This is a genomic window from Rheinheimera sp. (assembly GCF_037442525.1).
GTDB lineage: Bacteria > Pseudomonadota > Gammaproteobacteria > Enterobacterales > Alteromonadaceae > Pararheinheimera.
In genome coordinates this window covers 1-57671 of the sequence record NZ_JBBIQD010000008.1, presented here as the reverse complement: position 1 = coordinate 57671, position 57671 = coordinate 1, and the positions used below count along the sequence as shown (strand labels likewise).

Genomic DNA, 57671 nt, shown 5'->3' with positions numbered 1-57671 from the left:
CGAAATATTTGCCCAGCCAACGACCAGAGCTGACGAACAGATAGTGTTGGGGGTGCTGCGGGACGTGACTCAAAAACAACAGGAAGAACTTCAGCTGCGTCAGGCCCATGCCTATTTCAGAACCACTTCGGAAGCTATTCTTATCCTGGATCAGGAATGCAGAATCGTCTCCTGCAATCCGGCTTTTAGTCTGGTCACTGGCTATTCCCCTGCGGAAGTCACAGGAAAAACGCCGGACAGCTTTCTCTATGTGCAGCATCAGTCCTCCCCGATGAATACCCGTCTGGATGAAATCAGTGCCGATCACTGCAGCAGTGAAGTGCAATGCCGCCGCAAAGATGGTCAGATTTTTCCGGCATGGCAACATTTTTGCAAAGTACGGGCCCCCAAACATAGTAACCAACTGAATCAGTTTGTCTTGATGTTCTCTGATATTTCAGCGCTGCGCAGAGCAGAAGAAGATTTACAGACCATGGCATTCCATGATCATCTGACCGAACTTGGCAACAGAGCCAAGCTGGAAAAAGTGCTCAGGGCAGAACTGGAGCGGGCAAAACGCAATCACTCCATGTTGGGTTTACTCTATCTGGATCTTGACGGCTTTAAGTTGGTGAATGACACTCTGGGCCATCATGTTGGCGACATGTTATTGCAGCAGGTTGCCTGCAGGCTCAATAGTCTGATCCGGGCCGGCGATCTGGCCAGCCGCGTTGGCGGAGATGAGTTTGTCCTGTTGTTTCCGGATATCAGCGGGCCTGAAACCTGCCTGCATATTGCCGAAAAACTGTTACAGACTCTGACACAGGACATCCAGCTCAACGACAACATCGTGAATGTCTCGGCCAGTATAGGCATTGCCTGTTACCCGCACGATGCCCAATGCTATGAAGAACTGCTTAAATGTGCTGATCTGGCCATGTTTGAGGCAAAAGACAAAGGCCGCAGTCGCTACTCATTTTTTAACCCGGTCTTGGCCCAGAAGACCGCGATGCGGCTGCAGATCGAACAGAACCTGAAACAGGCCATGCAATCCGGCGGTCAGCTCTATATGGCCTACCAACCCGTGATCCAGCTGCAAACTGGCAAGGTTTTGGGTTATGAGTCGCTGATCCGCTGGCGTCACCCCCAAATGGGCATGGTGGCACCGGATAAATTTATCCGGGTCGCAGAACAAAGCAGCCTGATCCTCGATTTAGGGCACTGGATCCTCGAGCAGGTGTTGACCGACATGGCCACACTCTGGTCAGCCTCAGACGATATCCGCTGGTTATCCATTAATCTGTCCGTCAAACAACTTGAAATCCCGGGGTTGGCAGAAACTATTGCCAGTCTGTGTCTGCAAAAAAACGTGAACCCGGCCTTTTTGTTATTTGAAATTACCGAAACTGCGCTCAGCCAGTCAGATGAAATACTGCAGAATCTGGACAGCCTGCGCGCTTTGGGTTCTCGTGTGGCGGTGGATGACTTTGGGACTGGTTATTCATCGTTAAGCCGCTTACGGACTTTGCCGATCGATTGCCTGAAAATCGACCGTTCCTTTGTTGCGACACTGGAACAGGACCATTTCAGTAAAGAAATTGTCAGAGCCATTATTCAGTTGGCTCAGTCTTTGGGACTCAAAGTTGTTGCCGAAGGTGTTGAACAGGCAGAACAAGCCATTCAGCTCAAAGCTTTGGGCTGCGACAAAGCGCAGGGTTATTTTTTCGGTAAACCAGAGCCCCTGCCAAAAAGAAAATAAAAAAGCAGCCGAAGCTGCTTTTTTAGTCGGGGCTTACCCGTCTTATTTATCGCTGTGACGCATATGAGGGAACAGGATCACGTCACGGATGCTTGGCGCGTCGGCCAGTAACATCACCAGACGGTCGATACCAATACCCTGACCTGCTGTGGGCGGTAAACCGTGTTCCAGCGCTGTGACGAAATCCTCGTCGTAGAACATGGCTTCATCATCACCGGCTTCTTTCTGCGCCACCTGCTCACGGAAACGCTCGGCCTGATCTTCAGCATCGTTCAGCTCGCTAAAGCCGTTACCCAGCTCACGGCCACCGATAAAGAACTCAAAACGGTCGGTGATTTCCGGATTGTCGTCATTCCGACGCGCCAGCGGCGAAATTTCAGCCGGGTATTCAGTGATAAAAGTCGGTTGTTGCAGCTTGGTTTCCACCAGCTCATCAAAGACTTCCATCAGGATCCGGCCGTGGCCATAGTTGTCTTTCACCTGAATGCCCAAAGATTTGGCCAGTTCTGCCACAGCTTCACGGGTGGTGAGCTGCTCTAACTTGACCTCTGGGTTGTAGTGCAGAATGGATTCGGTCACTGACATCCGGGCGAAGGGTTTGCCGAAATCAAAGGTTTTGCCCTGGTACGGCACTTCCGTACTGCCAAGCACCGACTGTGCCAGGCCACGGAACAACTCTTCGGTTAAATCCATCAGGTCGCGGTAATCGGCATAAGCCCAGTAGAATTCCAGCATGGTGAATTCCGGGTTATGGCGGGTCGACACCCCTTCGTTACGGAAGTTACGGTTCAGCTCGAACACTTTTTCAAAGCCACCCACCACCAGGCGTTTTAAATACAGCTCTGGCGCGATACGCAGGTACATCGCCATATCCAGCGCATTATGGTGCGTCACGAAAGGACGGGCAGAAGCACCACCTGGGATCACCTGCAGCATAGGGGTTTCCACTTCCAGGAAACCTTTGCTGTTAAAAAACTGGCGGATATAAGCCACAGTTTTTGAACGAATCAGGAAAGTACGGCGGGATTGCTCATTGACAATCAGGTCCAGGTACCGCTGACGGTAACGGGCTTCATGGTCAGTCAGGCCGTGGAATTTATCCGGCAACGGGCGCAGCGCTTTGGTCAGCAAACGGATGTCGTCGACCCAAACGGTCAGCTCACCGGTCTGAGTTTTAAACAGGGTGCCGCTGGCGCCAACGATGTCGCCCAAGTCCCACTTTTTAAAACCTTCGTTGTAGACGTCACCCTGCAGGCTGTCGCGGGCCACATAGAGCTGAATTTTGCCGCCCACATCCTGAATAGTGGTGAAGCTGGCTTTGCCCATAATGCGGCGCAGCATCATCCGGCCAGCCACCACCACCCGGATTTTCTGTGCTTCCAGCTCTTCCTTCGTTAAGTGATCGTACTGAGCAATCACTTCATCACTGACATGCTCACGGCGAAAATCATTCGGAAACGGGTTGCCCTGCTCACGCAAAGCCGCCAGCTTGTGTTTTCGCTCAGCCATCAGTTTGTTAACGTCTTGATGTTCTTCAATGGGGTTGTTCTGTTCAGACATTTTCAGTTCCTGACTGTTAAGCTCAAATTACAAACCGGCCTTGAGGCTGGCTTCAATAAAACGGTCCAGATCGCCGTCCAGCACCTGCTGGGTATTGCGGTTCTCTACACCGGTACGTAAATCTTTAATGCGTGAATCGTCCAGCACGTAAGAGCGGATCTGACTGCCCCAGCCAATGTCCGACTTGGTGTCTTCCAACGCTTGTTTCTCCGCGTTTTGCTTTTGCAATTCCAGCTCATACAACTTGGCACGTAACTGTTTAAAGGCGTTATCACGGTTTTTGTGCTGTGAACGGTCGTTCTGGCACTGCACTACGGTATTGGTTGGTAAGTGCGTAATACGAACCGCAGAGTCAGTCCGGTTCACGTGCTGACCACCAGCGCCCGAGGCGCGATAGGTGTCAATCCGTAAATCAGCCGGGTTGATTTCAATTTCGATGTCGTCATCAATTTCCGGCGCCACAAAGACCGAGGCAAACGAGGTATGACGACGGTTGCCTGAGTCAAAGGGACTTTTGCGCACTAAACGGTGCACACCGGTTTCAGTGCGTAACCAGCCGTACGCGTATTCACCGGTGAATTTGATGGTACAACCTTTAATACCAGCCACATCACCGTCCGTCACTTCATAGAGCTCCGGGCTAAAGCCTTTGGCTTCGCCCCAACGCAGGTACATCCGCATCAGCATGCTGGCCCAGTCCTGTGCTTCGGTGCCTCCAGAACCGGCCTGAATATCCAGATAACAATCGCTTGGGTCGTGTTTACCAGAAAACATCCGGCGGAACTCCAGCAGTTCCAGCTGGCTTTGCAGGTCCGCCAGTTCCTGTTGCGCTTCGATAAAGGTGTCTTCATCTTCGGCTTCCACCGCCAGCTCGACCAGGCCAGCGACGTCTTCCAGGCCCTGTTCCAGCTTTTCGATGGTGCCGACAATCTGCTCCAGTGCCGAGCGCTCTTTGCCCAGCGCCTGTGCTTTTTCAGGGTTATTCCAGACGGCGGCGTCTTCTAATTCACGACTGACTTCTTCCAGCTTTTCTTTTTTGCTGTCGAAGTCAAAGATACCCCCTAAGCACAGCAGTGCGCTCAGTCAGGTCTTTGATTGCATTGTTTACCGGATTGACTTCAAACATGATTCTTCAGGCTTCAGAAAAAATTGGGCGCGATTGTAGCAATTTTTCACTGGCCATGCAGCCATCTGCGAGAATTAAACCGCTGAGGCCGGTCCCCTTTTATGTTTTTTCGAATCCCCGTTGGGCTTTTTGCCTGTGTATCCTCTTCAGATTGTTTTGTATTACTATAAGATGTATAAAAACCACGCAGCACAGACTGACAAAACAATGAAAACTCCCGCCAAATCAACAGGAGAAGACGATGCCATTACTAAAACCCATGCTGGTGGTTTGGGGCCTGAGCCTGAATGCCACTGCCTTTGCCGCCGCTCAAATTCAGCTGGACAGCTCCAGCCAGGGTGCCGTGATCAATAAAAACATTTATGGACAGTTCGCCGAACATTTGGGGCGTGGTATTTATGAAGGTCTGTGGGTCGGGCCTGACTCATCCATCCCCAATACCAAAGGCTGGCGCAATGATGTACTGGGGGCGTTAAAAGCCTTGCATGTGCCACTGATCCGCTGGCCGGGAGGCTGCTTTGCCGACGAATACCATTGGCGCGATGGCATTGGTCCGCGTGACAAACGCCCAGTGAAAGTGAACACCAACTGGGGTGGCGTGGAAGAAGATAACGCTGTGGGAACCCATGAGTTTTTTGATTTGGTCGAACTGCTGGGAGCCGAAGCTTATGTGAATGGCAACCTGGGCACAGGAACTCCGCAGGAAATGGCGGAATGGCTGGAATATATGACAGCCGAAGGCAAATCAACTTTGGCCGAACTGCGGCGCAAAAATGGCCGTGAGCAGCCCTTTAAGGTGCACTATTTTGCAGTGGGCAATGAAGCCTGGGGCTGCGGTGGCAATATGACCCCAGAGTTCTATACCCACCTCTACAAGCAGTACACCACCTTTCTGAAAACCCCGACGCACAATACACCCAAATGGATTGCCAGCGGCGGTCACAGTGAAGATACGTCCTGGGCAGAGTATTTAACGACCAACGTCAAACAAAAAATGGACGCGGTCAGTTTTCACTACTACACACTGCCTACCGGCAAATGGGAACAAAAAGGGGCGGCTTTGCAGTTTCCGGAAGCTGAATGGGCCAGCACCATGCAGCGCACTCTGGCAATGGATGGTTTTATCCGCAATAACAAAGCGGTGATGGATAAACTGGACCCGCAAAAGAAAGTGGGTTTTTATGTGGATGAATGGGGCACCTGGTATGACGTGGAAAAAGGTGAAAACCCGGGCTTTTTGTACCAACAAAACTCCCTGCGGGATGCGGTAGTGGCTGCGCTCAATTTCCATATTTTCCACCAGCATGCCGACCGGGTCCGGATGACCAACATAGCCCAGATGGTCAATGTATTGCAGGCGATGATCCTGACCGACAAAGAAAAAATGCTGCTGACGCCGACTTATCATACGTACAGGATGTACGTGCCATTTCAGGATGCCACTGCAGTGCCGCTGAAGTTAAGCGGGGTACCAGAGTACAGAGTAGCGGGTATCTCAGTACCTGCGATCAGCGCTACGGCCGCAAGAACTAAAAACGGCGAGCTTTACCTTGGGTTGGTGAACCTGAACCCAAATCAAAGCGAAACCACTGAAATCAGTTTGGCTGGTATTGCGATTGAGAGTGTTTCAGGACAACTCCTGACGGCAAACCAGATGGATGCGCACAATACCTTTGAAAAACCACATGCCATTGAGCCAACAGCATTCAGGGCAGAAGGCAAAAATGGCAGGCTGACTATCGAGCTGCCCGCCAAGTCTGTCCTGGTTGTGAAAGTTCAGTAATCACGCCCTGATAAAAAAGCGGGCAATCCCGCTTTTTTATCAGCCCAGTTTTTCAATGTGCCTGATCAACAGTTGCACCGATTGCTGGTCGCGGTAATCGTTGATATCCAGCTGATACGCCAGCCGGACCATTTTGACATTGGCATCCGGCCAGGCTTTGTTGTCGGCGTTAAACCAAATGGCATCCACCAGCTGGCCCTGCGCAGTTTCCAGCATCAGTTTTAAATGCTTATCGGCCAACAGGCGTTGCTGACGGATCAGAAAATCCCCTTCAAACAGCGGCTCTGGAAAGGCCTGACCCCAGGGCCCAGCCTGTTGCAGCAACTGGGCAAAAGACACGGACAGACAATCGGCAGGTAAGTCGCCATCTGTATAAAGTACAGCGGTCAACAGCTCAGGCGTGATGTATTTTTTTGCGACAAAACCCAGCGCCAGTTTAAAGGTATCGAATCTGTCTTCCGCAATGGTCAAGCCTGCAGCCATGGCGTGACCGCCAAACTTTTTGATCAGGCCTGGGTATTGAGTAGAGACTTCGTCCAGCAAATCGCGGATATGCAAACCGGGAATGGAGCGGGCAGAGCCTTTCAGTTCGCCTTGGTCCCCTTGAGCAAACACCAGCACAGGGCGATGAAACTGCTCTTTGATCCGGCCAGCCAGAATACCAATCACGCCCTGATGCCAGTCACTCTGGTACAAACAAAGCACATCGGGCAATTGTTCCCTGGCAAAGCTCAAACGCTGCAAAGACGCCAGGGCTTCCTGCTGCATACCGGCTTCAATTTCACGGCGTTCCTGATTCAGCCCATCCAACTCTGCGGCATACATACGGGCCCTGGGCAAATCCGGTGCCAGCAGACAGCTGATCCCCAGACTCATATCATCCAGCCTGCCCGCCGCATTTAAGCGCGGCGCCAGCGCAAAACCAAAATCCTGCGCCGTCAGCTTTTCCGCTTTGCGGTTGGCCACATCAATCAGTGCAGTAATGCCGGGCCTGGCCTTACCACTTCGGATACGTTGCAGGCCCTGGTGCACCAGAATACGGTTATTGGTGTCCAGCGGCACCACATCGGCCACAGTGCCCAATGCGACCAGGTCGAGCAAATCAGCCAGATTGGGTTCCGGGTTTTGCCCGGTAAAATGCCCCTGCTCACGCAGTGATGCACGAAACGCCAGCAGTAAATAAAAGGCGACACCGACACCAGCCAGTTGTTTGCTGGGAAAATCACAGCCGGGCTGGTTGGGGTTGACGATCGCGTCGGCGTCTGGCAGCTCAGCACCAGGTAAATGGTGGTCTGTGACCAGCACTTTGACCCCCATGCGTTTGGCCAGCGCAATTCCTTCCAGCGCAGAAATGCCGTTATCGACTGTGATAATCAGTTCAGCGCCCTGAGCAACCGCCAGTTCAGCCATTTCCACCGACAGGCCATACCCATACTCAAAGCGGTTTGGTACCAGGTATTCCACGTACTTAAAACCAAAGGCCTTCAACCCGGACAATAAGGTGGCGGTACTGGTGGCGCCATCAGCGTCAAAATCCCCAACAATCACAATACGCTGTTGCGCATCCAGAGCCTGTTGCAACAACGCCACGGCGGCATCAATGCCTTTGAGCTTTGAAAATGGCACCAACTGGGCAGCACTGCGCGCCAGCTGCAGTTGCTGCGCAATACCACGGCTGGCATAAATACGCTGCAACACAGGGTGAAACTGCTGCAGATCAGGACTGATGAACGGAACCTCGCGGCGCTGAATAGTTTTACTGCTCAAACCGCCTCCGTTATGCGCCAGGTTGACTCAGAGTATTCAGCAGCGCCTGGGCCGGTTGGTAGCCCGGAATTAACCGGCCATCCGGCAGGATAATAGCTGGCGTGCCGTTAATACCAAAACTTTGCCCCAGCTCGTAGTGCTGCGCTACTTTGTTCTTGCAGCTGGCCTGCGGAATGGCTTTGCCTGCTTTGGCGTCGGTCAGCGCCTGTTTGGGATCTTTGGCGCACCAAATGGATTGCAGCTCATCGGCCGTCGGTGACTGAATACCACCACGGGGAAACGCCAGATAACGCACTGTGATCCTCAGTTTGTTCAGTTCCGCCATTTCGTTGTGCAGCTTGCGGCAATAACCGCAGCTGGTGTCGGTAAACACATGCACCACGTATTTTTCGTCTGGCGCTTTAAACTCAATCACCGACTTATCAAATTCTTTCACCCCGGTCTGGCGGATGCTTTTCATCACCTGCTCATTCACCAGCTGCTTGTTTTTTAAATCGTAGATATTGCCTTCAAGCAAAAACTGTTTGTTTTCAGAGATAAAAAACAAACCTTTATCGGTTTGCACCTGCAGCAACCCCGGCACCGCTGAATTGGCCACTGCCTTGGCGTTTAAGCCTACCTCAGAAAAAGCCTGGCTGATCTCCGGCGCCACCTGGGCCACCACCGACGCAGACACCCATAAAGACAAACCTAAGACGGAAACTAATTTCTTCATATCTGTAATCCTTGTTACTGCTATCCACGCGGATGATGATGTTGATGCAGTGTTTTTAATCGGGCCTGCGCCACATGGGTGTAAATTTGGGTGGTCGATAAACCACTGTGCCCCAACAGCAGCTGCACCACCCGCAAGTCTGCGCCGTGGTTCAGCAGATGGGTGGCAAACGCATGACGTAAGGTATGAGGTGACAACTCCACCTGAATACCTGCTTGTTTTGCATAGAATTTAATGCGGTGCCAGAAGGTTTGTCTGGTCATCGGCTGCCCCCGTAAACTGGGGAATACTATGCTGCTTTGGCTGGTCAATAACAAGCCCCGGCCTTGATGCAGAAACTTATCTAACCAATCCACCGCACTTTCCCCCAAGGGCACCAGACGTTCTTTTTGGCCTTTGCCGGTAATTCGCACCAGGCCCTGACGCAAATTGACCTGCTGCAAGGTCAAGCCGACCAGCTCCGATACCCTCAGACCAGCTGCATACAGAACTTCTAACATCACTTTGTCGCGAAACTGAATCAAATCGTCGATTTGTGGTGCGTCAAGCAAAGCCTCAACGTCCCGCTCAGACAAAGTCTTGGGTAAGGCCCGGCCTAGTTTGGGGTTTAGCACCGACGACAGCGGGTTTTCCGCAACCTGACCACTTTTATGCAAATGCCGGTAAAAACGCCTCAGGCTGCTCAGGGTACGGGAGGTGCTGCGGGGGCTGAACCCCTGATCCACACGCCAGGCCAGGTAATGGTTCAGCTGTGTCGCATCCAGCGCCTTTAAACTCAGTTGCTGCTTCTGCAGAAAATCGGCCAACTTATGCAAGTCGGTACCGTACGCATTCAGGGTATGGACACTGACGCCTTTATCCAGCCAGAACTGATCAAGAAACTGCTGGATCAGCCCCTGCTCTGCGTCAGGCAATTCAGTTTTAGTATGGCGTTTGTCCTTTTTCAGGCTCTGGTTGGTCCGGCTCATCGCTTCTGCTACACTGCCCGCCCGCAACGCTCTGGGTCGGGTTTCTGATGAATATTGGTATTTTTTACGGTTCTACCACCTGCTACACCGAAATGGTGGCAGAAAAAATTCAGGCCATGCTGGCGCTGGAGCCCAGCCTGCCGGATGGCAGCAGTGTAACACTTCACAATATTAAACAGCAGCCTTTGTCGTTGGTCAGCCAGTATGACCTGTTGATTTTTGGCATCTCCACCTGGGATTTTGGTGAGCTGCAGGAAGACTGGGAAGCGCATTGGGACCAGGTCAGTACGCTGGACTTGTCAGGCAAACTGGTGGCGCTTTATGGCATGGGCGATCAACTGGGCTACGCCGAATGGTTTCTGGATGCACTGGGTATGCTGCATCAGGCCATTGCAGCACAAGACTGTATCCGGCTTGGTTTCTGGCCCAATCAAGGCTATGAATTCACCGCCTCCAAGGCGCTGACGGACGACGGCAGCCACTTTGTTGGCCTGGCGCTGGATGAAGAAAACCAGTATGACCAGACCAACGAACGCCTGAGCCGCTGGCTGAATCAGCTGATGGACGAGCTGGTCAGCCTGGCTTAATTCTGCGGACTCAGGTTCGCCAGCATCACCTGCTGATACAGCGGCTGACGCTGCACCTGCTGGTGTGCCTCCAGCAACTTTTGTAGCAGCTCAGGGTCGGTATCTTTACTGGCTGCCAGGTAAGTTTGTTGTTCCAGCTCTTTGATAGGTAATACAAAACGTACTGTGCCTGCTGGCAGCTTTAACTGCTTCTCGGTGTCTGGAATGGCCATCAGATCATCGACCACATAGTCCACTTTCCCATTGAGCAACAAACGCCAGCTTTCCAGAATATCGGCTGCCAGCTGAATTTCCCGGCCACTTTTCAGCCCATAGGACTCCAAGACTTTCACCGAAAAATCATCACGCTGTGCAGCGACTGAACTGTGCAGCAGTTGCTCAGGGCGGGTCGGGTTCAGATCGGTACGCTCCGCCAGCCGGACCAGACCCAGCCGGTAACTGGCAACGGGGCCAATCCAGTGAAAATCGGCTTCCCGTTCCGGTGTGCGGGCCATATTGTAAATCAGTACATTGGGAGTATTGCTCGCAATGTAATAAGCCCGGGCCCATGGGTAAAGCTCAACCCTGGCGTCCAAACCGGCCTGTTGCAATACAGCTTTGACAATAGAGGTGCTGATGCCCGCCACTTCACCATCGACCACCGTCTGGTGCGGCGGTGATAGCTCGGTCACTACGCGTAACGGCGCTGGCTGGCTGGTGGCCTGGCAGGCCACACTGACAAAAAGCATCACCAATACAATCAGATACCTGCACATTTCTAAGGATGTCCTTTTAGTATCACCACTGCCTGAGACTAGCTGAGCCCCGCCCAAAACTCCATTCGTAAAAATAACAAGGGCGACCCGGAAGCCGCCCTTACACCACTGAGGTTGTGTTTTAGCCTTTCAAAACGTCAGCCATAGTCCGAGCGAAATAATCAATATTACTGTGGTTTAAACCTGCAATGCTGACCCGGCTCGAACCCACCATATAAATGCTGTAATCCTTCCGCAATTGTTCGATTTGTTCCTTGTTAATGCCGAGGAAAGAGAACATGCCGTGCTGGCGGGCAATAAAGCTGAAATCCTGCGCTATGCCCTGCGCTTTGAATTTGTCGATAATCAGCTGACGGTAGTTGTTAATGCGGTTACGCATCTCTGCCAGTTCCTGGTGCCATAAGGCCGTCAGCTCAGCACTGTTCAGAATATGGCTGACCAGAATGGCGCCGTGCGCTGGTGGCATTGAATAAATGCTGCGAACCACGGCCAGCAGCACTGATCTGGCAATGTCAGCTGTTTTGCTGTCGGCTGTGACCACGCTGACGGCACCGATACGCTCACGGTACAAACCAAAGTTTTTCGAGCAGCTGCTGCACAGCAGCAGTTCTGGCACCAAATCCGCCAGGTAGCGCAGGCCCTGAGTGTCTTCATCCAAACCTGAACCAAAGCCCTGGTATGCCATATCCACCAAGGGGGTAAAGCCTTTTTCTTTGGCCAACTGGGCAAACTGTTGCCACTGGGCAAAGTTTAAATCCATACCGCTTGGGTTGTGGCAGCAGGCATGCACCAGCACCACGTCCCCAGCAGGAACAGTCGCCAGTTCGGCCATCATGGCGTCAAACTTCAGGCCTTTCGTTTCCCAGTCGTAATAGGAATATTCTTTTACCTTTAGGCCTGCAGCCTGAAACAGCGAGACGTGATTCGCCCAGGTTGGGTTGGTCACCCAAACAGTCGCATCCGGATTGGCTTTTTTAATAAATTCAGCGGCCACCCGCAGCGCTCCTGTGCCGCCTGGCGTGTGAGCCGTAATCACCCGGCCAGCCAACAGCACCTGGTGTGCCGGCCCAAAAGCCAGCTTTTCAATATGGCTGTTAAACGACAAATCACCGGCCATACCAATATAGGTTTTGCTGTCTTCCAGCTTCAGACGTAAGGCTTCCGCTTCTTTCACACACTTCAACACGGCGGTGTGGCCATCTTCGTCTTTATACACACCGACACCCAGATCCACTTTTTGTGGATTAGGGTCTTCTTTGTAAGCGGCCATCAGGCCCAGGATCGGATCAATCGGTGTTGGCTGTAAGTGCGAAAACATAGTATGTACCTGTTAGTCCTGAGTGTAAGTGAAATTCTGTTTTGCTTATGATGCGGGCAGCAGGGCCGGCAACACAAGACAAAGCGCCACAAGCCTGACCAGCGCTGCTGTATGATAGGCCTGACGCTGGAATGCTTCGGCGTCAATAATACCTGCCACGGATCCATCTGCATTCAGCAGTGGCAGGCAGGCCTCTGACAACACCTTTGGGTCACAGGTGTAATATTCACCACCTGCAGTTAAATAGGCTGTCACATCGTTGATGATTTTGGCTTTGCCGGACAAACCCACTGTGCTGTTGTTGCTGATTTGCGCAAATTCAGCAGTCAGCGGAAACTCCGCCCGTGAAGGAGCGCCAAAATACGCCAGCTTCACCAACACCGGCTCACCTGCGCTATTGCTGCGAGCCTGATAAATGCCAAACCAGTCGCTGTGGCCGCTTGTCTGATAATCGCGGACTAAAGCCGTCAGCCGCTGTAAACAAAAGGTGTTGTGTTCGTTCTTGCCAAGAGTGGCCGCTAAGTCATAAGGCTCATCAGCCAGTTGACCAAACAAAGAGCAGGCGCCGCCTTCCCCCAGTTCAGGCACCTGATACTGCCACTGCAATTCTGTGTCTGCGACCGGAGCCAGTTCGGTTAAACGGGCGACTTCAGCCGCAATGGCCTGGTGTTGGTCGTGCAGCAGACCGGCTAAACCCGATTGCTGCAGATAAAGTTCAATAGACAATTCAGCCATCCAGATTTCTAAAAATTAGCGTTAGTTTACCAGATGACCGGCGTTTGCCAACGGCTTTTTTAGCGTCAAATGGGGGCTTTTTTCCGGCGGCAGACACAAGTTGCTTGCAGCACAGCGAGGCCTTGTTTATCGTGCCGTTTTTGAACCGACTGGAGCAGACAATGAGCGGAAAAAAACTGTCCCTGGCCGACTGGCAACAACAGCTGGGCCGGCTGGACCCCAGCCCGGAATCCAGCTCGCAGGAAGGGCTGGTGTATAGCACCAGCCAGGGCCGGATGACAGCAGCGCCACCGCAAACAGCAGAACCACAGGGCTTTGCCGACGGCAAACTGCGGCTGAAACGTGAAACCAAAGGCCGTAACGGCAAAGCTGTGATTACCATTGCAGGCGTTACCGAAGGCTCACAAAGGCTGAACGAAATTGCTGCACTGCTAAAGAAAAAGTGTGGTTGTGGTGGTGCCGTAAAAGACGGCATCATCGAAATACAGGGCGATCAACGTGAAGTGATTGTCGCAGAACTGGAAAAACTGGGGTACAGCTGCAAGTGGGCAGGTGGCTAAATCTTTCTGCAGTATTGCAGCCGTCAGAGGGCGGGGGCAAGCCCCGCCACTACACAAAAATTAATCCGCTTTCGAGACGCCAACCATGGCTGGGCGCAGCAGGCGGCCATTCAGTTCAAAGCCTTTTTGCATCACAAAGACCACCGTATTGGCCGGCACTTCCGGGTTCGGAATCATCGACATCGCCTGGTGCTTCTCAGCACTGAATGGCTCGCCCTGAGGGTCTATTTGCTGCACGCCATTTTTTGCCAGGGTATCGAGCAGACTCTTCAATGTTAAATCCACGCCTTCTGCCAACGCTTTTTGCGCTTCGTCTTCGCGGTTGATAAAGGTCAAAGCGCGCTCCAGGTTGTCCACCACAGGCAATAAATCGGCGGCGAACTTCTCCAGCGCAAATTTATGCGCTTTTTCAACATCCATCGAAGCACGGCGGCGAATATTGTCTGCTTCGGCTTTAATGCGCAGCATTAAATCGTGCTGTTCCGCCAGTTGGGCTTTGCTTTGTTGCAGTTCGTTGTCCAGCCTGGCCACCAGCTCCTGTTCTGGAGTCAGCTCCACATGGTCCTGCTCTGCCACAGTCTCGGCCGTCTGTTGTTGTTCAGTCTGCACTTTTTCTTGCTCGCTCATTCGTTACTACTCCAATCAAAGTCCGCTTATTATGGGGATTGATTCAGATGATTCAAGTTAAAAAACACCCGCTGCGCCACAGCTTCCACCAAAGGCACAAAGCGGCCATAGTTCATGCGGCTCGGGCCCAATAAGGCAATAAAGCCATGGGGTTCAGCGCGGTAACGGGCACAAATCAGGCTGACTTTGGCCAGTTGTTCCATACCACATTCCAACCCCAGCAATAATTTGGTTTGCTGATCCTGAGTGACAGGGCGCAGCAACTGCACCAGGCAAGAGGCATCGGACAGCACTTCGGCCACCTGTTGCAATGCAGGGTCGGTCTGATAGTCGCGGCCCTGCATCAGCTGATGCTGACCATAAATAAAGGGCTGATGCTGAGCCACTTCATCCAGACTCAGCTGTGCCAGCGCATTTTTCACCAGCAGTTGCACCACACCTGACTCCTGCCGGGCCAGCAACGCCAGCCTGGAAATGCCATCCAGCCAGTCTTCTCCGCAAAGTGCCGCATTGAGCAGACAGAGCACCCGGCCAAGCACTGTCTGGTCAATTAAATCGTCGTGGTACAGCACCCGGTGCAGAATATCGCCGTCTTCATCGATCACCACCAGCAATAAACGCTGGGTGGCAAGACGGACCAAATCGACCTGACGGATCACCCGCCCCTGCCCCTTAGGCGCACTGACAATGCTGACCAGACCTGTTAAGTCAGCCAGCAACTGACCGGCCTGCTGGCACAACAACGACACTGGCAGTTGGGGTGTCAGTTGGGTTTGAATGGCATCCTGCCAACGGCTGGACACAGGTTCAAACTGCAGCATTTTGTCAATAAAGAGCCGGATGCCGCTGGTGGTTGGAATCCGGCCCGCCGATGTATGAGGAGAACGGATAAACCCCTGCTGCTCCAGCTGCATCATAGTGTTGCGCACAGTGGCTGAGCTGACTCCCAACTCGTCATGGTCGGCCAGCAGTTTGGACGACACCGGCAAACCGTCGGACAGATACTGTTCAACAATCAGCTTTAAAATTAATTCGGGCCTGCTTAGCTGCACTCTTTATCCACACTGAGGTCATCGGAAATACCGGGCTATTGTGGGGTCAGAATCGAAAATATCAAGCCCTTTGCCGGGCTACAGAACTGCAGCTATACTGGCCCGAACCTTGAAAGTCGCGGATCACAAAGGAAGATGAGCAGCAGTTTCAGACGAATAGGCCTGATTGGAAAACCGAACCACGAAGGAGCCAATGCCACCCTGCTGGCGTTGTATCAGTTTTTGCAGCAACGTCAGCTGGAAGTGCGGATTGAACAGCGGGTAGCCGAATCGCTGCAGCTGGATCCGATGCTGAGCCGCGACCTGGTCGAGTTAGGCAAAGACTGTGATTTAGCCATAGTGGTGGGCGGTGACGGCAATATGCTTGGCGCTGCGCGGATTTTTGCCCGTTTTGGCGTGCCTGTGCTGGGTGTCAACCGTGGTAATCTGGGGTTTCTGACCGACTTATCGCCGGAAAATTTTGCCGAACCTTTAACTCAGGTGCTGGCAGGCAACTTTGTCACCGAGCAGCGTAATTTGCTGCAGGTGGAAGTCCACCGGCATGATACGGTAAAAAGCAGCAATACGGCGGTCAACGAAGCCGTGCTACACGCCGACAAAGTGGCACATATGATTGAGTTTGAAGCTTATATCAACGGCGAGTTTGTATTCAGCCAGCGCTCGGACGGCCTGATTATCAGCACGCCTACCGGATCCACCGCCTATTCACTGTCGGGTGGCGGTCCTATTCTGACGCCTGAACTGGACGCCATGAGCCTGGTGCCCATGTTTCCCCACACCTTAAGCAGCCGCCCCTTGGTGGTGTCGGGTACCAGTGAAATTCTGCTGAAAGTGTCCCCGGCCAATGACGCACATTTACAGGTCAGCTGCGACAGCCATGTCATATTGGCGGTGATGCCGGGTGACGAAATACGTATCCGGAAACACCCAAAACCTCTGACGCTGGTGCACCCGCCTGGTTACAGCTATTACAAAGTACTGCGCAGTAAACTGGGCTGGGGCAGCAAACTTTATTAAATTTTCAGCAGCAGCTTGCGGCCCTCAAAATTACTGTATAAATTAACAGTAATAAATTTTGGGGGCCCGTATGCTGAACCATCTTCACATCAGTAACTTTGCAATAGTCCGTGCGCTGGAATTGGACTGGCGCGCCGGTATGACCACCATCACCGGCGAAACCGGGGCAGGTAAATCCATTGCGCTGGATGCGTTGTCGCTCTGTCTTGGCGAACGCGCAGAGGGCGATGTTGTCAGGCCCGGTGCAGACAAAGCCGATATAGTCGCGACCTTTGATCTGTCCGCACTGGACAGTGCCAGGCAATGGCTGGCTGAGCAGGACCTCGCCATGGGCCAGGAATGCATAGTACGGCGGGTTGTCAGCACTGAAGGCCGCTCCAGGGGGTACATCAATGGCGTCCAGGTTCCGGCTCAGCAACTGAAAGCTTTAGGGCAGCATTTAATCTGTATTCATGGCCAGCATGCCCATCAGTTATTGCTGAAAAACGACTATCAGCGTCAGCTGCTGGATGCCTTTGCGCATAGCCAGACAGCTCTGGCGCAGTGTCGTCAGTTGCACAAGTTATGGCAGCAACTGAAAGCAAATTACCGGGAACTGCAACAGAACCAGCAGCAACGTGAAGCCCAGCGCCAGTTGCTCGAATACCAGGTGGCAGAACTCGACCAATTTGCACCAGCCGAAGATGAATTTCCTCAGTTAGAACTGGAGCAGCAGAAACTCAGCAACAGCCACAGCCTGATCCAGGCCAGCCAGCAAACGCTGCAACTACTGTATGACCAGGACGATGGCAACAGCTATCAGCTGCTACGTCAGGCCAGCGCGCAGCTGGAAGATTATCTGGAAGTCGACGCTGAACTGCAGCCAATGTATCAGCTGTTGCAGGATGCCTTGGTACAGGTGGAAGAAGCCAGTCGCGAGCTGCGCCGCTACAGTGAAAAAGTCGATGTAGACCCGGAACGGTTGCAGGAGGTCGACAACAGACTCAGCCAGTGGCTGCAGCTGAGCCGTAAGCATCAGATAGCACCGGAGCAACTGGCAGATCATCATCAGCAACTGCAACAACAGCTGACGGAGCTGGCCGATGATGATGAACGTCTGCAGCAATTGGACAGCGAAATTCAGCACGCCCAGCAGCAGTATGCGCTGGCGGCCCAGCAACTGACCGAACTGCGTCAGGGAGCGGCACTGGAATTATCAGAACGTATTGCCCACAGCATGACGGAGCTGTCGATGGCCAACGCCCGCTTTCATATTGCCGTTGAAGCTATGGGTATCGACAAAGCAGGCAAAGAAGGCTGGGATCAGGTGGAGTTTTTAGTCTCTACCAACCCGGGCCAACCGCTGCAGGCTTTGCATAAAGTGGCCTCAGGGGGCGAGCTGTCCCGCATCAGCCTGGCGATTCAGGTGATACTGGCAGGCAAAGTCACCACACCCACACTTATTTTCGACGAAGTGGATGTAGGCATCAGTGGCCCGGTTGCCGCTGGTGTCGGCCGCTTACTGCGTCAGTTAGGTGACAATACCCAGGTGATTTGTGTGACTCACCTGCCGCAAGTGGCCAGCCAGGGGCATCATCAGCTGTTTGTCGAAAAATACACAGATGGCATCGCCACTGAAACCCGGATCCGCAGCTTAAGTGATGAAGAGCGGGTGCAGGAAATAGCCAGGTTACTGGCAGGAGAAAATGTCAGTGCCAATGCGATCGCCAATGCGAGAGAGCTGTTATGCGCACCTTAGCTTTGTGACGCAAACCATTGTTCTGGAGGCGAATAATCTCTGATGAACTTCTGCTGACCGCTGCAGTCAGAGAAGGACTTTAATTTCAGCCTTTGCTTGCGGTATGATGCTGCCAGACTTTTTTAAATGAAGATAACCATGAATTCTGTAGTAACCCGTGCCCTGATAGTGGCCGCAGCGTTGAGCCTGACTGCGTGCAGCAGCTGGATTTACCGTATCGACATTCCGCAAGGAAATTTTCTGGAACAGAAAGACATCAATAAATTACGGGTGCATATGACCAAAGAGCAGGTACGCTTTGTGTTGGGCAATCCTGTTGCTGAAAACGCTTTTGATGATCAGATTTGGCATTACTTTTATTCGCTCAAAGGCGGGCGCGGTAACAATTTCGAGAAGCAACTTGTTGCCCGTTTTGATCAGGAAGGTAAATTACTGGATATCTCCGGTGATTTTGACAAACCAGCAGAATTTAATACTCCGCTGGATATCTGACCCCGGCGGCCCCCCCTTCAATACACAACAAAAAGCCTGCGAATGCAGGCTTTTTGTTGCTGTTATTCTGTCGACGGTTCGGCCGATGTATGAGGCCGGCCTCCCGTCACTTTATCAGCCCGGCCTTCTTCTTTGGCTTTCTCCGCCCGGCGACGGCGCATGTCTTTCGGGTCGGCAATTAACGGACGGTAGATTTCAATACGGTCACCCGCTTTGACCCTATCCGTCAGTTTGCAGGTCCGGCTCCAGACCCCGACTTTGTTCTGCCCCAGATCAATTTCAGGATGCAAACGCAACATACCGGATGATTCAATCACCTGCTGTACTGTCGCATCCGCAGCGACTGAAACACTTAATAAGCTTTGTTTTTCCGGTGTTGCAAAAGCCACTTCCACCGCTATCTGTTCACGCATTGGGTGCCCCGTACACTTGTTTGGCTCTTTGGGTAAAAGCGCCAACCATAGCTGCAGTCAGCTCGTTAAACACTTTGCCAAAAGCAAACTCGATGAGTTTGCTGGAAAATTCAAATTCCAGCTTCAGTATGACTTTACAGGCCTGCTCATTCAGCGGCACAAAATGCCAGCCACCGCTTAATGCTTTAAAAGGGCCTGATTCGAGCTGCATCCGGATTTCGCTGTTTGGCACCAAGGTGTTGCGGGTGGTGAACTGCTGGCTGATACCGGCTTTTTTCACTTCCAGACAGGCCAGCATCTGCTGAGCACTCTGCGACAATACATCCGCTTTGCTGCAACCAGGTAAAAACTCAGGATAGCTGGGTACATCGTTTACCAGATTGTACATTTGCTCGGCGCTGTAAAAAACCAGTGCGCTGCGCTCAATTTGTGGCATACTCTCTCCCCTTAATGCAGGCCGCGATTGTAACAGATCTGCGCCCTGCCTCAACGCCTCTGACTGGCAACAGCCATTGCGATGGACTCTTCAGCTTCTTTTTATTTCTGAGCATGAGCAAAAAACAGAATCCGAAAAATCAGGGTGGCACCATAGCCCTGAACCGAAAAGCCCGGCACGAGTATTTCCTTGAAGACAAATACGAAGCAGGCATCAGCCTGCAAGGCTGGGAACTTAAAAGCATCCGCCAGGGCAAGGTCAACCTGTCCGACAGTTATGTCATTCTCAAAGATGGCGAAGCCTACTTATTTGGTGCCCAAATTCAACCCTTGAACAGCGCGTCCAGCCACGTGATTTGTGACCCGGAGCGTTCTCGCAAATTGCTGTTAAACAAAAGGGAAATCAGCAGACTGATTGGTGCCAAAGAACGCGACGGTTACACCATGGTCGCGACGGCCATGTACTGGAAAGCCTGTTGGGTGAAACTGGAGTTTTACCTGGCCAAGGGTAAAAAGTCTTTTGATAAACGCGACGATATCAAAGACCGTGACTGGTCCCGTGAAAAAGAACGCATGATGAAGCACACAACCCGTTAAGGTGTTGGGCTTGAAACTGGCGATTTCATCGCCATATAGACTTTAACTGCAGGTTCAGGCCAATTATTGGTTGTGACAACTGCGGTGGCGGCGTAAAATGCCGCTGTTACTTTAGTGTTTTATGAACACCTGAATTCGGGGCTGATTCTGGATTCGACGGGATTCACGAACTCTGAGGTGCATGCCGAGGTGCGGTAGGCCTCGTAAAAAAGCCGCAAACTAGTAGTCGCAAACGACGAAACTTACGCAATCGCTGCCTAATAAGCAGTAGATGCTCTCCCCCCCGCGCATGCCTGTAAGCCGGGACTTTGGGAGATCACCCCTAACAGGATCGCATGGCGGCTTTGTCCGGAGCCAAGATGCTAAAACCAATCGGACTCGCCCGACGAAAGCCTGCCAGCTGGCGCTCATAGGGTTAACCAAATAACTGGCTAAGCATGTAGTACCAATGGGCTAGGTTTTTCGGACGGGGGTTCAAATCCCCCCAGCTCCACCAATAAGCCGAGAGGCACAAAAAACCCTAAGGAATCAAACACTTAGGGTTTTTTATTATCTACTAATTTGGAGACCCTTTTTGGAGACCCTCTGATTTGGTAGCATATTTCTCAAGTTAGTCCCGTTTCGTTCATTCATAAGGTATGTCAAAAGCTGGAACCCCTACCGGTAAACGAGGTATTTACCGTCGCAATAACACTCTGTACGCCCGTATCGTTATCCCCTCAGATCTCCGTGAGTTTTATGGCACAAGAGAAGTCTGGCGTACCCTTCAGACTAACGACCTCTCAATTGCACAGTACCGTGCTTCGATATTCTTCCACCAAATAAAGTCCGAATTTGCGGTTCATCGTGGCGAACAGTCCCACGTTAAAGACGCCCTTATGTGGAAGAAAACTATTGCAAAAGGCGAACAAGCCGATGCGGAAAAAATTGCGACGTATCGCAGGCAAAACCCAGACAAGGAGTTACCGCCTTCATTTGTCGAAGCACTTGGTCTGGAAGATCCCAGAACTAGTTTTTCGTACTACCTTGATGACCTGCGGGAACAGAAAGGTGATGAAGTAGCCGGACTTGTCGCTGATATTGTCTATGGCACTTCATTGCCGACTCTGCTGTATCTGGACGAATGGAAAGCCACTCTGATGGTAATCCCAAGGACTCTGCAGCAGGCTGACGCAAAGGTTAAGCTGCTGGCGGACAAATTCCCTTCGTTACCGATTAAGAAAAGCCAAGTGGCAAAATGGATTATCGAACAGGAACAAGCTGGAAAAGCCGAGGAGACCATCAAGGGACTGATCGGTACTTGTCGGTCTTACTATGGCTACCTACAGCGGGTTGGTCACCTGTCCGAAGATGAACAAAACCCATTCGAAGGCCACCGCTACACCAAAAAGAAAAAAGCCAGCCGCATGGATGAACGCCAAGCATGGGAACTATCGGATTATCCCAAACTGGCGCAAGCCGCCAAGCAAAAACGCAAGGACAAGAACCTGTTTTCATTGATTATTCTAGGCGCTTACACAGGGGCGAGGATTGAAGAACTTGCCAGACTGAAAACGTCAGACGTGAAAGAAAAAGAAGGTATCCGCTACTTTGAAATTGGGGTAGCAAAGTCTAAGGCTGGTCTTAGGGATATACCAATACACAACGACATACTGCCGTTTATCGATCAGTTAATCGCAGAATCAACTGACGGCTACCTGCTACCGGATGAACCAGAAACAGGACTTGGCGAGCGTTCCTCTGCGATTGGCAAACGGTTTGGTAGGTTAAAAACCCAACTTGGTTACGATGGCCGATATGTCTTTCATTCTTTCAGGAAAACCATGGCGACCCAGCTGGAACGCCTTGGCTTGCATCACAACGAAGCAGCGGAGATTATTGGGCATGAAAAACTTGGGGAAACCTATGGGCGTTATTCCAAGGGGCTACCGATAACCAAAAAGGCAGAAATAGTCTACTCGCTTTCGTTTCCTAGACTCTTAACTTAATGCTATGGTTTCGAATGCCTGAATATTCTTATGCTTAGCTGATTATAAGTAGCTGTCCATTTCTCACGTTTTAATTAGTTCTATTCCTGAGCTGCTAGTTTTGCTCTTATTTCACGAGTGGGGATGTTTACCATTGGTTTATCCAGAATTTCCTTTAAAAGCTTTACAATCATAGTGGAATCAGCAAAAAAGTTGGGATAAGCCTGAACCAAAGTTCCAGCACCTTGAGCACCAACTAGGACGGTTTGATAGACATCTGAATCCAGTTCAAGGTAGTTGTATTGAATTATCGCTGTTTCCTTAAGATCGTTTGAATAGTGAGTTACATTCACCTGATAGTGGTCGTCGCGAATGTAAATGGCTATCAGGTATAGCCCATCTTTTTCGTTAAGGTCGACCAACGAATCTTGTGCCATCGTATAGCCAATCAACTTCTGAATAAAATTTAGTTTGGATTCGAGTGCAGATAGTTCTGTTCTAATTTTTTCAACACTCTCAACATCGTGGGGCGTTCCATCAAGTACCGACAAAACATAGCTTAAGCAAAAAAAGAAACGCCTCCATTCTTCATGTCCTTCCATCGCCGTTTTTAAGTCAGTTTTTTCGAAGAGATCTATTAGTTCTACTGCTGTCGACCAAGCGTGTTGAATTCTGGTGCGGATCTGCACTTCGACTCGATGGCCTTTCCAATCAGAAGGTCTCTTGGCATTTTGATAACAATTGTAGACAAGGTGAATTCCTCTGTATCCAGACTGCTTTGGGGACGTATTGTAATCATCTACTTTTGTGATGCCGTGAACTGACCGGCTTTTTTTAAGCGTTCTGACTAACGTATCTACCTGATCTAGATTTTTGAATATTGCGCGACATCCGCCAATATCCTGCATACGCGTTATCTCGGTGGCATTCGGAGTAAAACCGTCAAGAGTTGGTCTCTCTAGTTTATTGATAATTGTGGGCAGACGTTTTAGCCTCCGAGCGATGATGACGTCTGGCGCGACCCGTTTAGAATTTTTCCAAATATGGTTTTTTATTATCATCAGCGGATAAGAATGAGAAGCACGGAAGTCCTGAATAATTTTTATTGCTTCTGATCTTTCGGCCCCTTGAACACCTTTTCTTAATGCTCTCCCTGCCTTGCTGACTTGCCCCTTGGAGTAAGTCATAACATATTTGAGCTTTTCATACTGCTGATTTGCCATATGTGCATCCCTTCAATTATCGCGCTTTAAGTTAGCACATAATAATTGAGTTTCGTATGACCAAATAATGCGTACAGGCATTTATAGACATTAAGGTACACCTTAGCGTCCAGTGGACAATCATTAAAAAACTATGGACAACTAAGTGGACATTAAGTATTTTTATCTGGAACCCAAGCAGTTCTAGATCTTAATGTCCACGGAGTAGCCATGACCCACATTGCATACATTCGGGTAAGCAGCGTTGATCAGAATACAGACCGCCAGCTTGCAGAAGTTTCAAACATAGAAAAGACCTTCACTGACAAATGCAGTGGCGGCACAACGAACCGCCCCGCCCTGACCGACCTTGTGAACTTCATCCGTGAGGGTGATACCGTACACGTCCATTCGATTGACCGTCTGGCCCGTAACCTTCAGGATCTGCTTGAACTGGTCGCATTCTTTCGGTCAAAAGGTGTCACAGTGGTTTTCCACAAAGAGAACATGACCTTTAAACCTGACAGTAAAGACCCCATTCAAGACCTGATGTTGAATGTTATGGGAGCAGTTGCCCAGTTCGAAAAGGCCCTGATAAACGAACGCCAACGCGAAGGAATAGCAAAGGCAAAAGCCCAAGGGGTATACGCTAAGACCCGTAGCAAAAAAGTCGAACCAGACGCGATTCTGGCGCTTTTATCACAGGGTAAAAGTCATAGTGAAGTCGCCAAAATCCTTGGTTGTTCTACTAAGACTGTCCAAAGGGTAAAGGCACTGCCACCGGCAGGAAAAAGCTAAAAGTTTGAGAATTTGCGACACAAAAACGCACAGGAAAAATCACATAAGCCATTGTTTTAAATTAACTAAATCACATTAAAATTCAGATAACGGTAGTAAGGCGTACGGTGTACGCCGATGACCTAAAAGAAAGACCTTTAGACCCATGATTATCGAAGTACGCTTAGACCAAATCCAAACGCATCCACTCCTTCAGGTTCGCAGTGACAACGTGCTGTCAGTCACCGAGAGGGACCAAAAAGAATCAGACCTGCAGAAGCAACATGAAAGACTGTTAACCGTTATTCAAGCAGGGTCTTATATCGATCCGATACAAGTCATTCGGACAGCCCCTGAGAATACCGAGGAATTCTTAGTGTTTGATGGACACCACCGATTACTCGCTTATCAAGAGCTAAAACAACCAAGCGATACCATTAAGGTTGAACTGCTGGGCCACAGCCTGCAAGACGCCCTGAAGTTAGGGTACACGGTGAACGCAACGCACGGTGCCGCCCTGCGGGACAAGGAAAGAACACACGCCTGTTTTCGTAGCCTGCTGTTCTGCCACGACGAAATCCCAACGAAGGACCTTCAGGTACACGGTATAGGTGAACGGCTGGCACAGAAACTAAAGCAAGCGGCCAAGATGCTGAAGTCCGAAGCAGACGTGTATCCGAATGACAATGCCGATCAGATCCTGAAGAAGATCCAAGCGTGGACCCGTGCGGAAATCAAAAGGCAAAAAGAAGGCATTACCAACGGAAAACCCACTTTCCTAAGGGATGAGCATCTGATCCCGTCTTACAGGTATGTGCTGGACAGGAAACCTGCTAACGTGGAAGAACCTGAAGGTGTCCGTTTAGCTCGGATGATCGACCAAATGAAAGTCTATGTTCAGAATGACCCTGACTTATTCCGTAAGGCAATCAAACGGCTATCTCGCGAGTATGACCTAAAGATTCGGGTAAGTAACAGCATCACTTCAGACCGAGTAAATATCGATGAAAGATCATATGATGAGGAGGAATTTTAGGAAAAATCAGGCAGACACGAGTTTTGCTTAATTACGGAGAAAACATGGGACGTTCAAAAATTCAAGAATCGGCGGACAAGTATGTCAAGGCAATACAAAGGGGACAACGCACCAGATTTGTTAGCGCAGTTGCATGGCTAAATGTCATACAGTATGTGGAAAAATGCTTTGCTGAACTCCAAAATCACGATATCTATCGGATTAACCGATATTACCTGACTATTGACAGAACATTCCCTGTTACCACACTTCCGAACCATATCCAAATTCATGCTGGTCATCGAAAGCTTGGTATGGATAAACAGGTTGATAGTAATGGTGAAAAAACAATGGTTATGGCTGAGGGAAACGCTGCCATTGTATTTAGCCAACACTACAATGGGGATGTCATGATACTTCTATATCCCTACAAGTCTGAGTGTTACGAAACTAATGAAAAATACCTGATATATAAGACTTTTGACACTGCAACGGATATTTCTTTAAAAGATGTTGAAAAGGCTTTTGCCGCGTTTTTACGCTACTCCAAATCGACAAGTTGCATAACTCAAAGTACATGGTCTGATTACTTCTTTCGTTTGCGGTTCCGGTTAAAAGACTGGACATACCGAAAAACTTTATGGAACCGTGCAAAAGAGCTTATCCAGTTGGTAAAACCATAACTCGCCAATTGCAGCGACCACGACTCATGCTATTGCCTAGGTTGTGGGTCCTTCCAGACCAAACCCTTGCGGGTAATTCGAACCGCGTATCTTCATTTGTGCGAGGCCGCCGGAAGGTACTAGATAACCACTATTCTAAAGGATTAAACGCAATTGGAAGCGATTAGACGGGTCCTTCCAGATCAAACCCTTGCGGGTAATTCGAACCGCGTTTAATCGTTTCTGGCTGCGATTCTGCAAGGCTTTTACTTTCGGTTCTGCCATTGGTATCACTTCCAACAGACAGCAATTTTGCATCAATTTGGGGACCCTTTTTGGAGACCCTTTAGAGTTTATAATCAGCATTATCAGTGTTTTCGTGGCATGTACCCCCGTTTAAGTTAACCTCCCCCCCAGCTCCACCACCTCAAAACCCCTGTCATCTGACGGGGGTTTTTGTTTTCTGCTTCAGCACTCATCGTTTTTTCGGCTGCCTTGCTTCGGGCTATCGCTGTTGTTGCCTGAAAAATGACGTTGATTTTTTGCTGCAAAAACAAAAACTTTTTTTGATTTCTGCCGAGTCTGTGCCTGCCCGAACTGGAAAATAGGCGTTACACTGAATCAATCTTTTGGTTGTGAGCGATGTTATGCGGGCAAGCCTCCCCCCAAATGAAGAACAACGGCTGTTAAGCCTCAAAGCACTGCATATTCTGGATACCGACCCCGAACAATCGTTTGACGATCTGGTGCAGCTGGCGGCTTATGTCTGTGGTACGGCTTATGCGCTGATTGGTTTTATTGACGAACATCGCCAATGGTATAAAGCCAAACTTGGCGTGGAGCACAGCGAAGTTGAACGCGAACTGAGCTTTTGCAGCCATGCTCTGCTGCGCCCTACAGAACTGACCTATGTCAGTGACGCCCGTCACGACCCGCGTTTTGCCGATAACCCTGCCGTTTTGGCCGAACAGGGCTTACGGCTTTATGCCGGGGTGCCGCTATTGTTAGAACAGCAATACGCTGTAGGCACCTTGTGTGTGTTCGATACCGAAGTCAAACCGCTGAGCCAGAACCAGTTATCCGCCTTGCAACGGTTGGCCAATCAGGTGATGCATTTACTCAGTGCCCGCCTGCTGGCGCACAAGGAAGAACTGCAGCGCCAGACTCTGGAAACCATTACCAACAACGTGCCCATTCTGATTAGTCAGCTCGACCGGAATTACCGCTATCTGTTTTGCAATGACAAATACCGGGACTGGTACCAACTCGACCCACACTCTCTGATAGGGAAAACACCGGCTGATTTATTTGGTGAGGAAAAATTCAACGAAATCAAACACCGGATGGATGCAGTTCTGGCCGGAGCCACACAGAAATTCCATCTTCAAATGCCGGACCAACGTATTCTGCAGGTCAGCTACGTGCCCCAGCGCGATCAGCATCAAGCCATTACAGGTTTCTTTGTTGTGGGTGCTGATGTCACGTTAGAGCAACAGCAGGCTGAGATGATCAAATCCGATCGGAACAGGTTCGAATCCATTATCGACAGCACAGGCGTAGGAACCTGGGCATGGGATATTCATGCCGGAGTCAGCCAGGTAAACGAACGCTGGGCCCAGATGTTGGGGTATCAGTTGGACGAACTGGAGCCTGTCACCTATCAAACCTGGCTGGCTTTAGTGCACCCCGATGATGTCACAACCGCAGAGCAGCAGGTGCAGGCACATTTCCGACGTGAACAGCCCTATTACGACAGCATCTACCGGATGCGCCACAAGGCCGGGCATTGGGTCTGGATCCACGCCAGAGGCCAGGTCAAAGTCTGGTCTGAGCAGGGGCAGCCCTTGCTGATGTATGGCATTAACACCGATATTACGGACAGTCATCTGGCCGAGCAGGAACTGGCGCAAACCAAAGGGTTACTGCAAGCCGTAATCGATTCGTCCACCGAAGCTGCCCTTATCGCCACCAGCCTGACCGGCGAGATCTGGCTGTTTAATACCGGGGCAGAACGTATGTTGGGCTACAGCTGCGCCGAGGTACTTGGCAAAACCACGGCCCGTTTTCATAAAAAAGACGAAATCCGCTACCGCCAGCAACAAATTCGCCAGCACTATGGTGTGGAGGTGTCTGACTTTGACAGCTTTGTGTTTACCGCCCGACAGCAGGGTAGCGAAACCCTGCAATGGACCTACCTGTGCAAAAATGGCGAAGAAAAACAGGTCCGGCTCAGCATCAGCCCTATCTACAATCCGGACGGCAGTCCGCAGGGCTATTTAGGCGTGGCCATCGACATCACGCAACTGGAGCAGCTTAATCAGGCCCTACTCAGAAGTGAGCAACGTTACCGCTCCATGCTGGATAATCTGCCAGGTGTCATGTACCGCTGTAAAAATGACGAGTTCTGGACCATGTTGTTTATAAGTGACGAAGTCAGCCAACTGACCGGCTTTGAAGCCTGGCAGTTTATTTTTAATAAAGAGCTGAATTTTGCGTCTTTGTACCACCCGGAGGATCTGCCGCGGGTCAATGAAGCGGTGCAGCAGGCTTTGTCGCAAAAACAGCGGTTTAGTATTGAATACAGGCTAAAACACAAAGATGGCAGCTGGCGCTGGGTACAGGAACTGGGCCAGGGCATTTTCAACACTCAGGGGGAGTTGCTGTTTATCGATGGCTTTATCTGGGACGTCACCAGCTCACACGAAGCCATCCAGGCCCTGAGTGACAGTGAACAAAAGCTGTCCTCGCTGTACCAGCTCGCCCCCGTGGCCATTGTGTTACATAACCTGGTGGATGGCAGTTTTATTGAAGCCAACCCAGAGTTTTTCCGGCTTTATGCCGCCGGATCCGACACCGCAGCCAAGCCGGATTACCCGGGCCTGATGCAATCACATTACCAGCACTGGCGGCAGAACCTGTTGCAGGACAGACGTTTCGGTCCGGTTGAAACTGAACTGCTCACCACCACAAACCAGAAAGTGCCCGTAACCTTGTCCAGTGTGCTGATGGATACCTCCTCAGGTCAGCAGCACATCTGGACCCTGCTGCAGGATATGACTGAACAGCGGCGGGTAGAACAGATGAAAAATCAATTTGTCTCCACCGTCAGCCATGAATTGCGTACTCCCTTAACCTCCATTTCCGGTTCACTGGGCCTGATCAGCGGCGGCGCTTTAGGAGAGGTGCCATCTGGCATGATCGCCATGCTGGACATCGCCAGAGAAAACAGCCTGCGCCTGAGCAAGCTGATTAACGATTTGTTGGATATTGATAAGCTGGTGGCAGGCAAAATGCACTTTGATGTGCTGCTGTGTGATGCCCCATCGCTGTTAAAAGAAGCGTTGCTATGCATTGATTCTTATGCCAGCAAATACCAGGTCCATTTCTCTGCCGCCAGGCTGGAAGCCGGTTTTATTCTGGTCGACCCGTTACGCTTTCAGCAAATTATGCTGAACCTGCTGTCCAATGCAGCCAAATTTTCCCCGCCAGGTTCTGCTGTGGTGGTGCAATCCCGCTGCCAGCACGACCAGTACCTGATCGAAGTGCTGGACCAGGGGCCTGGAATAGATGCCAACTTTGCACAACGTATTTTCCAGAAATTTTCCCAGGCAGACAGTGCAGACAGCCGGCGAAACGAAGGGTCAGGTCTGGGGCTTGCCATTGTAAAAGAACTGACCGAACACATGAATGGTCAGGTCAGTTTCCGCAATCGGGATGAAGGTGGCTGTTGTTTTTATTTACGCTTTCCTCAGGCCACCACGCAACCACAAAGCCGTTTGCTGGTGGTTGAACCCGACAGCCGGGTCGCCGACCATATGATGCAGCTGCTCAAAGGCCAGAATTATTTATTGGATTGGGCGCGTACCCTGACCCAAGCCATCAAAGCCTTGCGTCAGCACAAGTATCAGGCCATAACCCTGGATTTAAATCTGCCTGACGGCCATGGTTCAGCCTTGTTTGATGAACTGCGTGAGCTGGAGCTCAGCATTCCTGTCATTATCATCAACTCGGAACACCATGGGGAGCAGGTGGAGCTCTCCGGCGGTCTGGCCACGCTGGACTGGCTGGAAACCCCCGGCGCCACTAAGGTGCTGCTGGATAAATTGCAGCATCAGCTGTTTAGTCAGCCTTCACCCAAACCCCGGATCCTGCATATTGAGGATGACCCGCATTTAAGCCAGATCCTGCAACTGCAGCTGGCAGAAGTCGCCCTCTGCCAGCAGGCTGTCAGTCTGAAGGCGGCCAACGATCTGCTGCTCCAACAGCAGTTTGACCTGATTATTCTCGATATAGGTTTACCAGACGGTTCTGGCCTGGCACTGCTACCGGAGCTGGCCAGAGCACACCCTGGCGTTCCGGTGGTGATTTGGTCAGCACAGGAGCTGAGCCATGAAGCACGTCAACAGGTCAGCCTGGTATTAGCCAAAAGCCGGGTCGATATGGACACTGTCCTGGCACAAATAAAAGCCTTGCTGGCGGGTCGCCGTTAAGTCTTTTTTGCGTCAAACACCATGGTTCTGTTGCGCCCGGCATGTTTGGCCTGATACAGGGCCTGATCGGCCTGTTCAATAAACTGTTCTGTATCCAGTCCGCTGTGCCATTGGCTGATCCCCGCACTGAAACTGCAGTTAAAATGCCCGTCAGCATAACTGAATGGAATGGCGGCAAAGGCTTTACGCAGCTGTTCAACCACAGTAAAGGCCTGCTCTTTGCTGCAGTCCGATAAAATCAACAGATACTCCTCACCGCCGTAGCGGCCGACAATATCTATTTTCCGTAGCTGTTGCTTCAACAGGTTGGCCAGGCTGCTGATGACCTGATCCCCAACAGGGTGACCATAACTGTCGTTCACCTTTTTAAACAGATCGATGTCAATCATCACTGTACTGACCGCAGCACCAGTGCGGTCAGCACGCTGCAATTCGTACGTCAGTTGCTCTTTCACACGCGCATGTTGTAATAACCCGGTCAGACTGTCTTTGGTCATCATATCAGCCAGTTGCCGGGCCCGCTGTGCCCTGGCAAATACAGCCACTATCAGCGCTGTATCCGTCATAGGTTTGGTCAGAAAATCATCACCACCTTTAACCAGGGCCGCCAGCTGGCGCTCGCTGTCGGTTTCGGAAGACAGATAAATAATAGGCACACTGAGCCACTGATCACTCAGCCGGATCAGCTGGGCCAGTTCTGGGCCTGTGCAATAAGGCATATTGACGTCCAGCAGCACCACATCCGGGTGAAAGCGGTTCAGGCTGTCATAAATTTTGGTGGGGTCGGCCAGAATTTCCGCTCTTAAGCCCGCGCCCTGCAGCACCAAAGCATAGTGTTCAGCCAGCAACTGATCGTCATCGACAATCAAGACCCGAAACGCCTCACGGCTGCGGATAGCCAGTAAACGCTGCAGCCGGGCCTCCAGCATGGTGGTATTCACGGGTTTCACAAAATAGCCCTGTGCACCAACCCGGACGGCAGCCAGATGCGGTCCAAAGCCTTCCTGTTCGCTCAGGATCAGTACAGGGATCGGCTCCTTTTGTGTACTTTGCAGCCTGGCTACAAAACTCAACACATCCTCAGTGCCCGCCGCAGGCGAGATATCCAGCACCAGCGCATCAGGAATTTGCGCATCCACCAGCTGCTTCAGTTCCGCCACACCAGTCGCCGTTTTGACCTGATAACCAAATGAGGTCAGGGTGAGTTCAATAAAACCTGAAATGTCCGCTTGCGCCTCCAGCACATAAATGCTGGCGTGACGCCCGCTTTGTTTTTGCAGCTGTGACGAGGTAACACTGAGCACATGATGACTGGCCTGATAGGCCTGATGAACCTGCTGGAACAGCGTAATAAAATCTCTGATTTGTTCCACGGCAGGTGCGGCTGGGGATTCCATCCAGTTACGCAGTTCAAGTTCCAGATTCTTCGAAATGCGGCCAAGCGCCGGAAAACCAAAAGTGCCGGCGGACCCCGCCAGTGTGTGCAGTTTAAACTTCAGCCCTTTGATTTCATCCCGCCAGTTCAGCTTTTGCGGCAATGCAGCTAATGCGGACACCTGGCGTGCCAGCTCTGGAATTTCTTCCTGCAACCGTGCCAGATACTGTTGGTGCAACAAGGCCAGTTGCTGTTCAAGTTTGGATTGCTCTGTACTCATGTCCGTAAGAGTGCTCTTTTAAACTGAATTCACTATAACAAAGGCGGCCATAAAACCCAGCACTTTCTTCCAAATAAACAATAAAGTCAGCCACTTGGCATGCGGCTGACATAAAAACCCTATAACCTTACAGTTAAACCTGAGGCCAGAGTGCGCCGGTAAGCCAGATAAGCAGGAACAGCGCCCAATACGACACTGAGCCCGACCACTGCGGCTAACAAGGCGGCGGTATGCGAATGCCAGGGCCAGACACTGATAAACAGCCCGTATTCGCTGGACAATAATTCGCGGAACAGCCACAAGGCCGCCGTCAGGCCAGCCAGCGCCAACACCACCGACAACACCACCAGCAACAGCAATTCCAGTTCAATCAACAGGAAAATACTCAGCGGTGGAGCGCCCACCGCCCGCAGGATCGCCATTTCCCGTTGCCGCTCTTTTAACCCGGCCAGCAAAGTCGTGACAATACCCACCAGACTGGCCAGCAATACCAGAGCCGAAATCACCAGCAACATACTCTCCACCATGCCCAGCATTTGCCAGAGCTCCGCCAATGCCACTCCAGGCAAAATGGCGGTGAGGGGTTCGGCTTTGAAATCGTTGATTTGCCGTTGCAACACAAAAGTGGCAATTTTGCTTTTCAGCCCGACCAGAAAAGCCGTAATCACTTTCGGCTCTAAATCCATCTGCAGACTTTGTTCGGCACTGACCACTTTTCCGGGCCGCGGAGCACCACTTTCCCAGCCGAGGTGAATGGCCTCTATGCCTTCGAGCGAAATATGCACACTCTGATCCACCGGGGTGCCGGTTGGCGCCAGAATTCCGACCACAGTAAAAGGTTTATCTTTGTGTTGCGAGAAGCTGACACTGCCTACCCCATGGGACAACACTATGCTGTCGCCGACACGGTAACCCAATTTGGCCGCCACCACTGAGCCTAATACGGCGTCGTAGACAGCAGTGAATTCTTTACCTTGTGCTAAAACCAGCGGCTGTTTTTCACCAAAGCGGTAGAATTTAAAGTAATCACTAGTGGTGCCAATGACCCGGTAGCCCCGATGTGAATCCCCCAACGATAAAGGAATTGTCCATTCCACCTGCGGATGCTGTTTCAGCTGCTGGTACGAAGACCACCCTATATTGTTCGTGGCGTTACCAATACGAAACACGGTGTACAGCATTAAATTCAACTGACTGGAGCGGGCACCGACAATCAGATCCGTACCCGATACTGTGCTGGTAAAACTCTGCCTGGCCTCCTGGCGGATATGGTCGATCCCCAGCAACAAACCAATACTGATCACCAGTGACAACACCGTCATCAGCACAGTGCCCTTGCGGTTCAATAAACTGGCTTTCGCCAACTGCATTAACATGGCTGCACTCCCCGTTCTAACTGCTCCATATCCAGCTGCAACCGGAAATGCGCTTTGAGTGTTGGATCATGACTGACAAAAATCACCGTGGTGCCAGCCTGCTCAGCTTCACTGAGCATCAGTTGCATAAACGCATCCCGGTGTTTGTGATCCAGCGCCGAGGTGGGCTCATCAGCAATCAGCAGCGCTGGCTGATTCAGCAAGGCCCGGGCTATAGCCACCCGTTGCTGCTGCCCGACACTCAGTTCTGTGGCCTTTTGCTGCCAGCTGTGTTCAGGTAAACCAAGCCGGCCAAGCAACTCTTTAGCACGTTGTTCTGCATCGTCCGGTTTGCCAGCAAAAGTACTGATCAGCAGCACATTTTGCAGCACTGTCAGGTAAGGGATCAGGTTCAACTGTTGAAACACCACACCAATGGCTGTGGCCCGCAACGCGTCCCTTTTACGGTCAGACAAAGCACTGGCTTCTGTGCCCTTCAGCCAGATCTCCCCCTGTTGGTTGCGATAAATACCACAAAGCAGGTTCAGCAGGGTGGTTTTACCTGAGCCAGACGGGCCATACACAAAGAGGTGCTGGCCAGGCTGCAGTACTAAATGAGGGATATCAAGCAGCGGTGCCTGGCCAGGCCAGGCAAAGCGCAGGTTTTTGAGTTCAAGCGCAGGAAATTTCGGGTTGGTGTGCATTGTCATCAAAAGGCTCGTGTTATGATAACCGGCAAAAGTTGTGACCTTATAACACAAGCAAAGGGCCTGTCTCCAATGGTACGAGCGTTATACATAGCGTTATTTTCGGCATTAATCGCATTTGCAGCCCCGGCTGCTGTTGCAGAAGATTACAAGGCACTGGAGTGGACGGATCTGCTGCCGGAAGACGATTTGAAAAAGATGGAAGCTTTGCCGGAAATCAGCCATGAAGGTGGCGAAATGGCCGCCAGCAGCCCGCTGAATCAGGGGTATTCGAATCAGGACCCGGCGGCGGCAGCCTGGAACGAGGTATTGCAATCGGCCAATGTCAAAGCGGAGCTGAACAATAAAAAAGTCAAAGTTCCCGGCTTTATTGTGCCTGTGGAGTACGACGCCGAGCAGAATGTCACCGCATTTTTCCTGGTGCCCTACTTCGGGGCCTGTATCCATGTGCCGCCACCGCCGCCAAACCAGATTATTTATGTCACCAACAAGCAGCCAATTAAGGCCGACATGATTTATTCGCCGTTTTGGATCAGCGGTACCCTGACCACGGACAGCATGCGTCACGACCTGGCCAACTCGGCCTATTCAATGAAAGCGGATAAAATTGAAGAGTATGTGTACGAATAGTCTGCACTCAGCCTTTGGCACAAAAACCGGCTTCACGCCGGTTTTTTTTACACCCGCTTACTGCAAACTGACGGGCCCCAGTGCGGGCGTCCATTCGGCCGCGCCCTGTACCCCATTGACAATCCACTGGACCGACACTTTTTCTACGCCCGGCCCCAGCTCTGCCAGTTGAATGCTCAGCTGCTTCAGTTGCTCCGGATCCTGACACAACAGGCTGTAACTGGCATTCAGATCGGCATGGCCATGCTCAGCCTCACGTTCAAGTTCAGAGCTGATCTCTGAGGAATTCACCACACAACCCGCTGCCGCATCAAAACTGAACCAGTGACCCAGCCTGAACCCATCCAGCACTTGCTGCAACTTTTGCTGTTGGGCCGCATCTTTGGGTTTATGTTCAAAACCTGTCAGGTTGGCCGCCGGGCTGTCAAACGCCAGTTCAGCCTCATTTCCTTCCAGTACAAAAGTCAGTGTGGCCTGACCATGATGATGGCTGCCATGACTTTCATAACCAGCCTGAGGCTGCCGCACCTCGTCATGGTCGTGCTGATGCTGCTGAGCAAAAGCCGGTGCGCCCATCAGGCCGCATGCCAGTATGGCAGTGGAGACCCCTTTCATCTGTGTATTCCTTCGTTCGCGTTCTGGTCACTTCATGCTTTTATCTTAACAAGTGCAATCTGCTTGGCGAGCGTTCACTCGTCTTGTTTTTTCTGCCGTTAGACCTGGATTGCTGCCGCAGCATGCAGCGGCTCTGTATCTGCACAGGTGAAAATCTGCGCAGCAGGACCAAACTGAGGTATGCTGGACTTCATTGCCATCAGGGAGCCTACAGATGAAACTCGAACTGACTCAGGATCAAAAAGGCCTGTTGCGTCAACGGATCCGGATCCGTGAACACCAGATTATTGCCGATCTGGAACAGGTGGCCGGCGGCACAGGTCTGGGCCCGGACCCACACGATTTATTCGATGCTTCGGTCGCCACCTGTAAAGCCATGACGTTGCAGCTTTACGCCAAACGCAAAGCGTTACCGCTGGAGGCCGTCAATGTGCTGCTGAGCCGTGATGACAGCGAAGAGCGCAAAGGCATTTACAAGCTACAGATTGAACTGGAGCTGGAAGGGCCATTAACGGCTGAGCAAAAACAGCAGCTGTTGGAGATCGCCGACAAATGCCCGGTACATAAACTGATGACTCAGGCGGAGATCCAGATCAGCACGCGCCTGAAAGCAGAGCCCGCCCCCGCTGCTGCCACCACACCGCTGTTAATTGAACCGCAGATCAGAAACATTGGCTTTGATATCAAACGCTTGCTGCCATCCAAAGCACAGCGGCGGGTTGGGCCTTTTATTTTTGTCGATCATATGGGCCCGGCGACCTTTGCGCCAGGCACCACAGAAGGCGATGTGCGACAGCACCCTCATATTGGCCTTGCCACCCTGACCTGGCTGTTTCAGGGCGCCATGATGCACCGCGACACCTTAGGCAGCCAGCAACGTATTGAACCAGGTGCGGTCAACCTGATGCGGGCTGGCTCCGGTATTGCTCACTCCGAGCGGATCCCGGCCGATGTCCGTGAGCAGCAACAGGTGGTGGAAGGTATGCAGGTCTGGTTGGTATTGCCAGAAGCCGAAGCGGAATCAGCCCCGGATTTTCAACATTACCCGGCAGCCTTATTTCCGATCATGCAGGTACCAGGCTGTTCGGTGCGGGTGATTCTTGGCGAATACTTCTCGCAAAAATCTGTGGTGAAATACCCGCTGCGTTGTCTTTATGTGGAGCTGAAGCTGGCCCCTTGCGCACAATTGACTTTGCCTTTGACCGAGCAGCAACAGGCTGTTTATCTGGCCTCTGGCTCGTTAAAACAGCCAGAACTTCAGGCTGGCCAGATGCTGGTGCAGGCCGATGATCTGCAGGTAATAGCTGGCGATGAAGGCGCCCAGCTCATGCTGCTCGGCGGCGAAGCCGTGCCAGACCCGGTGTTACTGAACTGGAACTTTGTTGCCCGCACCCCGGAGCGGTTGTTACAGGCCAAAGCCGACTGGAATGAAGGCCGCTTCCCGCGTCTGAGTGACGACCCGGAATGGATTGAAGCTCCCTGATCCTTTAGTCGTCTGTGCGTCGCGCCGCCAGAAACCAGGCTGGCGGCTGCTGCTCCAGATGCAGGATTATAGGTTGTAAGGTCTGAAAGACCTGGTGAATAAATTCCGGCTTGATGGCCTGCCAGTCATCCGTCGGGCTGTGGTAATCCTTGTGCATTGCGGTGGCAAAATACAACACGGGGTACCCGGCGCGATAAAAAGGCGCGTGGTCACTGGCCGCCGCCCAGTCCACCTTTCCCCTGACATAACGGGATTCTTCCGTACGGCGCCAACGCAGCGGTAAGGCCAGTTGTTGCTGGACTATCCAGTCTTTTAATCCGGCAAGCTGAGTGGAACCAAACCAATACAGCCTTGGCACCCGCTGATACCTCCCGACCATATCCAGATTAATCACCAGCGCCAGCTCCGCTGGTTGCCAATGCTGCGCTTTGACCAGATGCCTGGCGCCGTAAAGTCCGTTTTCTTCAGCATCTGTGGCCACAAACCAGTACTGATAAGGACGGCATTTCACCGCCAGCCAGCGGGCAAGTGCAAGCATCATGGCCACGCCAGAAGCATTGTCATCGGCACCGTTATGAACTTTGCCTGCCACTATCCCCAGATGATCATAATGTGCACTCAGTAGCACCACAGGCGCGTTTGGCTGGCAGGCTGGTAACACAGCGATCAGATTGATGCCATGACGGTCAGAAAACCCCGCCTTGTAGTTAAATGGCTGCGCGTAGTCCTGTTGCCAGGGCCGCAGGCCGGCATTAACAAACTGTTGACGGATATAGTCCCGGGCCAGCGCCGCTCCGGCAGAACCTGTTTTACGCCCTTCGAGCCTGTCTGAGGCCAGATACTGAATATCGGCCATCAACTGGTCAGTGGCGTTGCCAAAAGCCGGAGGAAACACAAACCAGATTGCCCAGACAAAAAGAAAAATCCATCGCCTCACGGTTTGGCCTGCAATGCCGTCAGCGCATTCAGCTTGGCGTTAAAGCGTTCTTTCTCTCTGAAACTTTGCGCATAACGCCCGGCCAATTTGAAGTATTTTTCAGACTGCTGATACTTTCCCTGCTGAAAATACAGGCCAGCCAGACCGGCCATGGCTTCAGTGAGTGCTGGCTCCAGGGACAGCGCATGGTGAAAATGCTGCTCTGCCTTCACCAGTTTTTTATCCCTCATGGCTTCATGCCCTAACATCACGTGATAATAAGGATTTGCCTGCCGCAATTCCTCGACCTGCCGCTCATATTGCCTTGCTTTGTCTTCCATGCCTCTGAACCGGTACAACACCGCCAGGTTGGCCTTCATATTAATGGAACGCGGGTGCAAGCGAATACCATGCAAATAGACAGCTTCAGCTTCTTCCAGATAGCCGGTCTGCCGGTACAAAATGGCCAGGTTGTTTAGCGCATCAGAAGCCACACTATAAAGTGTCAGTGCCTGGCGCAGGTACGCATAAGCCAGATTAAAATTTTGCTCCAACATCGCCTTAGCACTTTTGTTGGCATAAAACATGGACACAATTTCTTGCTGACTGATGGTGCGGACCGGAAAGTGCGATTTATTGGTTTCTAAATCAAAATCAATTACATAGCCAGGGTTTCTAAACCAAGTCGAACCATAGGTACTGGGCGATTGCGGCTCTTTTACTTTTAAGTTGACATGGCCATTGAGCAGACTGGCGCCTCGGATCTGTGTCCAATATTCAGGGATTTGTACATCCTGGAAAGTAACAGTTAAATCTGCTGCTTTGGCCAGGCTATAGGACAACACCGTCAGGGACAGGCAATTGGCCTGCTGCATCTGCAGGGTTTCTTTCGCGGTCAGGGTGGCGGCATTGTCGTAATTCAGCCGCTTACCTTTTAAAAAGAAAATGTAATTGAGCAGCGCATCGGTTTTTTCTTTCGTACCCGGCAACGGCCTGACCGTCAGCTCCATATCCCGGACAACATCGTCAGGCAACGCAAATATGTCCGCTTCGGTCTCGACAGGCTGATGTTGAAAATTAAAGGCGTTATCAATAAACAACGGGCTTGGGTCGGGCAATTCCTTATGGAAGGTCGCTAAACTGCTGCACCCCGCCAGGCAGCAGCTCAGCACAAGCAATAAAGCGCCATACCGGAAACACATCACAGCAACCTCAATTTCACAGGTAGTACTGAGAGTATAATGCTGAATTAACCAGCAGCCCGCCCCATCCGTCCCGCGGACTCAACCACTGATACCAAAGCAGCAAAGTAAAGCTGACAGCGGAGCAGGACAGAGCGGATCAAGGCAGGTTCAGGACAAGTTCGGTGCCAGCCAGCTTTCCGCTTCTTGCTGGCTCCAGCCTTTTTTACCCGCATACTCCGCCAATTGATCCTGACCAATTTTGCTGACCGCAAAGTACTTGCTGTCCGGGTGGGCGAAGTACCAGCCACTGACAGCCGCGCCCGGCCACATGGCGTAACTTTCGGTCAGTTTGATGCCGGTTCGGGCTTCAACATCCAATAACTGCCACAAAGTGCCTTTTTCCGTGTGCTCAGGGCAGGCCGGGTAACCGGGCGCTGGCCGAATGCCCTGGTACAACTCACGGATCAGTTGCTCATTATCCAGTTGTTCATCCGGCGCATACCCCCAGTAGTCACGCCGGACTTTCATATGCAGGTATTCAGCCAGCGCTTCGGCCAACCGGTCGGCCAGCGCTTTCACCATAATGCTGTTGTAGTCGTCATGGGCGGCAGCAAACTCTGCGGCCAGTTCATCGGCGCCAAAGCCGGTGCTGACCGCAAAAGCGCCGATATAATCGGCGACACCACTGCCCACTGGCGCAATAAAGTCTGCCAAAGCGCAATTGGGTGCGTCATTGCGCAGCTGCAATTGCTGACGCAGGTTGTACAGACGGCACTGCTCCTCGCTGCGGCTCTCGTCGCGGTACAGCACTATATCTTCACCATCACTGGCAGCCGGGAAGAAACCGAAGATGGCTTTGCCTTTGACTTTGCCGGATTGGATCATCAAATCCAGCATCGCATTGGCGTCCTGATACACCCTACGAGCTTCCAACCCAACGTCCGGGTGGTTCAGAATGGCCGGGAATTTGCCGGACAATTGCCAGGTCAGGAAGAATGGCGTCCAGTCGATATAATCCCGCAAGGTCTGTAAATCCACCTCCGCCCACAGATGCACACCAGGCTGCTTCGGCGCTGGCGCCACTTTGGTTAAATCCAGCGGGAATTTATTCTGCTGTGCTTCGCTAAAGGTAAGTAAGCGCTCACCGGGGCGGCTGCGGGCATGTTGGGCACGGGCTCTGTCGTATTCATCATTCACCCGGGCCAGAAAATCTGGCTTTTGCGCCTTGCTGATCAGCGCCTGCACCACGGAGACACTGCGCGACGCATTGGGCACATAGACGACACCATGCTGGTAATGTTGGGCAATTTTAATGGCGGTATGGGCTTTGGAGGTGGTGGCGCCGCCAATCAGCAGTGGCACGTCAAAACCGAGGCGGGTCATTTCTTTGGCCACATGCACCATTTCATCCAGCGAAGGCGTGATCAGACCCGACAGGCCAATGACATCGACATTTTGTTCTTTCGCTACCTGCAACAGCTGAGCGCAAGGCACCATTACGCCCAAGTCAATCACTTCAAAGTTATTGCACTGCAACACCACACCGACAATATTTTTGCCAATGTCGTGTACGTCGCCTTTGACTGTAGCAAGCAGTACCTTGCCCTGGCTGCTGGCACCTGTACCGGCTTTTTCGGCTTCGATATAAGGCTGTAAGTAAGCAACCGCTTTCTTCATAACCCGCGCCGACTTGACCACCTGAGGCAAAAACATTTTGCCTTCACCGAACAGGTCGCCGACCACATTCATGCCATCCATCAGCGGGCCTTCAATCACATGCAAAGGCCGCTCCGCCTGCTGGCGGGCTTCTTCCGTATCCTCGTCAATAAAGTCCGTAATGCCTTTGACCAGCGCATGTTCCAGCCTTTTACTGACAGGCCAGCTGCGCCAGGCTTCATCTTCTTTGACCACCACAGCACCGTCGCCTTTAAACTCTGCGGCAATCTCCAGCAACCGCTCAGTGGCATCCGGCCGGCGGTTGAGGATCACATCCTCGACCCGCTCACGCAGCAGTTCAGGAATATCGTCATACACTGCCAGTTGACCGGCGTTGACTATGCCCATGTCCATGCCTGCGGCAATGGCGTGGTACAAAAATACCGAATGGATGGCTTCACGTACCGGGTCGTTGCCACGAAACGAAAATGACACGTTGGACACGCCACCAGAGATTTTGGCATAAGGGCATGTGGCTTTGATTTCGCGGGTCGCTTCAATAAAGTCCACAGCATAGTTGTTGTGCTCTTCAATACCGGTGGCTACTGCAAAGATATTGGGGTCAAAGATAATGTCCTGCGGCGGAAATTTGGCTTGTTCCACCAGCAGTTTGTATGCGCGCTGGCAAATCTCTACTTTGCGGGCTTTGGTGTCGGCCTGGCCTGTTTCGTCAAAGGCCATCACCACCACGGCAGCACCGTAACGACGCAGCAGTTTGGCCTGATGCAGGAAAATGGCTTCGCCTTCTTTCAGGGAAATGGAGTTCACCACCGGCTTGCCCTGAATGCATTTGAGCGCCGCTTCGATCACTTCCCATTTGGACGAGTCGACCATAATGGGCACCCGGGAAATATCCGGTTCAGACGCCAGCAGGTTCAGATAACGCACCATGGCCGCCTTGCTGTCCAGCATGGCCTCATCCATGTTGATGTCGATGATTTGTGCGCCGTTTTCCACTTGCTGACGGGCAACATCCAGCGCTTTTTCGTACTGACCTTCGAGGATCAGCTTTTTAAAACGGGCCGAACCTGTCACGTTGGTGCGTTCGCCAACATTGATAAAACGGGCCTGAACTTGCTGCATTACCACTCCAGACTAAAGGCTTCAAGGCCAGATAAACAAAAACGATGTGACGGCAGCTTTGGCTGGCGCGGCTGGACGCCCGCCACCACCTGGCTGATGGCCTGAATATGCGCAGGTGTACTGCCACAGCAGCCGCCGACAATATTTAAAAAACCTTGTTTGGCCCAGTCGGCAATTTCAGCCGCCATCTCATTGGCGCTCAGATCGTACTCACCAAACTCATTGGGCAAGCCAGCATTCGGGTGCACAGAGACATAACATTCGGCCATCTCTGACAAGGTTTCCACATAGGGCCGGAGCAAATCCGGGCCAAGCGCACAGTTCAGCCCAAAGCTGAGCGGGTTGACATGCGACAGCGAATGATAAAAAGCTTCCGTCGTCTGGCCAGACAAAGTACGGCCAGAGGCGTCGGTAATAGTACCGGAAATCATCACTGGCCATTCCTGCCCCAGCTCTTCAAACACCGCCAACACGGCAAAAGCAGCAGCTTTGGCGTTCAGGGTATCAAAGATAGTTTCCAGCATAATGATGTCGGCGCCGCCTTTCAGTAGTGCATGGGTCGACTCTTTGTAGGCGGTGACCAGGGTATCAAAATCCACATTGCGGTAACCCGGGTCATTCACATTGGGGGAAATAGAGGCCGTTCTGTTTGTGGGGCCTAACACACCGGCAACAAAACGTGGTTTGTCTGCGGTACTGTATTCATTGCAGGCCTGCCGTGCCAGTTGGGCAGATTCATAATTAATTCGGGCCGACAAGGCCTGCATCTCGTAATCGGCCATCGCAATGGGGGTAGCATTGAAACTGTTGGTTTCCAGAATATCAGCGCCGGCCGCCAGATACTGACGGTGAATGTCGAGGATCACTTCAGGTTTGGTCAGCACCAATAAATCATTATTGCCTTTGACATCAACAGGCCAGTTGGCAAACTCAGTGCCACGGTAATCGGCTTCCTGCAACTTGTATTGCTGGATCATGGTGCCCATACCACCATCCAGTACCAGAATACGTTCAGATAGCAGTGCTGCCAGCTGAGCCGGCGTGACAGTGGAATAACTCATTTATTGTGCTTGTCCTATCTGTTGCAGATCAAAAGGTGTCGCCTGATAGACATAATAATTCAGCCAGTTACTGAATAACAAAAAGGCATGGCTTTGCCAGAGTTTCAGCGGGCCTTGCACCGGGTCATTGTGACGGAAATAATTCTCTGGCACTTTGGGGTTCAGTCCAGCAGCCAGATCACGCTGGTACTCGTCGTTTAGTGTACCCACGTCATATTCAGGATGACCTGTGACGAAAATCCGGCTGCCAGTGCTGTTTTGCAGCAAATACGCCCCTGTTTGATCCGCTTCAGCCAGCACATGCAAATCGGGGTGAGACTGGTATTTTTGTTTCGGTACCTGAGCATAACGCGAATGCGGCACCAGAAATTCATCGTCAAACCCCCGCACCAAAGGACACAAAGGTTGCACCACTTGCTGCCAGTACACCCCAGACAGTTTCTCGCCGCGAATTTCCCGTTGCAGGCCATAGTAATAATACAAAGCAGCGTGCGCCGCCCAGCATAAAAACAGGGTTGACGTCACGTTGTTATCGGCCCAGGCCAGAATTTCTGACAGCTGCGGCCAATAGCTGACCTCTTCATAATCCACCAGGCCCAAAGGGGCACCGGTAATTATCAGGCCGTCATATTTTTGTTGCTGCACATCAGAGAAATAGCGGTAAAAACAATTCAGGTGACTTTCTGGTGTGTGCTTACTGACGTGGTTATCCAGCCGGATCAGCTCGATATCCACTTGTAACGGACTGTTCGCCAATAAACGCAATAATTGAATTTCAGTGGCCACTTTATTGGGCATCAGGTTCAGAATGGCAATCTTTAAAGGCCGGATGTCCTGCGACGCCGCCCGGCTTTCCGTCATCACAAAGACGTTTTCCACCGATAAGGCTTCTACCGCCGGTAATTGATCGATGACTTTAATGGGCATTCGCTACTCCACGCCTGTGTTTAAATGTCGTTAGTCTGGCTTGCAGATTTGGATATGTCAACTTCTATACGTTTAGACGGCCAAATGAAACCTATCAGGCGACAACCTGCACCAGACGGCCTATGCTGTTCTTAATGAAACTGGTTGCGGGGTGATCAACGTGCGTGCTGTATGGGGGTTGCTGCTCTGCCTGGCGCTGCAATGCCAGGCGCAGGAAGACAAAATACCTGTCTATATCCGGGATGATGTCTATGCCGACTATCTGACGTTTTTGGCTGGGCGTGCTCCGGATGCCATCAATGACTTCAGCGGCCCAGGTATGCGTCGTGATGTGGCAGACCTGGTGTTATTGCAGCAGGCGTTACTACTGGGTGGCTTTAAGCGGCAATTTCAATACCTGCCGGGTAAGATCAACTTCCGCAACACCAGTATGCTGAAAAATGGCGATTCCCTGCTGAGTTTTGACACCTACTGGCTAAGTGATGCAGAAAAATTTGCCGGACAGGTGTATATCACCGAACCCATTATCGCGAAAGGCGATTACCTTGCCGGTGTTTTTGCCAGCCCCGCCAATGAAAAGGTTTTTCAGCTGCGCAGTCTGGAGCAATTGCGCCAGCTAACTGCGGTATCAACGCCCAAATGGCACACTGACTGGGCCACCCTGTCGGCGTTGCCGCTGAAACAATTGTTCAGGCAAGATGAATGGTTAAGTCAGGCAAGAATGGTGCATCTGCAGTGGGCGGATTTTATGCTGATGCCTTTCTTTCCTAATGAAAATCAGAGCTTCATTCTGGAAAAAATTGAATTAAAAGCAGTTCCCGGTATAGCAGTGTTATTGAATGACAGCCGCCATTTTGTGATCAGCCGTAAACACCCCGAAGGTGCAGCGGCTTTTGCGGCCTTAAACCTTGGTTTGCAGCAAATGAAACGACAAGGCACGATCAACAGGTTGTATCGGCAGGCCGGTTTTTTGGTTGATAAAAAACAGGTGCATATTTTAAACCCTCCATAAAGACGGAGAAACCTGCCGCAGTAGGCAAGATTTGTTCAGTTTGTATCTGACATACAAAAAACAACACCCAGACTTGCCGGGTGTTGTTTTTTATTGAGACCTGGATCTGCCAGTAAAATTACAGGTCCACCTCAGCATCTTCTGGCATCATGCCAAAATCGTCGCTGGCTGTCGGAGCTCCTTTGCCTGGTTCCAGCAACAGCTGGCGACGGATTTCCGCTTCAATTTCTTTGGCCACTGTCGGGTTATCTTCCAGGAATTTCATCGCATTGGCTTTACCCTGGCCAATCTTATTGCCCTGGTAGGCATACCAGGCACCGGACTTATCAATCAGTTTCTGTTGCACGCCCAGGTCAATCAGCTCACCCGTTTTGCTGATACCAGCACCGTACATAATAATAAATTCAGCCTGTTTGAACGGAGGCGCTACTTTGTTTTTCACCACTTTGACGCGGGTTTCGTTCCCTGTCACTTCGTCACCGTCTTTCACGGAACCGGTGCGGCGAATATCCAGACGCACAGAAGCGTAGAACTTCAGCGCATTACCACCTGTGGTGGTCTCAGGGTTACCGAACATCACACCAATTTTCATCCGGATTTGGTTAATGAAAATACATAAAGTGTTGGAACGTTTGATATTACCAGTCAGCTTACGCAGCGCCTGAGACATTAAACGCGCCTGCAAACCCACGTGGCTGTCGCCCATATCGCCTTCAATTTCAGCGCGAGGGGTTAAAGCTGCTACCGAGTCAACGATGATCACATCGACAGAACCAGAACGCACCAGCATGTCACAGATTTCCAGCGCCTGTTCACCTGTGTCCGGCTGAGAGACCAGCAGGTCGCTGACATTCACACCCAGCTTGGCGGCATACACAGGGTCCAACGCGTGCTCAGCGTCGATAAAAGCACAGGTTTTACCCAGTTTTTGTGCTTCAGCCACCACTTGCAGCGTTAATGTGGTTTTACCGGACGACTCAGGACCATAAATTTCGACAATACGGCCACAAGGCAAACCGCCAATACCCAGCGCAATGTCCAGGCCCAACGAGCCGGTAGAAATTGCGTCAATATCCAGGGCCTGGGTATCACCAAGACGCATAATGGAGCCTTTACCAAATTGACGTTCGATTTGGCTTAACGCTGCGCTCAATGCTTTTTGTTTATTGTCGTCCATCTGTGTCTCCGCTGAATTCTGTGAATGCACCAAAGTGCTGTATGCTCATACAGTAGTCTTTTTCATTTCGACTGTCAATAACAGGCCTGGTTATTTATATCCAAGTCACTTGACGTTGCGGGGAGGCGGCAAGCCAGTGAGTCCCCAGGAGCATAGCAATCTATGTGACTGGGGCGAGATGGTGCAGCCAACAAAGCCGCAGCTTCAAGTACGACAGATATAAACAGCATTTAATCGGCCAGCATCAACAGCAGTTGGTCCAAAGCAAAGTCTATGGCCTGCTGCCTTATCGCGGCTCGGTCACCAGCAAATAACTGCTGCACACTAACCTGATGGCCATGCAGATGAAAAGCAAACCAGACCAGGCCAACCGGCTTGGTTGGGGTGCCGCCTCCCGGGCCTGCAATACCGGATACCGCCACCGCCACAGGACAGCCAGCTGCCAGGGCTGCACCTTCGGCCATCTCCAGTACACAGGCTTCACTGACGGCTCCGTGTTGTAGCAGGGTTTCTGCTTTTACATTCAACAGTTGCTGTTTGGCTTTATTGCTGTAGGTGACAAAGCTGCGGTCCAGATAGCCTGAACTGCCGGGCACTTCAGTCAGGCTATAGGCGATGCCACCACCAGTGCAGGATTCGGCGGTGGTGATAGCCAGATTTTTCCGTAATAATAGCGCTCCTAAATCCGCCGCCAGTTGATAGGTAGAAGCCGGAATAGTCATTGTGGACCCCAACAGGAATAAGAAACCTATTATGCCGTCAGAAATTTATGCCGGGCAAGCCGCCAGTCCGCACACCCCGATGATGCAGCAGTACCTGGGCCTGAAAAGCCAGCATCCGGACATTTTATTGTTTTACCGGATGGGTGATTTTTATGAGCTGTTTTACGACGATGCTAAAAAAGCAGCGGCTCTGCTGGATATTTCCCTGACCAAACGTGGCCAGTCGGCTGGCCAGCCCATCCCGATGGCCGGGGTGCCTCATCATGCGGTGGAAGGGTATCTGGCCAAACTGGTGCAACTGGGTGAATCCGCCGCCATCTGTGAGCAGATAGGCGACCCGGCCACCAGTAAAGGACCGGTCGAGCGCAAAGTGGTGCGTATTGTCACCCCTGGCACCGTGACAGACGAAGCCCTGCTGCAAGAGCGGCAGGACAATCTGATTGCGGCCATTTACCAGCATAAACAGCAGTACGGTGTGGCCTGGCTTGACCTTGGCAGCGGCCGTTTCCTGACCAATCAGGTGGGCCATATCGACGATTTGCTGGCGCTGCTGCAACGCTTAAGCCCGGCCGAGCTGTTGTACAGTGAAGATCAGCCCTGGCCGGATGCAGTGCTGCAACGCAAAGGCACCCGCCGCCGCCCGGAGTGGGAATTTGACCTGCAAAGTGCACAGCGCCTGCTGACACAACAATTCGGTACCCGTGATTTAACCAGTTTTGGTGTGGACGAAGCCCCGGTGGCCTTAATGGCGGCCGGTTGTCTGATGACCTATGTGAAAGACACCCAGCGCAGTCAGTTGCCGCATATCCGTGCTATAGCGCTGGAACGGCATCAGGACAGCATTATTCTGGACGCGGCCACCCGCCGTAATCTGGAGCTGACCTTAAGTTTATCAGGCCAGACCGAACATACGCTGGCAGCCGTACTGGACCGCTGTCAGACCGCCATGGGCAGCCGCTTATTAAAACGCTGGATCCACGCCCCGCTGCGCGACCAGTCCCCTGTGCAGGCGCGGCATCAGGCGGTGGCTGAGCTGCAAAGCTATTACGCCGAACTGCAGCCACAACTGAAACAAGTGGGTGATTTAGAACGTATTGTGGCCCGTCTGGCACTGCGCTCTGCCCGGCCACGGGATTTTGCCCGCCTGCGTTCCACCCTGCAGCTGTTGCCGGAGCTCAGCCACAGCCTGCGGCCCCTTGGCAGCCTGCTGTTAGGTCAAATTAAACAAGCCACAGTGCCGCAACCTGAACTGTGCGCTTTGCTTGAACGTGCCATTGTGGACAACCCGCCTGTGCTGATCCGCGATGGCGGTGTGATTGCCGACGGCTACCACAGCGAACTGGACCAATGGCGCGCGCTGGCCACAGGCGCTACCGACTATTTAGAGCAACTGGAGCTGCGTGAACGTGAACGCACCGGCATTGCCTCACTCAAAGTCGGTTATAACAAAATTCATGGGTATTACATTGAAACCGGCCGCTCGGCCTCTGACCAGGTGCCAGCTGACTACCAGCGCCGTCAGACCTTAAAGAATAACGAACGCTATATCATTCCGGAACTGAAAGAATACGAAGATAAAGTGCTGGGCAGCCAAAGCAAAGCGCTGGCGCTGGAAAAACAGCTGTATGAGCAGTTATTCGAGCAAACGGCGGTGTATCTGGATGTGCTGCAAAACCTGGCACAGGCCATTGCCGAGCTGGATGTGCTGGCCAACTTTGCTGAGCGGGCGCAGCAGCTGAACTACTGTCAGCCGACGCTCAGCACAGAGCCAGGTATTGCTATTGAAGCGGGCCGCCACCCTGTGGTGGAACAGGTGATGACAGAACCTTTTATTGCCAACCCGCTGCAGCTGTCACCAGAGCGGCGTATGCTGATGATCACAGGCCCCAATATGGGCGGTAAATCCACCTATATGCGCCAGACTGCGTTAATAGTGTTAATGGCCTATATAGGTTGCTTTGTGCCAGCGCAGCAGGCGGTACTCGGCCCGGTCGACCGCATTTTTACACGGGTTGGTGCATCGGACGATCTCGCCTCTGGTCGCTCCACCTTTATGGTGGAAATGACCGAAACTGCCACCATTTTGCACCATGCCACAGCCCAGAGCCTGGTGCTGATGGATGAAATTGGCCGCGGCACCAGCACCTACGATGGCTTGTCATTGGCCTGGGCCTGTGCCGAATACCTGGCACAACAACTGAAAGCCATGACCTTATTTGCCACCCATTATTTTGAACTGACCGAACTGGCGTCCCAATTGCCGGGCCTGGCCAATATTCATCTGGATGCGGTGGAACATGACGAACACATTGTGTTTATGCACCAGGTGCAGGACGGTGCCGCCAGCAAAAGTTACGGCTTGCAGGTGGCCCAGCTGGCCGGTGTGCCCAGGGTGGTGATCCAAAAAGCCAAACAAAAACTGCAGCAGCTGGAAAAGCAGGCCACTTTGCATGTGCCAGCCAGAACTGAGTCTGCGGCACCAGTGCAGCAAGCCCTGTTCAACGAACCGGAACCGCACCCCGTGCTGGAGCAGCTGCAGGCATTGGACCCGGACCAGCTGAGCGCCCGCCAGGCGCTGGATTTGCTCTACCGCTGGAAGCATTTGATGTAGGGGCGGGTCTTGACCCGCCCGCTATCTTGATCTGCCCGTTATGTTGAACAACCTAAAGCCGCCCCAAGCAAAACTTGCTACACCAGGGCGCCGGTGCTACCATAGCGCGCTTTTTTCCGCCAGCCGAAAGGCCTGCAGAGAAAAACCTCCCCAAAACCAGGTCGCGGGTTTTGGGATTACCTTTATTTTGGAGATTAAAATGTCTGACATTTACGTATTAAATGCCGAAGTCCGTACTGACTTGGGGAAAGGTGCGAGCCGCCGCCTGCGTCACGCGGATAAAGTACCAGCCATCATCTATGGCGGTCACCAGGAAGCGCTGTCTATCACTCTGGAGCACAACAAACTGATCCAGGCTCAAGCGAACGAAGGTTTCTACACTCACATCCTGACGATTAAAGTTGGCGGTGAAGACGTAAAAGCTATCGTTAAAGCGATGCAGCGTCACCCGTTCAAGCCAAAAGTAATGCACGTTGACTTCCAACGTGTTGAAGCTGGCCATGAACTGCACACTGTAGTTCCAGTACACTTCATCAACGAAGCTGCTGCTGCGAAAAAAGGTGGTATCGTTGCTCACCATATCAACGAAATCGCAATTTCTGTGCTGCCACAGAACCTGCCAGAGTTCATCGAAGTTGACCTGGCCAACGTTGAAGTAGGTCAAACTCTGCACCTGTCAGACCTGAAAGTTCCAGCCGGCGTGACTATCGCTGAACTGGCTAAAGGCGCTGGCCATGACCAGGCTGTTGTTTCTGTAAACAAACCAGCTGGTAAAGCGGAAGAAACTGCTGAGTAATGTCTGACTTTGTTCAGCTGATCGTGGGCCTGGGTAATCCAGGCCCCGAGTATGAGAAGACCCGCCACAATGCCGGCCAATGGTTTGTTGAACAACTGGCCCGCCGCTATAACGCCCCGTTAAAAGCCGACCCCAAGTACCATGGCCTGACCGGCAAATTTTTGCTGAACGGTCAGGAAGTGAAGTTATTGATCCCCACCACTTATATGAATGTCAGTGGAAAAGCCGTGGCCGCGATGGCGCAGTTTTTTAAGATCAATCCGGAGCAGATTTTGGTGGCGCATGATGAGATGGCTATAGCACCGGGTTTGGCCAAATTTAAACTGGGTGGTGGCCATGCCGGTCACAATGGTTTAAAAGACATCACCAGCAAATTAGGCAATAATGCCAACTTCTACCGGTTGCGCCTGGGGATTGGCCATCCGGGCCATAAAGATTTAGTGACAGGTTATGTGCTGGGCAAAGCCCCACAAACCGAACAAAAATTAATAGAGGACGCGCTGGACGAATCCCTGCGTTGCCTTGAGCTGTGGCAAAAAGACGGCCTCGTCAAAGCCCAGCACCGTTTACACAGTTTCACCGCCACGGCCTGAGGGCCCAAGGCATACAGGGCGCGGCCATTGCGGCGCCTACTCAGTTGTGGCTCAGCACTTAAGGAATACGTCCATGGGTTTTAAATGTGGCATCGTTGGTTTACCCAACGTCGGTAAATCCACTCTGTTTAATGCGTTGACCAAAGCAGGCATTGAAGCAGCGAACTTCCCGTTTTGTACTATTGAACCAAACACAGGCGTAGTACCAGTGCCGGACCCACGGCTGAACCAGTTGGCCGCTATTGTGAACCCGCAGCGTATTCTGCCCACCACCATGGAATTCGTCGACATTGCAGGTTTAGTCAAAGGCGCATCCAAAGGTGAAGGTTTAGGTAACAAGTTCCTGGCCAATATCCGTGAAACCGACGCCATTGGCCACGTAGTGCGCTGCTTTGAAGATGACAATGTGATCCACGTTGCCAACAAAGTGGACCCGGCAGATGACATCGACACCATCAATATGGAACTGGTGCTGGCCGATATGGACAGCGCTGAAAAAGCGATTTTCCGGGTCAGCAAAAAAGCCAAAGCCGGTGACAAAGACGCCAAAGCTGAAATCGACGTGCTGGAAAAAGTCAAAGCGCACCTGGAGCAAGGCCTGACCTTGCGCCAGCTGGACTTATCGCCAGAAGAAAAAGCGCTGGTGTCTTACATGAATTTCCTGACCATCAAACCGACCATGTACATTGCCAACGTGCTGGAAGATGGCTTTGAAAACAACCCGCACCTAGACGTAGTACGTGACATTGCCGCCAAAGAAGGCGCCATTGTAGTGCCGGTCTGTGCCGCCATTGAATCAGAAATTTCTGAACTGGAAGACGACGAAAAAGCCGAATTCCTGGAATCCATGGGCTTAACAGAGCCTGGCCTGAACCGGGTTATTCGTGGTGGTTATTCACTGCTGAACCTGCACACTTATTTCACCGCTGGTGTGAAAGAAGTGCGCGCCTGGACTATCCCTGTTGGCGCCACAGCGCCACAGGCTGCAGGTGTCATTCACACCGACTTTGAAAAAGGCTTTATCCGCGCTCAGGTGGTGTCCTTTGACGACTTTATCGCCTGTAACGGCGAAGCCGGTGCCAAAGATGCCGGTAAACTGCGGGTAGAAGGTAAAGGCTACGTCTGTAAAGACGGCGACGTGATGCACTTTTTGTTTAACGTCTAAGTCTTCAGTCCCGGATAAAAAAACCGGACTTCATGTCCGGTTTTTTTATCGAATGTTCAGATGAACCTCGGTGTAACACCGGCCTTTCGCATCACAGAGCCATCATTTCGCTATACGGTGAGCAAACTGCGACACGGCATCCACCACTCTTTTGGCTGCGTCCTGTATTTCATGAATGCCTTGTTGCGCCTGAACCACTAACTCAGTCACCGCTTTCGCCTGCTGCTGACCGCCTTCAATAATGCTGACCGCATTGCCGGACAAATGCTGGTTTTTACTGACCACATCAACAATTTCCACTGTGGCGGCACTGGTGCGCGAAGCCAGCTGACGCACTTCATCGGCCACCACAGCAAAACCCCGCCCCTGATCGCCGGCCCGTGCCGCTTCAATGGCCGCATTCAAAGCCAGCAGATTTGTCTGTTCAGCAATACTGCTGATGCTTTGGATGATGGAACCAATCAGCTGAGACTGAGTGGCTAAATCGTTGATATTCACCACTGCCTTTTGCATCTGCAACTCCAGCTGTGCCATCACCTCCGCCATTTGCTGCATCACCTGCATGCCATTTTTGGCACTGCTGTCCGTCGCCTGCGAAGTTTCATAGGCCACCTGAGCGGCGTTGGCAATTTCGAGCTCCTGCTGTACCTGCTCAGTGATCAGGGTGGCAAACTTGACAACTTTCACCAATTGCCCCTTGCCGTCTTTAATAGGGTTATAGGAGGCTTCCAGCCAGACTTCCCGCCCAGCTTTATCGATCCGCTGAAAACGCGACGCCACAAAGTTCCCCTGCTGCAGCTGCCGCCAAAACTGTCCATACTCTGCACTCTGGCTGATGTGTGGCGGACAAAAGATCCGGTGGTGTTTGCCCTGAATTTCGTCCAGTCTGTATCCCATGCCTTTCAGAAACAACTCATTGGCCGTCAGCACATGACCGCCCATGTCAAACTCAATGACCGCTGTCGAACGCTGCATGGCACGGATCAGCGCTTCATGTTGCTGAGAGCTTTCAATAGTGCGGGTCAGGTTGGTGGCATACAGATCAAAGTATTCTACTTGGCCCTGGCTGTCTTTTATCGGACAAACCGCAGCCCTTAACCAGAACAGCTGCTTCTGCGAATTACCGACCTGCCAGGCACCGACCCAAAAGCTGCCGCGACTGACAGCATGGGACAATTTCTGAAAGTGCTCTGTGTTGCGCAGCTCTGCCGGCACCAGGTCGGTTACGGCACGCCCCACTAACTCAGTCGGACTGAACTCAAGTTCGGTTGTGAAGTTGTGATTGGCCTGGCTGATCTTACCGTGCCGGTCGAGCTCCAGACACAAAGTTTGTTGACTGACATTCAACTGCGCTTGCTGCAGTTTGTGGATTTGCTGCTTTAACTGCTCATTTTCACGTTGCAATGCGTTATGACCAAACCAATTCCACATAGGCCGTTCTCCAATAGTCGTTCATTCATCTGTCGTTTAACAACTATAACCAAGCGTCTGAAAAATTTAGAAAAAATTTCGCTTCATACGGACAGAGCCAGGCAGGAGTTCTGATCAATGGCATTCAGGTGCCAGCAGTCCATGCTTTAACCGACGCAGTTTGTTGTCATCCAACATGCCGCGATGTTTGACCAGCAAGCGGCCTTCCTGATCAAGAATTAAATTGGTTGGCACCGCATCCACACCTTCAATAGCGCGCAAAAAGGTGGCCGTCGCGGCAAAGGCTGGCAGGCTGGTTTGTAACTGGCGGATCTCCTGGCGTAATTCGTCCTTGGAGCCCTGCGCACCAATAAGGGCCAATTGCACTGACGGGCATTGCTGCTGCAGCTGTTGCATCAGTCGGGCCTGCTGTTTACAAAAACGGCAATCCGGACCGAAGAGTAACAATAAAGCCGCCCGCCCGCTGCTTGCTGCTGTCTGGTTCAGCCGGGGCAACTTTTGATACTGCAATACAGCCGCCTGGCTGTTATCCACCCTGGCGTCTGCTGCGCTCGGCGGCGCTGCACACCACAGCGATAACACAGCACAACACCACAGCAACAACAGCAGGCGCTTCATAACTTAGAAAGTCCAGCGTGCGCCAGCATATACACTGCGGCCCTGCAACTGACCAAAGATATAAGCCACGTCATAACCCCCTGAGCTGTCAAACATCAAAGGTGAACTGTGTTTGCGGGTTTGGGTGATATTCAGCAGGTTAGTGCCCCCTATATACAGCTGTACGTCCGGTTGCAGCTGCCACTGAATTTTGCTGTCGAGCTGACCATAAGCAGGCGCCCGCTGTGGTTTCAGCAATAACCCGGCGGCATCGTCATAACCTTCATAGTTGTAACGGGTTAAATCGCGGCTACCAAACCACACCCAGGCCAAATGCAGTTCCAGTTGGTCAGTGTGGTAATCAAAATCGACAGAAGCCCGACGATCCACCGGTGCTATGGCATAGCTGTGGCGGAAGTTGTGGTCGTAACTGAAATACTCAGCAGTGGCGCTAAAACGCAGTTGTTCAGTCAATGGCAGGCTGAACACCAGATCGGTGGTTTGCACCCTGGCTTTGTCGTCCAGCTGGCTCAGCACAGGTGTGCCATCTGGCGTTTCTTCCAGGCTGGCCAGGTGTTTGACGGAGGTATAGGCATGCGACAAGGTGGCGTTTAAGCCATCACTTTCATAACTCAGGGCATAATTGGCAGACACCGACAGCTCCAGTTCAGTCACCCCAATCTGAAAGCCTTTTTCTGCATCCAGAATGCCGTGTTCACTTTCAAAAAACGACAAAGGCGCACGATACCCACGGCCTGCCGACCAGCGTGAAGTCCAGTGATCATTATGGTAATAACGGATATCCAGTCGCGGTGCCAACACTTGCTGGTCAATTTCAGTGCCTGGTTTTTTCGGGTCAGTAAAATCGGCTTCCACCTGGTCGTAACGCAGGGCCAGGGCTAAATCCAATACATCACTGGGCTGCCAGTACAGCTGGCTGTAGAAGCCCTGGGTTTGGTAATCAAAGCTGTCGGACACAAAAGCAGGTACTGCGGACAAAGCGTCCGTGTAAGAGCGCATCTGTTCATCCCGGCTGTCCAGCCCATAAGTCATTTGGAGCTGGTCATTGACCTGCTGGTCGAACTGCAGGCGGCCATACAGCATGTCGTTATCTGCGGCATAGTCAATGCCTTCATAAAACGAATCCTGCTGATGTTTGGCGTAACTGACAGCCGCCTGCATCGACCAGTCCTTGTTCAGCTCATGCAACCATTTGTTATAGGCCTCGCTTCGTTCGGTTTTGACCCACTCTGTGGTTTCCCAGGCTTTGCCTAGGTACTTGCCTCTGATGTTATCCCCTTCAAATAACTGCTCAGAAGGCTCTGCGTCATAGCCATCCAAAGCGGCGCTGATGGACTGGGTGGTGCGGCCAAGCACAGGGCCGCCGAACACTTCGGAACTGACGGTACTGACACGAAAGACGGTGTTGGTGTGGTCAGAGAAATCGTGGCTGACCCGTGCTGTCAGGCTGTTATTGCGTAAATAAGGTGTTTCGGACACGCCGTTATCGTCTTCATCATACTGATCGCGGCTGTCATGTTGGCCTGTGAAAGTCCAGCCGGTCGCGTCGTCGTCACTGATGCCAGAATGATGCAGCTGAGCTGTGCGTAAGTCCTTGCTGCCAAAAGAGGCGTCCAGCATGGTGCTGTCTTCCAGCGCTTCTTTGCTGACCAGGTTCACAGTGCCACCAATAGCCTCAGGTGCCAATAAAGAAGCCCCGGCGCCGCGGGCCACATCAATCCGGTCTAAACCTGCAGTGGCCACTGCATCGAGGGCATAAAAGCCGGAGAGCATAGTAAAGACCGGCAAACCGTCCACCAGTATGGTGGTGTGTTCGCCGCGCATGCCGTTCAGCATCACCCGCTTAGCGCCACACATTGAACATTCGTTTGACACCCGTACTCCAGGCTCATCTTGCAGCGCAGTGGTCAGGTTAAAGGCGTTTTTGTCTTGCAGAAAACTGGCGTCCAGGCTTTCGGTTTTCAGCAGCACGTCCTGCAAGCGGCCCTGCTGGGATAAACGGCCTCGTACCCCGCTGACCGAAATACGCTCTACCTGAGCTTCAGCGGCGGTTCCGGCAGCGGCGCTGTTGTTTTCAACTGCAATTACCGCAGTGCTGATACTAAAAGCCATCAGGCTTAACACAAACTTCAACAGAGTGCTCCTTTGAGAAAAATAATCCCGGAAAAATGCTACATTATCACACTAAAGGCAGGCTAGTTTGGATTGTTCAGCGGCCAGAAATAGGGGACCAACAGAGCCGAAGCTGGTGTTGGTCCCCTTTCAACCGTTAAGCAGCGGCGCGGTAGTTATCTAACATGGTGTAACTGCGGGCGTACAGCGCAAACACCGCCGCAGCCACCAGCGCAAAAGCAGCGAAGAAAAACATTAAAAAGGCCGTTTGTGACAAGCCTGTGGCCGCCACATGCGAAAGTACTGTTTCGCTGCGAATGCTGTTATTGGCCAGCAGCACCCAGAGGTTACCGACTGTAACCGAAAGCTGCCAGAAGCTGGTGATGGTGCCTTTCATTGCGGCCGGTGCCTGGCTGTAGGCAAACTCTAAGCCTGTGGCCGACACTAATACTTCACCAAAGGTCAGCAGCGCATAAGGCAGTACCTGCCAGACAATGGACATCACAGTGCCACCATCCATCATCAGCTGCACTGAACCTATCACTATCCAGGCCAGGCCAGCAAAGGCAATACCGGCGCCCATCCGGCGCAGTGCTGTAATACGCAAACCGCAACGCTCTAACAGCGGAAATAACACTAAGTGGTTAAAGGGGATCAGCAACATCACCAGCAAGGGGTTCAGCGCCTGCATCATGGCAGGTTCAAACCAGTCAGGTTTGCTCATCTCATTGGCCTGCAAAATCCAGGTCGAGGCTTTTTGGTCAAACAAGGACCAGAACGGCGTCACCAGCGCGAACAGGATCAGAATACGCAACACCGAACGCACACCATCGACCGCGGCATCCGGGTGCAGACCTCGGGCCCTCTCTAGCTGCAGCGCTGCACCAGCGCCACCAAAACCCATTAGCAGCACTAAAGCCAGACAGAAAGCCGCCACAAAACCCAAAGCGGGCGTCTGGCTTAAACTAAATAACGCCAGGGCAAGGCCCATCAGCGCCAGATACAAACCAGGATTGGCCTGCCCCTGCTGTTTGGTCACTAACGCAGTTCTGACCACTTTTAAAAAGCTGTTTGGATCTTTGGGCTCTGGTGCCACATGCACATACTTCTTGCGTCCCAACCAGAAGAAAAAGGTCGCCAGCGCCATTAGCGCCCCCGGAATACCGAAAGCCACGGCAGGACCAAAATACTTCAGCGTCAGCGGCATTAATAAAGACGCAAAGAACGAACCGAAGTTGATGGTGAAATAAAAGATATCAAAGGCCTTTTGCGCCAGCTGCTTGTTGCTCTTGTCGAACTGGTCGCCCATAAAAGCCGACACCAGCGGTTTAATACCACCGGACCCTAACGCAATTAAAAACAAGCCTGTGTAAAAGCCTTCTTTACTGGTTTCAAACAGCGCCAGAAATAAGTGACCAATCACATAAACAATACTCAGGTACAAAATAGTGCGGTATTTACCCAATAACCGGTCGGCCAGCCAGCCGCCCAATAATGGAAAGAAATAGACCCCAATCACAAAGGAGTGGAACACATCTTTGGCTTCACCGGCCCGCAGGTGCTCGGGTACAGACAACAGCAGCGCAGTCATCAAAAATGGCGTCAGAATATTGCGCATGCCATAGAAGCTGAACCGCTCACAGGCCTCATTGGCAATAATAAAAGGAATGGAACGCGGCCAGCGCGCTATGGTGGTACTCATGCTTGGTTCTCATTTTGGCGCCTGTCGGGCGTCTTGGTTTTTCTTTTTACTGCAGCGGATGCTATAAGAAAAATGCCAATTCACCAAAAGTTAAGCGCTCAATCCAGCTATTTTTGCTTGCAACAGCAGCAACATGGGCAGAAAATCAGCAAACGAGCCGTTCAGCACGGATTGAGGCAAAAAAACGGTTGACGCAAAAAAACCGCATGAGCATAATACGCGCCACTTGCTTAGGACGACTAAGACAATGTGGCTACATAGCTCAGCTGGTTAGAGCACAGCACTCATAATGCTGGGGTCGCAG

The 57671-nt window shown here is 51.9% G+C and carries 48 protein-coding genes and 1 other RNA gene (1 of these 49 running past the window's edge); 21 read left to right on the top strand and 28 right to left on the bottom strand.

Features of this window, described 5'->3' with window-relative positions; all coding sequences use genetic code 11:
• Nucleotides 1-1738: the 3' portion of an EAL domain-containing protein gene (locus WKJ03_RS12655; protein ID WP_337842580.1), read on the top strand. It extends 647 nt beyond the left edge of the window; 1738 of the gene's 2385 nt are visible here — the last part of the coding sequence; its start codon lies off the left edge, out of view; it ends in the stop codon at nt 1736-1738.
• Between the two features lie 42 nt (nt 1739-1780).
• On the opposite strand, the gene lysS is transcribed toward WKJ03_RS12655, so the two are convergent.
• The gene (gene lysS / locus WKJ03_RS12650; RefSeq protein WP_337842579.1) at nt 1781-3298 is read right to left on the bottom strand and encodes a lysine--tRNA ligase; all 1518 of its coding nucleotides are present in this window, start codon (nt 3296-3298) and stop codon (nt 1781-1783) included.
• A gap of 27 nt (nt 3299-3325) precedes the next feature.
• Nucleotides 3326-4424, bottom strand: a protein-coding gene (gene prfB, locus WKJ03_RS12645) for a peptide chain release factor 2 (protein ID WP_337842578.1) whose coding sequence is annotated in 2 segments (ribosomal slippage) — nt 3326-4348 and nt 4350-4424 — 1098 coding nt in all. Because the reading frame shifts where the segments join, the coding sequence is not laid out codon by codon here.
• Nucleotides 4425-4665: 241 nt separating this feature from the next.
• Between prfB and WKJ03_RS12640 the strand changes: the two genes are divergently transcribed.
• Entirely contained in the window at nt 4666-6207 is a 1542-nt protein-coding gene (locus WKJ03_RS12640) for an alpha-L-arabinofuranosidase C-terminal domain-containing protein (protein WP_337842577.1), read from the top strand.
• A 39-nt stretch (nt 6208-6246) separates the two neighbouring features.
• Here WKJ03_RS12640 and recJ read toward each other — a convergent pair whose 3' ends face one another.
• The 3 genes from recJ to xerD are packed head-to-tail and all read right to left on the bottom strand — an operon-like array spanning nt 6247 to nt 9657.
• On the bottom strand, nt 6247-7974 hold the full coding sequence (gene recJ, locus WKJ03_RS12635; protein ID WP_337842576.1) for a single-stranded-DNA-specific exonuclease RecJ: 1728 nt from the start codon (nt 7972-7974) through the stop codon (nt 6247-6249).
• A 10-nt stretch (nt 7975-7984) separates the two neighbouring features.
• Entirely contained in the window at nt 7985-8689 is a 705-nt protein-coding gene (dsbC, locus tag WKJ03_RS12630) for a bifunctional protein-disulfide isomerase/oxidoreductase DsbC (RefSeq protein WP_337842575.1), read from the bottom strand.
• Nucleotides 8690-8709: 20 nt separating this feature from the next.
• Nucleotides 8710-9657, bottom strand: a complete 948-nt coding sequence (gene xerD, locus WKJ03_RS12625) for a site-specific tyrosine recombinase XerD (RefSeq protein WP_337842574.1) — start codon at nt 9655-9657, stop codon at nt 8710-8712.
• Between the two features lie 47 nt (nt 9658-9704).
• On the opposite strand from xerD, the gene fldB reads away from it, so the two are divergent.
• Nucleotides 9705-10244, top strand: coding sequence for a flavodoxin FldB (fldB, locus tag WKJ03_RS12620; RefSeq protein ID WP_337842573.1), 540 nt, complete (start codon nt 9705-9707; stop codon nt 10242-10244).
• On the opposite strand, the gene WKJ03_RS12615 is transcribed toward fldB, so the two are convergent.
• From WKJ03_RS12615 to WKJ03_RS12605, 3 genes are all read right to left on the bottom strand, one after another.
• Nucleotides 10241-10999 carry a transporter substrate-binding domain-containing protein gene (locus tag WKJ03_RS12615; RefSeq protein WP_337842572.1) on the bottom strand — a complete coding sequence of 253 codons (759 nt, stop codon included), beginning with the start codon at nt 10997-10999 and terminating at the stop codon, nt 10241-10243. The two genes, fldB and WKJ03_RS12615, sit on opposite strands and share 4 nt — an antisense overlap.
• 121 nt (nt 11000-11120) lie before the next feature.
• Entirely contained in the window at nt 11121-12317 is a 1197-nt protein-coding gene (locus WKJ03_RS12610) for an amino acid aminotransferase (protein WP_337842571.1), read from the bottom strand.
• A 45-nt stretch (nt 12318-12362) separates the two neighbouring features.
• Nucleotides 12363-13052, bottom strand: coding sequence for a histidine kinase (locus WKJ03_RS12605; protein WP_337842570.1), 690 nt, complete (start codon nt 13050-13052; stop codon nt 12363-12365).
• A gap of 161 nt (nt 13053-13213) precedes the next feature.
• Here WKJ03_RS12605 and WKJ03_RS12600 point away from each other — a divergent pair, with 161 nt between their 5' ends.
• Nucleotides 13214-13612: a translation initiation factor gene (locus WKJ03_RS12600; protein WP_337842569.1), complete on the top strand. Its 399-nt coding sequence runs from the start codon at nt 13214-13216 to the stop codon at nt 13610-13612.
• Between the two features lie 60 nt (nt 13613-13672).
• On the opposite strand, the gene grpE is transcribed toward WKJ03_RS12600, so the two are convergent.
• Complete coding sequence (gene grpE, locus WKJ03_RS12595) at nt 13673-14239, bottom strand: nucleotide exchange factor GrpE (protein ID WP_337842568.1); 567 nt, start codon at nt 14237-14239, stop codon at nt 13673-13675.
• 29 nt (nt 14240-14268) lie between these two features.
• Entirely contained in the window at nt 14269-15291 is a 1023-nt protein-coding gene (gene hrcA, locus WKJ03_RS12590) for a heat-inducible transcriptional repressor HrcA (RefSeq protein ID WP_337842567.1), read from the bottom strand.
• Between the two features lie 135 nt (nt 15292-15426).
• Here hrcA and nadK point away from each other — a divergent pair, with 135 nt between their 5' ends.
• The 3 genes from nadK (at nt 15427) to bamE (ending at nt 18538) form a co-directional block, all read left to right on the top strand.
• The gene (gene nadK, locus WKJ03_RS12585) at nt 15427-16308 is read left to right on the top strand and encodes an NAD(+) kinase (protein WP_337842566.1); all 882 of its coding nucleotides are present in this window, start codon (nt 15427-15429) and stop codon (nt 16306-16308) included.
• A 70-nt stretch (nt 16309-16378) separates the two neighbouring features.
• The gene (gene recN / locus WKJ03_RS12580; protein WP_337842565.1) at nt 16379-18046 is read left to right on the top strand and encodes a DNA repair protein RecN; all 1668 of its coding nucleotides are present in this window, start codon (nt 16379-16381) and stop codon (nt 18044-18046) included.
• A 138-nt stretch (nt 18047-18184) separates the two neighbouring features.
• Nucleotides 18185-18538: an outer membrane protein assembly factor BamE gene (bamE, locus tag WKJ03_RS12575; protein WP_337842564.1), complete on the top strand. Its 354-nt coding sequence runs from the start codon at nt 18185-18187 to the stop codon at nt 18536-18538.
• Nucleotides 18539-18600: 62 nt separating this feature from the next.
• Here bamE and WKJ03_RS12570 read toward each other — a convergent pair whose 3' ends face one another.
• Together WKJ03_RS12570 and WKJ03_RS12565 are read right to left on the bottom strand one after the other, a co-directional pair.
• A complete protein-coding gene (locus tag WKJ03_RS12570; RefSeq protein WP_337842563.1) occupies nt 18601-18951 on the bottom strand; it encodes an RnfH family protein in 351 nt (116 codons plus the stop codon).
• Nucleotides 18944-19387: an SRPBCC family protein gene (locus WKJ03_RS12565; RefSeq protein WP_337842562.1), complete on the bottom strand. Its 444-nt coding sequence runs from the start codon at nt 19385-19387 to the stop codon at nt 18944-18946. The genes WKJ03_RS12570 and WKJ03_RS12565 overlap by 8 nt, the downstream gene beginning before the upstream one ends.
• A 113-nt stretch (nt 19388-19500) precedes the next feature.
• Between WKJ03_RS12565 and smpB the strand changes: the two genes are divergently transcribed.
• From smpB to WKJ03_RS12550, 3 genes are all read left to right on the top strand, one after another.
• Nucleotides 19501-19983, top strand: a complete 483-nt coding sequence (gene smpB / locus WKJ03_RS12560) for an SsrA-binding protein SmpB (protein ID WP_337842561.1) — start codon at nt 19501-19503, stop codon at nt 19981-19983.
• Nucleotides 19984-20120: 137 nt separating this feature from the next.
• Nucleotides 20121-20479, top strand: a transfer-messenger RNA (tmRNA) gene (gene ssrA / locus WKJ03_RS12555).
• Nucleotides 20480-20861: 382 nt separating this feature from the next.
• The gene (locus tag WKJ03_RS12550) at nt 20862-21971 is read left to right on the top strand and encodes a tyrosine-type recombinase/integrase (protein ID WP_337842560.1); all 1110 of its coding nucleotides are present in this window, start codon (nt 20862-20864) and stop codon (nt 21969-21971) included.
• Between the two features lie 80 nt (nt 21972-22051).
• Here WKJ03_RS12550 and WKJ03_RS12545 read toward each other — a convergent pair whose 3' ends face one another.
• A complete protein-coding gene (locus WKJ03_RS12545; RefSeq protein WP_337842559.1) occupies nt 22052-23173 on the bottom strand; it encodes a RelA/SpoT domain-containing protein in 1122 nt (373 codons plus the stop codon).
• 210 nt (nt 23174-23383) lie between these two features.
• Here WKJ03_RS12545 and WKJ03_RS12540 point away from each other — a divergent pair, with 210 nt between their 5' ends.
• From WKJ03_RS12540 to WKJ03_RS12525, 4 genes are all read left to right on the top strand, one after another.
• A complete protein-coding gene (locus tag WKJ03_RS12540; RefSeq protein WP_337842558.1) occupies nt 23384-23950 on the top strand; it encodes a recombinase family protein in 567 nt (188 codons plus the stop codon).
• A gap of 145 nt (nt 23951-24095) precedes the next feature.
• Nucleotides 24096-24965, top strand: coding sequence for a hypothetical protein (locus WKJ03_RS12535; RefSeq protein WP_337842556.1), 870 nt, complete (start codon nt 24096-24098; stop codon nt 24963-24965).
• 44 nt (nt 24966-25009) lie between these two features.
• Nucleotides 25010-25627: a hypothetical protein gene (locus tag WKJ03_RS12530; RefSeq protein ID WP_337842555.1), complete on the top strand. Its 618-nt coding sequence runs from the start codon at nt 25010-25012 to the stop codon at nt 25625-25627.
• Between the two features lie 626 nt (nt 25628-26253).
• The gene (locus WKJ03_RS12525) at nt 26254-30096 is read left to right on the top strand and encodes a PAS domain S-box protein (RefSeq protein ID WP_337842554.1); all 3843 of its coding nucleotides are present in this window, start codon (nt 26254-26256) and stop codon (nt 30094-30096) included.
• Here the strand turns inward: WKJ03_RS12525 and WKJ03_RS12520 are convergent.
• The 3 genes from WKJ03_RS12520 to WKJ03_RS12510 all read right to left on the bottom strand — a co-directional run bounded on the left by WKJ03_RS12520 (nt 30093) and on the right by WKJ03_RS12510 (nt 33816).
• Nucleotides 30093-31751 carry a diguanylate cyclase gene (locus tag WKJ03_RS12520; protein WP_337842553.1) on the bottom strand — a complete coding sequence of 553 codons (1659 nt, stop codon included), beginning with the start codon at nt 31749-31751 and terminating at the stop codon, nt 30093-30095. The two genes, WKJ03_RS12525 and WKJ03_RS12520, sit on opposite strands and share 4 nt — an antisense overlap.
• Nucleotides 31752-31870: 119 nt before the next feature.
• The gene (locus WKJ03_RS12515; RefSeq protein WP_337842552.1) at nt 31871-33127 is read right to left on the bottom strand and encodes an FtsX-like permease family protein; all 1257 of its coding nucleotides are present in this window, start codon (nt 33125-33127) and stop codon (nt 31871-31873) included.
• On the bottom strand, nt 33121-33816 hold the full coding sequence (locus WKJ03_RS12510) for an ABC transporter ATP-binding protein (protein WP_337842551.1): 696 nt from the start codon (nt 33814-33816) through the stop codon (nt 33121-33123). Before WKJ03_RS12510 ends, WKJ03_RS12515 begins: the two co-directional genes overlap by 7 nt.
• 69 nt (nt 33817-33885) lie before the next feature.
• On the opposite strand from WKJ03_RS12510, the gene WKJ03_RS12505 reads away from it, so the two are divergent.
• Nucleotides 33886-34443, top strand: a complete 558-nt coding sequence (locus WKJ03_RS12505) for a DUF3299 domain-containing protein (protein ID WP_337842550.1) — start codon at nt 33886-33888, stop codon at nt 34441-34443.
• Between the two features lie 57 nt (nt 34444-34500).
• On the opposite strand, the gene WKJ03_RS12500 is transcribed toward WKJ03_RS12505, so the two are convergent.
• Nucleotides 34501-35058 carry a DUF2796 domain-containing protein gene (locus WKJ03_RS12500; protein ID WP_337842549.1) on the bottom strand — a complete coding sequence of 186 codons (558 nt, stop codon included), beginning with the start codon at nt 35056-35058 and terminating at the stop codon, nt 34501-34503.
• Between the two features lie 214 nt (nt 35059-35272).
• On the opposite strand from WKJ03_RS12500, the gene WKJ03_RS12495 reads away from it, so the two are divergent.
• Entirely contained in the window at nt 35273-36541 is a 1269-nt protein-coding gene (locus WKJ03_RS12495; protein ID WP_337842548.1) for a pirin family protein, read from the top strand.
• Nucleotides 36542-36545: 4 nt separating this feature from the next.
• Here the strand turns inward: WKJ03_RS12495 and WKJ03_RS12490 are convergent, their stop codons facing one another.
• From WKJ03_RS12490 to metA, 5 genes are all read right to left on the bottom strand, one after another.
• Nucleotides 36546-37478, bottom strand: coding sequence for a M28 family peptidase (locus WKJ03_RS12490; protein ID WP_337842547.1), 933 nt, complete (start codon nt 37476-37478; stop codon nt 36546-36548).
• Nucleotides 37475-38659: a tetratricopeptide repeat protein gene (locus WKJ03_RS12485; RefSeq protein WP_337842546.1), complete on the bottom strand. Its 1185-nt coding sequence runs from the start codon at nt 38657-38659 to the stop codon at nt 37475-37477. Before WKJ03_RS12485 ends, WKJ03_RS12490 begins: the two co-directional genes overlap by 4 nt.
• A 150-nt stretch (nt 38660-38809) precedes the next feature.
• Nucleotides 38810-41440: a methionine synthase gene (gene metH / locus WKJ03_RS12480; protein WP_337842545.1), complete on the bottom strand. Its 2631-nt coding sequence runs from the start codon at nt 41438-41440 to the stop codon at nt 38810-38812.
• Entirely contained in the window at nt 41440-42501 is a 1062-nt protein-coding gene (locus WKJ03_RS12475) for a homocysteine S-methyltransferase family protein (protein WP_337842544.1), read from the bottom strand. Before WKJ03_RS12475 ends, metH begins: the two co-directional genes overlap by 1 nt.
• Nucleotides 42502-43428 carry a homoserine O-succinyltransferase gene (metA, locus tag WKJ03_RS12470; RefSeq protein ID WP_337842543.1) on the bottom strand — a complete coding sequence of 309 codons (927 nt, stop codon included), beginning with the start codon at nt 43426-43428 and terminating at the stop codon, nt 42502-42504. It abuts the gene before it with no gap.
• Nucleotides 43429-43588: 160 nt separating this feature from the next.
• Between metA and WKJ03_RS12465 the strand changes: the two genes are divergently transcribed.
• The gene (locus WKJ03_RS12465; protein WP_337842542.1) at nt 43589-44440 is read left to right on the top strand and encodes a hypothetical protein; all 852 of its coding nucleotides are present in this window, start codon (nt 43589-43591) and stop codon (nt 44438-44440) included.
• Between the two features lie 118 nt (nt 44441-44558).
• Here WKJ03_RS12465 and recA read toward each other — a convergent pair whose 3' ends face one another.
• Entirely contained in the window at nt 44559-45617 is a 1059-nt protein-coding gene (gene recA / locus WKJ03_RS12460) for a recombinase RecA (protein ID WP_337842541.1), read from the bottom strand.
• Nucleotides 45618-45847: 230 nt separating this feature from the next.
• Complete coding sequence (locus WKJ03_RS12455) at nt 45848-46339, bottom strand: CinA family protein (RefSeq protein ID WP_337842540.1); 492 nt, start codon at nt 46337-46339, stop codon at nt 45848-45850.
• A gap of 31 nt (nt 46340-46370) precedes the next feature.
• Between WKJ03_RS12455 and mutS the strand changes: the two genes are divergently transcribed.
• The 4 genes from mutS to ychF all read left to right on the top strand — a co-directional run bounded on the left by mutS (nt 46371) and on the right by ychF (nt 51504).
• Nucleotides 46371-48950, top strand: a complete 2580-nt coding sequence (gene mutS, locus WKJ03_RS12450; RefSeq protein WP_337842539.1) for a DNA mismatch repair protein MutS — start codon at nt 46371-46373, stop codon at nt 48948-48950.
• 199 nt (nt 48951-49149) lie between these two features.
• On the top strand, nt 49150-49746 hold the full coding sequence (locus WKJ03_RS12445; protein WP_337842538.1) for a 50S ribosomal protein L25/general stress protein Ctc: 597 nt from the start codon (nt 49150-49152) through the stop codon (nt 49744-49746).
• Complete coding sequence (gene pth / locus WKJ03_RS12440; protein WP_337842537.1) at nt 49746-50339, top strand: aminoacyl-tRNA hydrolase; 594 nt, start codon at nt 49746-49748, stop codon at nt 50337-50339. The genes WKJ03_RS12445 and pth overlap by 1 nt, the downstream gene beginning before the upstream one ends.
• Nucleotides 50340-50412: 73 nt before the next feature.
• Nucleotides 50413-51504 (top strand): redox-regulated ATPase YchF, encoded by a 1092-nt coding sequence (ychF, locus tag WKJ03_RS12435; RefSeq protein ID WP_337842536.1) that lies wholly within the window; start codon nt 50413-50415, stop codon nt 51502-51504.
• 102 nt (nt 51505-51606) lie between these two features.
• Here ychF and WKJ03_RS12430 read toward each other — a convergent pair whose 3' ends face one another.
• The 4 genes from WKJ03_RS12430 to WKJ03_RS12415 form a co-directional block, all read right to left on the bottom strand.
• Complete coding sequence (locus tag WKJ03_RS12430) at nt 51607-52935, bottom strand: PAS domain-containing methyl-accepting chemotaxis protein (RefSeq protein WP_337842535.1); 1329 nt, start codon at nt 52933-52935, stop codon at nt 51607-51609.
• Between the two features lie 114 nt (nt 52936-53049).
• Nucleotides 53050-53553 (bottom strand): hypothetical protein, encoded by a 504-nt coding sequence (locus WKJ03_RS12425; protein WP_337842534.1) that lies wholly within the window; start codon nt 53551-53553, stop codon nt 53050-53052.
• Nucleotides 53554-53556: 3 nt separating this feature from the next.
• Nucleotides 53557-55677 (bottom strand): TonB-dependent receptor, encoded by a 2121-nt coding sequence (locus WKJ03_RS12420; protein ID WP_337842672.1) that lies wholly within the window; start codon nt 55675-55677, stop codon nt 53557-53559.
• A gap of 145 nt (nt 55678-55822) precedes the next feature.
• Nucleotides 55823-57367, bottom strand: coding sequence for an oligopeptide:H+ symporter (locus WKJ03_RS12415; protein WP_337842533.1), 1545 nt, complete (start codon nt 57365-57367; stop codon nt 55823-55825).
• Between the last annotated feature and the right edge of the window lie 304 nt (nt 57368-57671).

Excerpts from the sequence above, each read along its gene's own strand:
- lysS (WP_337842579.1), bottom strand. The coding sequence starts at position 3,298 with ATGTCTGAACAGAACAACCCCATTGAAGAACATCAAGACGTTAACAAA.
- WKJ03_RS12640 (WP_337842577.1), top strand. The coding sequence starts at position 4,666 with ATGCCATTACTAAAACCCATGCTGGTGGTTTGGGGCCTGAGCCTGAAT.
- dsbC (WP_337842575.1), bottom strand. The coding sequence starts at position 8,689 with ATGAAGAAATTAGTTTCCGTCTTAGGTTTGTCTTTATGGGTGTCTGCG.
- xerD (WP_337842574.1), bottom strand. The coding sequence starts at position 9,657 with ATGAGCCGGACCAACCAGAGCCTGAAAAAGGACAAACGCCATACTAAA.
- fldB (WP_337842573.1), top strand. The coding sequence starts at position 9,705 with ATGAATATTGGTATTTTTTACGGTTCTACCACCTGCTACACCGAAATG.
- WKJ03_RS12615 (WP_337842572.1), bottom strand. The coding sequence starts at position 10,999 with ATGTGCAGGTATCTGATTGTATTGGTGATGCTTTTTGTCAGTGTGGCC.
- WKJ03_RS12610 (WP_337842571.1), bottom strand. The coding sequence starts at position 12,317 with ATGTTTTCGCACTTACAGCCAACACCGATTGATCCGATCCTGGGCCTG.
- WKJ03_RS12605 (WP_337842570.1), bottom strand. The coding sequence starts at position 13,052 with ATGGCTGAATTGTCTATTGAACTTTATCTGCAGCAATCGGGTTTAGCC.
- WKJ03_RS12600 (WP_337842569.1), top strand. The coding sequence starts at position 13,214 with ATGAGCGGAAAAAAACTGTCCCTGGCCGACTGGCAACAACAGCTGGGC.
- grpE (WP_337842568.1), bottom strand. The coding sequence starts at position 14,239 with ATGAGCGAGCAAGAAAAAGTGCAGACTGAACAACAACAGACGGCCGAG.
- nadK (WP_337842566.1), top strand. The coding sequence starts at position 15,427 with ATGAGCAGCAGTTTCAGACGAATAGGCCTGATTGGAAAACCGAACCAC.
- recN (WP_337842565.1), top strand. The coding sequence starts at position 16,379 with ATGCTGAACCATCTTCACATCAGTAACTTTGCAATAGTCCGTGCGCTG.
- bamE (WP_337842564.1), top strand. The coding sequence starts at position 18,185 with ATGAATTCTGTAGTAACCCGTGCCCTGATAGTGGCCGCAGCGTTGAGC.
- WKJ03_RS12570 (WP_337842563.1), bottom strand. The coding sequence starts at position 18,951 with ATGCGTGAACAGATAGCGGTGGAAGTGGCTTTTGCAACACCGGAAAAA.
- WKJ03_RS12565 (WP_337842562.1), bottom strand. The coding sequence starts at position 19,387 with ATGCCACAAATTGAGCGCAGCGCACTGGTTTTTTACAGCGCCGAGCAA.
- smpB (WP_337842561.1), top strand. The coding sequence starts at position 19,501 with ATGAGCAAAAAACAGAATCCGAAAAATCAGGGTGGCACCATAGCCCTG.
- WKJ03_RS12550 (WP_337842560.1), top strand. The coding sequence starts at position 20,862 with ATGTGGAAGAAAACTATTGCAAAAGGCGAACAAGCCGATGCGGAAAAA.
- WKJ03_RS12545 (WP_337842559.1), bottom strand. The coding sequence starts at position 23,173 with ATGGCAAATCAGCAGTATGAAAAGCTCAAATATGTTATGACTTACTCC.
- WKJ03_RS12540 (WP_337842558.1), top strand. The coding sequence starts at position 23,384 with ATGACCCACATTGCATACATTCGGGTAAGCAGCGTTGATCAGAATACA.
- WKJ03_RS12535 (WP_337842556.1), top strand. The coding sequence starts at position 24,096 with ATGATTATCGAAGTACGCTTAGACCAAATCCAAACGCATCCACTCCTT.
- WKJ03_RS12530 (WP_337842555.1), top strand. The coding sequence starts at position 25,010 with ATGGGACGTTCAAAAATTCAAGAATCGGCGGACAAGTATGTCAAGGCA.
- WKJ03_RS12525 (WP_337842554.1), top strand. The coding sequence starts at position 26,254 with ATGCGGGCAAGCCTCCCCCCAAATGAAGAACAACGGCTGTTAAGCCTC.
- WKJ03_RS12520 (WP_337842553.1), bottom strand. The coding sequence starts at position 31,751 with ATGAGTACAGAGCAATCCAAACTTGAACAGCAACTGGCCTTGTTGCAC.
- WKJ03_RS12515 (WP_337842552.1), bottom strand. The coding sequence starts at position 33,127 with ATGTTAATGCAGTTGGCGAAAGCCAGTTTATTGAACCGCAAGGGCACT.
- WKJ03_RS12510 (WP_337842551.1), bottom strand. The coding sequence starts at position 33,816 with ATGACAATGCACACCAACCCGAAATTTCCTGCGCTTGAACTCAAAAAC.
- WKJ03_RS12505 (WP_337842550.1), top strand. The coding sequence starts at position 33,886 with ATGGTACGAGCGTTATACATAGCGTTATTTTCGGCATTAATCGCATTT.
- WKJ03_RS12500 (WP_337842549.1), bottom strand. The coding sequence starts at position 35,058 with ATGAAAGGGGTCTCCACTGCCATACTGGCATGCGGCCTGATGGGCGCA.
- WKJ03_RS12495 (WP_337842548.1), top strand. The coding sequence starts at position 35,273 with ATGAAACTCGAACTGACTCAGGATCAAAAAGGCCTGTTGCGTCAACGG.
- WKJ03_RS12485 (WP_337842546.1), bottom strand. The coding sequence starts at position 38,659 with ATGTGTTTCCGGTATGGCGCTTTATTGCTTGTGCTGAGCTGCTGCCTG.
- metH (WP_337842545.1), bottom strand. The coding sequence starts at position 41,440 with ATGCAGCAAGTTCAGGCCCGTTTTATCAATGTTGGCGAACGCACCAAC.
- WKJ03_RS12475 (WP_337842544.1), bottom strand. The coding sequence starts at position 42,501 with ATGAGTTATTCCACTGTCACGCCGGCTCAGCTGGCAGCACTGCTATCT.
- metA (WP_337842543.1), bottom strand. The coding sequence starts at position 43,428 with ATGCCCATTAAAGTCATCGATCAATTACCGGCGGTAGAAGCCTTATCG.
- recA (WP_337842541.1), bottom strand. The coding sequence starts at position 45,617 with ATGGACGACAATAAACAAAAAGCATTGAGCGCAGCGTTAAGCCAAATC.
- WKJ03_RS12455 (WP_337842540.1), bottom strand. The coding sequence starts at position 46,339 with ATGACTATTCCGGCTTCTACCTATCAACTGGCGGCGGATTTAGGAGCG.
- mutS (WP_337842539.1), top strand. The coding sequence starts at position 46,371 with ATGCCGTCAGAAATTTATGCCGGGCAAGCCGCCAGTCCGCACACCCCG.
- WKJ03_RS12445 (WP_337842538.1), top strand. The coding sequence starts at position 49,150 with ATGTCTGACATTTACGTATTAAATGCCGAAGTCCGTACTGACTTGGGG.
- pth (WP_337842537.1), top strand. The coding sequence starts at position 49,746 with ATGTCTGACTTTGTTCAGCTGATCGTGGGCCTGGGTAATCCAGGCCCC.
- ychF (WP_337842536.1), top strand. The coding sequence starts at position 50,413 with ATGGGTTTTAAATGTGGCATCGTTGGTTTACCCAACGTCGGTAAATCC.
- WKJ03_RS12430 (WP_337842535.1), bottom strand. The coding sequence starts at position 52,935 with ATGTGGAATTGGTTTGGTCATAACGCATTGCAACGTGAAAATGAGCAG.
- WKJ03_RS12425 (WP_337842534.1), bottom strand. The coding sequence starts at position 53,553 with ATGAAGCGCCTGCTGTTGTTGCTGTGGTGTTGTGCTGTGTTATCGCTG.
- WKJ03_RS12415 (WP_337842533.1), bottom strand. The coding sequence starts at position 57,367 with ATGAGTACCACCATAGCGCGCTGGCCGCGTTCCATTCCTTTTATTATT.